The sequence below is a fragment of the Paenibacillus sp. J5C2022 genome (genome assembly GCF_025567625.1).
Lineage (GTDB): Bacteria > Bacillota > Bacilli > Paenibacillales > Paenibacillaceae > Pristimantibacillus.
Genome location: NZ_JAOQJC010000024.1, coordinates 1 through 57,671, shown reverse-complemented (window position 1 = coordinate 57,671; position 57,671 = coordinate 1). Strand labels below are relative to the sequence as shown.

53 protein-coding genes and 1 riboswitch (1 of these 54 running past the window's edge) are annotated in these 57,671 nt (G+C 54.0%); of the genes, 50 read left to right on the top strand and 3 right to left on the bottom strand.

Annotated elements, in window-relative coordinates; all coding sequences use genetic code 11:
* The 12 genes from M6D81_RS19090 to M6D81_RS19035 all read left to right on the top strand — a co-directional run.
* Window positions 1–1,367 carry the 3' portion of a beta-galactosidase trimerization domain-containing protein gene (locus tag M6D81_RS19090; RefSeq protein WP_262678543.1) on the top strand. Its footprint begins 724 nt before the window's first position, so only the last 1,367 of its 2,091 coding nucleotides appear in the window; its start codon lies beyond the left edge, outside the window; it ends in the stop codon at window positions 1,365–1,367.
* A 78-nt stretch (window positions 1,368–1,445) separates the two neighbouring features.
* A complete protein-coding gene (locus M6D81_RS19085; RefSeq protein WP_262678542.1) occupies window positions 1,446–1,778 on the top strand; it encodes a hypothetical protein in 333 nt (110 codons plus the stop codon).
* Between the two features lie 172 nt (window positions 1,779–1,950).
* A complete protein-coding gene (gene spoIIE / locus M6D81_RS19080) occupies window positions 1,951–4,341 on the top strand; it encodes a stage II sporulation protein E (RefSeq protein WP_410795761.1) in 2,391 nt (796 codons plus the stop codon).
* A gap of 348 nt (window positions 4,342–4,689) precedes the next feature.
* The gene (locus M6D81_RS19075) at window positions 4,690–4,926 is read left to right on the top strand and encodes a response regulator transcription factor (RefSeq protein ID WP_262678541.1); all 237 of its coding nucleotides are present in this window, start codon (window positions 4,690–4,692) and stop codon (window positions 4,924–4,926) included.
* A gap of 82 nt (window positions 4,927–5,008) precedes the next feature.
* On the top strand, window positions 5,009–5,734 hold the full coding sequence (locus tag M6D81_RS19070; RefSeq protein ID WP_262678539.1) for a DUF1361 domain-containing protein: 726 nt from the start codon (window positions 5,009–5,011) through the stop codon (window positions 5,732–5,734).
* Entirely contained in the window at window positions 5,727–6,029 is a 303-nt protein-coding gene (locus M6D81_RS19065; RefSeq protein ID WP_262678538.1) for a hypothetical protein, read from the top strand. Before M6D81_RS19070 ends, M6D81_RS19065 begins: the two co-directional genes overlap by 8 nt.
* Window positions 6,030–6,151: 122 nt before the next feature.
* Window positions 6,152–6,379, top strand: a complete 228-nt coding sequence (locus tag M6D81_RS19060; protein ID WP_262678536.1) for a hypothetical protein — start codon at window positions 6,152–6,154, stop codon at window positions 6,377–6,379.
* A gap of 43 nt (window positions 6,380–6,422) precedes the next feature.
* On the top strand, window positions 6,423–6,854 hold the full coding sequence (locus M6D81_RS19055; RefSeq protein WP_262678535.1) for a YflT domain-containing protein: 432 nt from the start codon (window positions 6,423–6,425) through the stop codon (window positions 6,852–6,854).
* Window positions 6,855–6,932: 78 nt separating this feature from the next.
* Window positions 6,933–8,075 (top strand): fused response regulator/phosphatase, encoded by a 1,143-nt coding sequence (locus M6D81_RS19050; RefSeq protein WP_262678534.1) that lies wholly within the window; start codon window positions 6,933–6,935, stop codon window positions 8,073–8,075.
* A gap of 84 nt (window positions 8,076–8,159) precedes the next feature.
* Window positions 8,160–8,630: a hypothetical protein gene (locus M6D81_RS19045; protein WP_262678533.1), complete on the top strand. Its 471-nt coding sequence runs from the start codon at window positions 8,160–8,162 to the stop codon at window positions 8,628–8,630.
* Window positions 8,631–8,696: 66 nt separating this feature from the next.
* Window positions 8,697–9,029 (top strand): STAS domain-containing protein, encoded by a 333-nt coding sequence (locus M6D81_RS19040; RefSeq protein ID WP_262678531.1) that lies wholly within the window; start codon window positions 8,697–8,699, stop codon window positions 9,027–9,029.
* Window positions 9,026–9,445, top strand: coding sequence for an ATP-binding protein (locus M6D81_RS19035; protein WP_262678530.1), 420 nt, complete (start codon window positions 9,026–9,028; stop codon window positions 9,443–9,445). Before M6D81_RS19040 ends, M6D81_RS19035 begins: the two co-directional genes overlap by 4 nt.
* A 48-nt stretch (window positions 9,446–9,493) precedes the next feature.
* Here the strand turns inward: M6D81_RS19035 and M6D81_RS19030 are convergent, their stop codons facing one another.
* Both M6D81_RS19030 and M6D81_RS19025 read right to left on the bottom strand, forming a co-directional pair.
* Window positions 9,494–10,318, bottom strand: coding sequence for a CheR family methyltransferase (locus M6D81_RS19030; RefSeq protein ID WP_262678529.1), 825 nt, complete (start codon window positions 10,316–10,318; stop codon window positions 9,494–9,496).
* 13 nt (window positions 10,319–10,331) lie between these two features.
* Window positions 10,332–13,055, bottom strand: a complete 2,724-nt coding sequence (locus tag M6D81_RS19025) for an ATP-binding protein (protein WP_262678527.1) — start codon at window positions 13,053–13,055, stop codon at window positions 10,332–10,334.
* Between the two features lie 168 nt (window positions 13,056–13,223).
* Between M6D81_RS19025 and M6D81_RS19020 the strand changes: the two genes are divergently transcribed.
* Genes M6D81_RS19020 through M6D81_RS19010 form a run of 3 tightly spaced genes read left to right on the top strand, consistent with a single transcriptional unit; the run spans window position 13,224 to window position 14,899 of the window.
* Window positions 13,224–13,634 carry a DUF948 domain-containing protein gene (locus tag M6D81_RS19020; protein ID WP_262678525.1) on the top strand — a complete coding sequence of 137 codons (411 nt, stop codon included), beginning with the start codon at window positions 13,224–13,226 and terminating at the stop codon, window positions 13,632–13,634.
* A gap of 54 nt (window positions 13,635–13,688) precedes the next feature.
* Window positions 13,689–14,126, top strand: coding sequence for an ATP-binding protein (locus tag M6D81_RS19015; RefSeq protein WP_262678523.1), 438 nt, complete (start codon window positions 13,689–13,691; stop codon window positions 14,124–14,126).
* Entirely contained in the window at window positions 14,123–14,899 is a 777-nt protein-coding gene (locus tag M6D81_RS19010; protein ID WP_262678521.1) for a sigma-70 family RNA polymerase sigma factor, read from the top strand. The genes M6D81_RS19015 and M6D81_RS19010 overlap by 4 nt, the downstream gene beginning before the upstream one ends.
* Window positions 14,900–14,982: 83 nt before the next feature.
* Here the strand turns inward: M6D81_RS19010 and M6D81_RS19005 are convergent, their stop codons facing one another.
* On the bottom strand, window positions 14,983–15,378 hold the full coding sequence (locus M6D81_RS19005; protein WP_262678520.1) for a YtxH domain-containing protein: 396 nt from the start codon (window positions 15,376–15,378) through the stop codon (window positions 14,983–14,985).
* 169 nt (window positions 15,379–15,547) lie between these two features.
* On the opposite strand from M6D81_RS19005, the gene M6D81_RS19000 reads away from it, so the two are divergent.
* From M6D81_RS19000 to M6D81_RS18830, 35 genes are all read left to right on the top strand, one after another.
* On the top strand, window positions 15,548–18,253 hold the full coding sequence (locus M6D81_RS19000; protein ID WP_262678519.1) for a right-handed parallel beta-helix repeat-containing protein: 2,706 nt from the start codon (window positions 15,548–15,550) through the stop codon (window positions 18,251–18,253).
* A gap of 302 nt (window positions 18,254–18,555) precedes the next feature.
* Entirely contained in the window at window positions 18,556–20,748 is a 2,193-nt protein-coding gene (locus tag M6D81_RS18995; protein ID WP_262678518.1) for an NAD-dependent epimerase/dehydratase family protein, read from the top strand.
* Between the two features lies 1 nt (window position 20,749).
* Window positions 20,750–21,655, top strand: coding sequence for a hypothetical protein (locus tag M6D81_RS18990; protein WP_262678517.1), 906 nt, complete (start codon window positions 20,750–20,752; stop codon window positions 21,653–21,655).
* A complete protein-coding gene (locus M6D81_RS18985; RefSeq protein WP_262678515.1) occupies window positions 21,645–23,486 on the top strand; it encodes a DUF2194 domain-containing protein in 1,842 nt (613 codons plus the stop codon). Before M6D81_RS18990 ends, M6D81_RS18985 begins: the two co-directional genes overlap by 11 nt.
* Before the next feature lie 5 nt (window positions 23,487–23,491).
* On the top strand, window positions 23,492–24,940 hold the full coding sequence (pelF, locus tag M6D81_RS18980) for a GT4 family glycosyltransferase PelF (RefSeq protein ID WP_262678514.1): 1,449 nt from the start codon (window positions 23,492–23,494) through the stop codon (window positions 24,938–24,940).
* Complete coding sequence (gene pelG / locus M6D81_RS18975) at window positions 24,916–28,032, top strand: exopolysaccharide Pel transporter PelG (protein ID WP_262678513.1); 3,117 nt, start codon at window positions 24,916–24,918, stop codon at window positions 28,030–28,032. Before pelF ends, pelG begins: the two co-directional genes overlap by 25 nt.
* 1 nt (window position 28,033) lies before the next feature.
* A complete protein-coding gene (locus tag M6D81_RS18970; protein WP_262678512.1) occupies window positions 28,034–28,744 on the top strand; it encodes a polyphosphate polymerase domain-containing protein in 711 nt (236 codons plus the stop codon).
* A gap of 16 nt (window positions 28,745–28,760) precedes the next feature.
* Complete coding sequence (locus M6D81_RS18965) at window positions 28,761–29,441, top strand: DUF4956 domain-containing protein (protein WP_262678511.1); 681 nt, start codon at window positions 28,761–28,763, stop codon at window positions 29,439–29,441.
* Between the two features lie 176 nt (window positions 29,442–29,617).
* Complete coding sequence (locus tag M6D81_RS18960; protein ID WP_262678510.1) at window positions 29,618–30,343, top strand: vWA domain-containing protein; 726 nt, start codon at window positions 29,618–29,620, stop codon at window positions 30,341–30,343.
* Window positions 30,327–31,253, top strand: a complete 927-nt coding sequence (locus tag M6D81_RS18955) for a serine/threonine protein kinase (RefSeq protein WP_262678509.1) — start codon at window positions 30,327–30,329, stop codon at window positions 31,251–31,253. Before M6D81_RS18960 ends, M6D81_RS18955 begins: the two co-directional genes overlap by 17 nt.
* A gap of 26 nt (window positions 31,254–31,279) precedes the next feature.
* Window positions 31,280–32,704, top strand: a complete 1,425-nt coding sequence (gene tilS, locus M6D81_RS18950) for a tRNA lysidine(34) synthetase TilS (protein WP_262678508.1) — start codon at window positions 31,280–31,282, stop codon at window positions 32,702–32,704.
* Window positions 32,705–32,754: 50 nt separating this feature from the next.
* Window positions 32,755–33,294, top strand: coding sequence for a hypoxanthine phosphoribosyltransferase (hpt, locus tag M6D81_RS18945; RefSeq protein ID WP_262678506.1), 540 nt, complete (start codon window positions 32,755–32,757; stop codon window positions 33,292–33,294).
* A gap of 96 nt (window positions 33,295–33,390) precedes the next feature.
* On the top strand, window positions 33,391–35,409 hold the full coding sequence (gene ftsH / locus M6D81_RS18940) for an ATP-dependent zinc metalloprotease FtsH (RefSeq protein WP_262678505.1): 2,019 nt from the start codon (window positions 33,391–33,393) through the stop codon (window positions 35,407–35,409).
* Between the two features lie 107 nt (window positions 35,410–35,516).
* Entirely contained in the window at window positions 35,517–36,614 is a 1,098-nt protein-coding gene (locus M6D81_RS18935; RefSeq protein ID WP_262678504.1) for a BMP family lipoprotein, read from the top strand.
* Between the two features lie 76 nt (window positions 36,615–36,690).
* Window positions 36,691–38,250: an ABC transporter ATP-binding protein gene (locus tag M6D81_RS18930; protein WP_262678503.1), complete on the top strand. Its 1,560-nt coding sequence runs from the start codon at window positions 36,691–36,693 to the stop codon at window positions 38,248–38,250.
* The gene (locus M6D81_RS18925) at window positions 38,250–39,347 is read left to right on the top strand and encodes an ABC transporter permease (protein WP_262678501.1); all 1,098 of its coding nucleotides are present in this window, start codon (window positions 38,250–38,252) and stop codon (window positions 39,345–39,347) included. The genes M6D81_RS18930 and M6D81_RS18925 overlap by 1 nt, the downstream gene beginning before the upstream one ends.
* Window positions 39,344–40,306 carry an ABC transporter permease gene (locus M6D81_RS18920; RefSeq protein ID WP_262678499.1) on the top strand — a complete coding sequence of 321 codons (963 nt, stop codon included), beginning with the start codon at window positions 39,344–39,346 and terminating at the stop codon, window positions 40,304–40,306. Before M6D81_RS18925 ends, M6D81_RS18920 begins: the two co-directional genes overlap by 4 nt.
* 244 nt (window positions 40,307–40,550) lie before the next feature.
* On the top strand, window positions 40,551–41,489 hold the full coding sequence (gene nadA / locus M6D81_RS18915; RefSeq protein ID WP_262678497.1) for a quinolinate synthase NadA: 939 nt from the start codon (window positions 40,551–40,553) through the stop codon (window positions 41,487–41,489).
* Between the two features lie 42 nt (window positions 41,490–41,531).
* A complete protein-coding gene (nadB, locus tag M6D81_RS18910; protein WP_262678495.1) occupies window positions 41,532–43,145 on the top strand; it encodes an L-aspartate oxidase in 1,614 nt (537 codons plus the stop codon).
* The gene (nadC, locus tag M6D81_RS18905) at window positions 43,135–44,025 is read left to right on the top strand and encodes a carboxylating nicotinate-nucleotide diphosphorylase (RefSeq protein ID WP_262678494.1); all 891 of its coding nucleotides are present in this window, start codon (window positions 43,135–43,137) and stop codon (window positions 44,023–44,025) included. Before nadB ends, nadC begins: the two co-directional genes overlap by 11 nt.
* Window positions 44,022–44,798 carry a type III pantothenate kinase gene (locus M6D81_RS18900; RefSeq protein ID WP_262678493.1) on the top strand — a complete coding sequence of 259 codons (777 nt, stop codon included), beginning with the start codon at window positions 44,022–44,024 and terminating at the stop codon, window positions 44,796–44,798. The genes nadC and M6D81_RS18900 overlap by 4 nt, the downstream gene beginning before the upstream one ends.
* Window positions 44,795–45,700, top strand: a complete 906-nt coding sequence (gene hslO / locus M6D81_RS18895) for an Hsp33 family molecular chaperone HslO (protein ID WP_262678492.1) — start codon at window positions 44,795–44,797, stop codon at window positions 45,698–45,700. The genes M6D81_RS18900 and hslO overlap by 4 nt, the downstream gene beginning before the upstream one ends.
* Window positions 45,701–45,717: 17 nt before the next feature.
* The gene (locus M6D81_RS18890; RefSeq protein ID WP_262678491.1) at window positions 45,718–46,707 is read left to right on the top strand and encodes a peptidyl-prolyl cis-trans isomerase; all 990 of its coding nucleotides are present in this window, start codon (window positions 45,718–45,720) and stop codon (window positions 46,705–46,707) included.
* 128 nt (window positions 46,708–46,835) lie between these two features.
* On the top strand, window positions 46,836–47,774 hold the full coding sequence (gene cysK, locus M6D81_RS18885) for a cysteine synthase A (protein ID WP_262678490.1): 939 nt from the start codon (window positions 46,836–46,838) through the stop codon (window positions 47,772–47,774).
* A gap of 107 nt (window positions 47,775–47,881) precedes the next feature.
* Window positions 47,882–49,474 (top strand): anthranilate synthase component I family protein, encoded by a 1,593-nt coding sequence (locus M6D81_RS18880; RefSeq protein ID WP_262678612.1) that lies wholly within the window; start codon window positions 47,882–47,884, stop codon window positions 49,472–49,474.
* Entirely contained in the window at window positions 49,471–50,052 is a 582-nt protein-coding gene (gene pabA / locus M6D81_RS18875) for an aminodeoxychorismate/anthranilate synthase component II (RefSeq protein WP_262678489.1), read from the top strand. Before M6D81_RS18880 ends, pabA begins: the two co-directional genes overlap by 4 nt.
* Entirely contained in the window at window positions 50,049–50,939 is an 891-nt protein-coding gene (pabC, locus tag M6D81_RS18870) for an aminodeoxychorismate lyase (RefSeq protein WP_317259146.1), read from the top strand. Before pabA ends, pabC begins: the two co-directional genes overlap by 4 nt.
* Before the next feature lie 85 nt (window positions 50,940–51,024).
* Window positions 51,025–51,873 (top strand): dihydropteroate synthase, encoded by an 849-nt coding sequence (folP, locus tag M6D81_RS18865; protein WP_262678488.1) that lies wholly within the window; start codon window positions 51,025–51,027, stop codon window positions 51,871–51,873.
* A gap of 16 nt (window positions 51,874–51,889) precedes the next feature.
* A complete protein-coding gene (folB, locus tag M6D81_RS18860) occupies window positions 51,890–52,276 on the top strand; it encodes a dihydroneopterin aldolase (RefSeq protein ID WP_262678487.1) in 387 nt (128 codons plus the stop codon).
* A complete protein-coding gene (gene folK, locus M6D81_RS18855; RefSeq protein ID WP_410795760.1) occupies window positions 52,254–52,859 on the top strand; it encodes a 2-amino-4-hydroxy-6-hydroxymethyldihydropteridine diphosphokinase in 606 nt (201 codons plus the stop codon). Before folB ends, folK begins: the two co-directional genes overlap by 23 nt.
* Entirely contained in the window at window positions 52,811–53,023 is a 213-nt protein-coding gene (locus M6D81_RS18850; protein ID WP_262678485.1) for a helix-turn-helix domain-containing protein, read from the top strand. The genes folK and M6D81_RS18850 overlap by 49 nt, the downstream gene beginning before the upstream one ends.
* 8 nt (window positions 53,024–53,031) lie before the next feature.
* Window positions 53,032–54,072, top strand: a complete 1,041-nt coding sequence (dusB, locus tag M6D81_RS18845; protein WP_262678483.1) for a tRNA dihydrouridine synthase DusB — start codon at window positions 53,032–53,034, stop codon at window positions 54,070–54,072.
* 288 nt (window positions 54,073–54,360) lie between these two features.
* Window positions 54,361–54,837 carry a transcription elongation factor GreA gene (gene greA, locus M6D81_RS18840; protein WP_262678482.1) on the top strand — a complete coding sequence of 159 codons (477 nt, stop codon included), beginning with the start codon at window positions 54,361–54,363 and terminating at the stop codon, window positions 54,835–54,837.
* 83 nt (window positions 54,838–54,920) lie between these two features.
* Entirely contained in the window at window positions 54,921–56,426 is a 1,506-nt protein-coding gene (gene lysS, locus M6D81_RS18835; protein WP_262678480.1) for a lysine--tRNA ligase, read from the top strand.
* A gap of 158 nt (window positions 56,427–56,584) precedes the next feature.
* Window positions 56,585–56,664: riboswitch (cyclic di-GMP riboswitch) on the top strand.
* A 14-nt stretch (window positions 56,665–56,678) separates the two neighbouring features.
* On the top strand, window positions 56,679–57,473 hold the full coding sequence (locus tag M6D81_RS18830; protein ID WP_262678478.1) for a transglutaminase-like domain-containing protein: 795 nt from the start codon (window positions 56,679–56,681) through the stop codon (window positions 57,471–57,473).
* Window positions 57,474–57,671 lie beyond the last annotated feature (198 nt).

The window sequence follows — 57,671 nt, the reverse complement described above, 5'->3', positions numbered from 1 at the left end:
ATGCCGATTATTTCACCTCGGAATTTCATCCGCCCCATTATTTGTACGGGAGCTTGCTCGCTCGCTGGAAACGGTCGTTCGGCAAGCCGTTCGAGCTGATGATGCCTAGCGAGATGGGAAGCTGGGGGGAATGGACGGTCGCCCCAGCGGCTACGCTGCGGGCGACGGCGGCCATCGCCGTCGCCAACGGCGGTTCGATCAGCTTTGGTCACGTGGCGTATCCGTCAGGCGAGCTCAAGGGCCGGATGCCCGGTCCGGCGATGGAGGTGATCGGCGAAGCGAATCGATGGGTGCAGGCATTGGAGCCGTGGCTGGCGGATGCGGAAAGCGAGCCTTTCGTTGCGGTGCTTCATTCGATCGAAAACAAACGGATGTTGGAAGCCTCCGCTATGGCCTGGAGCCGCGATGATGCGTGGCTGCAAGGCTTGCACCGCATACTGGTTGAAGGACATATCCATTTCGACATCGTGAACGAGACGGTTTTGATGGAGTCGATCGACCGGTACGCTGTTGTCATCTTGCCCGATCAGGCATATATAAGCAAGGCAGTAGAGGATCGAATTCGCGCTTATGTCCGGGATGGGGGCCGCATCGTGGCATCGAACCGCACGTCGCTGTATAAAGGGGACGGCAAGAGGCAAGCGGACTTCGGACTGGCGGACGTGTTCGGCGTGGAGTTTGTCGACGTGTCTGTCTACAGCGTTTCCTATCTGTATCCGTGCGATGGGGCTCTGGCCGCTTCCGTTCCGGATATGCCGCTTCTGCTGAACGATCCGGAGCTTGCGGCGATTCGTGTGACGCCGAAATCGGAGGCCCTCGTCCTTGCCGGGCAGATGGATCCTGCCGTCGAAGCGAAGCCGCATCGTCATGTGTATCACCAGCACGCCCATCCGGCGAGACGCACTCCGCATCCCGGTGTCGTTGTGCATGCGTACGGCAAGGGGACTTGCCTGTATATGGCGGGTCCGATCGAGTCCGCGTATTGGCACACCGGATCGCCTTGGCTGCGGAAGCTTTATTTGCAAAGCTTGCGGGTTCTTCATCCGCGTCCGGAAATCGAAGTGAAAGCTCCTCTCTCGGTGGAGGTAAACGTGATGCGTCAATCGTCGCGGCTTATCGTGCATCTCATCAATGTGCGGGAGGAGAAGGCGGCGGGCTCGAAAGCGTTCTTTGAGGAGATTATGCCGGTGCGCGATATCGAGGTCGTGCTGAGATCTCCAGCCGTACTGAAGGCGTCGTTTTTACAGGCTCGTCTCGTTCCCGAAGGCTTGGAGTTGCCTCTCGTTCCGGAAGAGGGCGGCGGCGTCCGTTTTGTCGTGTCGGAAGTCGGGATGCACGCGGCCGTTGCGGTAGAGCTCTCATCTTAATTGATGGTTGAACTTGGGGGAGAGCGGTTCACTCTGTATATGATCCGGAACCATCCGCCGCATGGCGGTCGCTGATCGTTGAACGTTAAAGGAAGGACGCCGTCAGGCGTTTTTCTCACCATATGTCGTCGGGCTTATCTGACAGCTGCGTTATTCCTGTCGTTTCAACGAACAGTCATGACGGCAGCGCGCGGCGTTTTCTCTTATGCTCCTGCAATACCGACAGGTTATGGCGTCGATTCGATAGAGAGTTGTAAGCGTTTCCTGTGCAATTTGTTGAACGAGAACACGCCGAACCAGGTGGCGCATGAGCAGGAAAGCCTTGCGCGCCTTGCGTTTGACACAGTTATGACAGAGCGCGGAGAGGCAACTGTTTTTGTCGGAAAAAAATTTTTGATCGTGTTACGTTAACTGACAAACTTCATAAGGACAACCCCCTATAATGGGAACCACATTACTTTCGGAATGGTGGTGTCTGAACGTGAAGAAGGAACAAGTAGCTGGTATCCTTGAGCTTAAACGTCAGAAGCTGGTGCAAAGCTTGGCTGGAATCGGAAGAGATTGGGCAGGGGCGAGACGCTTGATGGGCTTTTTCTTGGGGAAGAAGTGGGCGTTCTTGATGCTGGCTATCGCTTTCCTGTTGGGACGTGCCGTTATCTTGGAGTCGCTTATGCCGTTTGCCGCCGCTTATTTCGCCGTCACTTACTTTATGCGGAGAGATTTGTTCCCCTGGGTAGCTATCGCACTTGTCGCGGGGAGCTGGTTCGCTGCCGATCCGGCACCGCTATGGATCGCTCTTGAGCTCGTCGTCTTATTCCTCCTGTTGAAGGGATTGAATGCTTATGAGAAGGCCGAGTTGTCCACCGCGCCGATCCTTGTCTTCACCGCGACGCTGCTCGTCGGCATGTTCAGTGTATTCATTGGGGACAAGCTGAGCTGGTACAACTTCGTCATGGTCGTCGTGGAGTCGTCGCTTGCCTTCGTCTTGACGCTGGTCTTCATCCATGCGATGCCGGTATTGATGATGACGAAGAAATCCGCGGTACTGAAGCATGAAGAGATTATTTGCGTAATGATCCTGCTTGCTTCCCTTATGACGGGTATGGTGGGCTGGGAGTTCTACGATATGTCGGCGGAGCATGTGATGAGCCGGTATATGCTGCTGCTGTTCGCCATGGCGGGCGGCGCGCCGCTGGGGGCGTCGGTAGGCGTCATCGCGGGACTGATTCTCAGTCTGGCCGACTTCAGCGCAATCGTGCAGATGAGCATGCTGGCCTTCGCGGGGCTGCTGGCGGGACTGCTGCGGGACGGGGGCAAGATGGCCGCGGCATTCGGTATGCTGCTTGGCACATCGATTCTGACGGTCTATATCGGGACAGGCTCTGATGTGATGAGCTCCACATGGGAATCCGTCGCCGCGGCTACATTGCTGCTGCTCACGCCACGGGGCATTATCCGCACAATTGCCCGTTACGTTCCGGGCACGCATGAGCATACGAAGTCGCAGCATGACTATGCGAAGCGCGTCCGTGAAGTTACGGCGGAGCGGGTTACCCAATTCTCGGAAGTGTTCCGCCAGCTGTCGCGCAGCTTCGGGCAGATGAACCGGAAGTCAAGCGAGACGACGCGCGAGGATGAGATCGGCCACTTCATGAATGCCGTTGCGGAACGGAGCTGTTCCTCCTGCCATCGCCAGAGCGCTTGCTGGGACGGCAAGTTCTTCAACACCTACAAGATGATGACGGAGATGATGACGACAGTGGAGGAGAAGCGGATTCCGCTCTCCAAGGACCATCCCCGTTCATGGACTTCGCATTGCGTGAAGTCTTCGCAAGTGATGGCGGTGATGAAGCATCAGTACGAGCTATATCACAATGATATGCAGTGGAGGAAGCAATTATACGAATCCCGGCAGCTTGTTGCCGATCAATTGTTAGGCGTATCGCAGGTAATGGAGGATCTGTCCAAGGAGATTAGACGGGAGGGGCAGACGCTGCATTTGCAAGAAGAACAAATACGGGAGGCGGTGGAAGGACTAGGATTATCGATTCAGGGCGTGGACATTGTTAATTTGGAGGAGGGAAGCGTAGAAATTGAAGTATACCATTCCTTTGAGAAAGGATTTGATGAATGCCGGAAAATTATCGCACCGCTGCTTAGCGATATATTGGGCGAGCATATTGCGGTGAAAGCGGAGCAAGCGCCGGAGAAGCCGGGCGAGCCGACGCTCGTCGTCTTCGGTTCAGCCAAGCAATTCGAAGTGGAGACCGGTGTGGCGGGAGCCGCCAAGGGGGGCGATCTGCTGTCGGGAGACAGCTTCAGTCTGGTGGAGCTGGGAAGCGGCAAGTTCGCCGTCGCGATCAGCGACGGCATGGGCAATGGTGAGCGTGCGCGCCAGGAGAGCAGCGCCGCGCTATCGATTCTGCAGCAGTTGCTGCAGTCGGGCATGGATGAACGGCTGGCGGTGAAATCGGTCAATTCCGTCCTGTTGCTTCGTTCATCCGAGGAAATGTACGCTACGGTAGACCTGGCTATCGTAGATTTATATACAGCGCATACGACCTTCTTGAAGATTGGGTCGACGCCAAGCTTTATCCGAAGAGGGAAGGAGGTTATCCCGATTACCGCCAACAATCTGCCGATCGGCATCATACAGGACATTGATGTCGACTTCGTCTCCATGCAGCTGCAGCCGGGAGATACGCTCATTATGATGAGCGATGGCATCTATGACGCTCCTGGCTATGCGGTGAACAAGGAACTATGGATGAAGCGGATTATCGGCGAGCTGGAGACGAACGATCCGCAGGAGATGGCGGATGCGCTGCTGGAGCGGGTCGTGCGTCATCACGACGGCGATATTGTTGACGACATGACGGTGCTCGTCACCCGCGTCGACAAGCATGTGCCGGAATGGGCGGCGTTCCGTTGGCCGGGTGTCACCCGGATGGAGCGGCCGAGAACGGTGAGCTGAAGGAGGGGAGTGACACGGTCATGGATGGAGAGCAGCGGAGGGAGAATGACAATAGTGGGAGCGGGTGAAGGTTGATGCAATAAAGAGGGAATAAGGCAAGGGGGGGAATTGAAGATGTAGGATGGGAAGTTGAATAGCCGATGGATGGGGGAGGATTGGGAATGGCAAGCTGCTTGAGATGATTGATCTGTCAAGAAAAGAAAAACCATTAGCGAACGCATCTGTTCGCTAATGGTTTTTGACTTGTCGTACTATTTCCAAAACGGACGCAGGCGGGTCATTTTTTTGCTCCAGTATCGGGTCCACAAGTTGCCCTCGTCGTCCCTGTACAGTCGAATGCCAAATGGTTTGAACGGTGTCCACCGGCCGACCGTTACCGGTCAGCTTGTGCCGTATGTGGCACGATATGAAGGAGAGGGATCGTACAGACCGGGAGCTCGGCCGCTTCTATCCGTTTCCGAGCAATTGTTCATTAGCGAGGCGACGGTGAAGACGCATCTGAATCGCGTCTATGCCAAGCTGGGCGTGAAGCGTCGCGGTCAAGCCGTTGCCCGGGCGTTGGAGATGGGCATGGCGGAAGTGTAAAGGAATTATTTATCGGTGTATGAAACATAAATTTTCATGTTCGCGTCAATAATGAGGAAGCAAGCTGCCAGAATGCTTACTTATGGAAGGTTTAAGCGTGGCACAAGCGACCAATCACAGAGGCTTGCTGAATAATTTCGAAAGGAACGGCGAGCCTATGCCTACAATTATTTCATCTCTTAGTGACAGAAGCAAAGCACGTATGCTGTTTTTCGCGTACGTGCTGTTTGTGTTGTTTACGGACAACGACTTCTTCTTCCTTGCCTTTAATTTGTTCCTTGCGTTCGCAGCGCTGGAGTTGTCCTACCTGCTTCCTTTGTTCCGGGCGCGTTTGATAAGGGAATGGCCCGCCAGTATAGCGGTCTATAGTATTTTTGTGCTGATGTCTCCCAATGTTTTCTATATGGTGACGGACCTGATCCATATGAATCTCTTCGATTTTGACTATTTGGATGAGATGGCTATGGAGGAATGGTGGCATTTCTTCTTGTTAGCAGCAGGCGTATTTATTGCACTGTTCTTCTATGTCCTTATGGTTCAAAGCGTGCAGCGATTGCTCGGTGCCGGCAGATGGAGCAGAATGCTGTTGTTACTGTTTGTCCTTCTTGGCAGCATCGGCATTTATATTGGCAGATTTCTGAGATTTCATTCCGTACATTTGTTCACAGAGCCGTGGCTGCTTCTGGAGCGTCTCTTGCAGTCCTTTTCGAAGGATGCCTTCCTGTTTGTGTCGTGGATCACCTTGCTGCAGCTGCTGGCGATAGCGGTATTCGGACGCGGCACAGGAAGGGGGACTCCGCATGAATGAGCTTGTGAGCCTGTATGTGACAGTGGCGGCCGTTGCGATTATGCTGCTTGCCTTTCAAGTATATTTTACTGTCATCGTCTATCGCAGAGAACAATCCTTAGGGTGGGCATGCGCCGCTCTCTTCCTGTTCACAGGGCTTAATGTGCTCCTGTATCAAGCGATTAAATTGGAGAAGCGGGCTGAACTGCGCCCGGAGGAGATGACGGATGAGGAACGCAAGGTGTGGAGAAGGGTATATTTGCTCTTGATTGTTCAGTATATGGTGTTGTTTGCTGCATTGAGCTGGATTTTCTAAAGCTGGAAGCAATCTGAGAATTTTCTCATGGCGGAATATGATTCAAGCCGGTTGCGTCGGGTTAATAAGGACTAGGGAGGCGCTCCTAATCCAATTGATGACAAACCGGGAGGATGACGACGATGAAAACACATTCCTATAATCGCAAAATGACGAAAGTGATATTGACGGCAACCCTTTGCACGACGTTGATCTTCACAGCGGCAGCCTGCAACAACGACGGGTCTAACGGCAATGCAGTCCCAGGAGGCGGCGTGAACAATGAGTCGGCTACCAATGACGCCATGGTTCCCGATACGGACGGCAATGCTATGGATTCTCTGGCGCCTGACGCCGGAACAGCGGAATAATGTCGCAGGGGACCGAACCTTATTCCAGTCAGGAGGGATTGCGATGATGAACATTCCAGATACCGACAAGACGAAGGTTCATACGGTTATGACACGCGATGAAGTGCAAGAGCAGGTGAGAAGCTTCGCCAGGGAGGGTTATCCGGAGGAGCGAATCTTCGTGCTGACGCATGACAGGACCCGAACGAAGCGGCTTGCGGAGCGTACCGATGCCGAGGAGATTGGCTTGAACGAGCAGGGACTCGGTACGGCAATCGCCAATTTGTTCCGATCGACCGGCGAGGAGCTTCGGGCGAAGATGCGGTCGCTGGGCATCTCGGCAGAGGAGGCCGAGCGGCTGGAAGCGGAGATGGACAGAGACAAAATTGTCGTAATTGCATGGGGCGGCAGAGAATACGGAGACGACGACTTCGACAGGGATATTGTCTACCATCCCTATATGCATTATATGAATCATCAGAAAGGCATCTATTAAGGTATTGCACAAGCCTACCCGATAAGGGTAGGCTTACATCATACATGGGAGTATTCATCAACACGGGAGGAACTTTCCTTGAGCATTCTAATCGTAGACGATAATGTGACGAATCAAATGATTATAAAGACGATATTGAGCAGAGAAGGGTATACCGATCTGCGGATGGCTTCCTCGGCCCGCGAGCTGTATGACATGCTCCATATCGATACAGGATGTTCGGCAGAGGAAGCGGTAGATCTGATCTTGCTGGATATGATGATGCCGGAAATTGATGGATTGGAAGCATGCAGGCGCATACAACGGGATGAACGCTATGGCGATGTGCCCATCATATTCGTTACGGCTGTAGGCGATTCGGCGAAGCTGGCGGAAGCGCTGGACGCCGGAGCGACCGATTATGTGATGAAGCCGATTAACCGCTTGGAGTTGATGGCCAGAATTCGGTCGGCTCTCCGATTGAAGTATGAGAAGGATTGGCACAAGGAGCAGGACAAGCGGATTCGATATGAGCTGGAGCTGGCCAAGCAAGTGCAGCGAAGCGTACTCAGCGAGCCGATATGCAATGACAAGATTGCGATTGAGGCGGATTATCGGCCGTCGTATGAGCTGGCGGGCGATTATTACGCCTGGTTCCCGATCGACAGCAAGCGTTATGGCGTCATCCTGCTGGATATGATGGGGCATGGCATCGCTTCATCCCTCGTCTGCATGTTCATCTCCTCTGTGCTGAAGGACACCATTCTTCGCATTACCGATCCCGAGGAGGTCATCTCCGAGTTGAACCGCTATATAGGTCAGCTGTACCGGGAGGAAGAGCTGATGAACTATTACTTCACGGCCATATTCGTGCTCGTGGACACGGAAGAGCAAGTTATTCAATATGTGAATGCCGGACATCCTCCTGGTCTGACCGTCATGAAGGAGCAAGAGATATGGATGCATGCTTCCGCGCCCGCTGTCGGGCTGTTCGAGTCTATCCAGGTGGAGAAAGGCGTGATTCCCTATGAGCCGGGCACAACTGTCCTGTTGTATACAGACGGCTTGACGGAAGCGATGAGTGAACCGGAAGAGCGGCGGGAGCAGCGGATGTCATCCCTGTTAAGAAGCTGCTCCGAGGAGGAGTCCGCTTCGGAATTGGTGCAGCGGTTGCTCCCGGCGAGCGAAGAGCTGAAGCGGCAGCCCGACGATATCTGTCTTGTCCGGATTGCGTTGAAATAGACGCTCATCTGTTTCAACTGCCTTGAAAAGGTTTATATAGAATAAGAAGAACCTTGACAGCCGGTAATCGGCAGGAGGGAGTTCATGATGCGGGTAATTATGATATTGACCTTATTGCTCGGCGATATGTTTGCATTGACGGCAAGTGCAGAGAAGCACAGTGCGGAGCCGATTCATACGGAGTGGAGCGAGGTGAACGGGATCTCCATCTACGATAGCCGCGAAGCGGTTGTGGAGAAGCTGGGGGAGCCAGAGCGCATCTCGCAAGATGAGCATCTGCCCGGCGTAGAGACCTATCATTATGAAGCTATGAGCATTACCTTTCAAGGCAACCAGATGCAATATGTCGACATGGAAGCTTCGGGCGTATTGACTATTAATCGGATCGAAGTCGGCATGACGGAGCGGGAGATGCGACGTCAACTGGGAGAACCGGCATATGAGGCCGAGGACGGGATCGTATTCCAGCGAGGGGATATGCTGCTGAAGCTGTTCCTGGACGGCGATACCGGAGCACCCCAATATGTGAGCTATTATCACGTGGCGATCGTATAGCTTGCGTCATGCGAGGAAAATAGGTAGGATCAACGTATATGCTACAGATCGGGAGTGATGAACACAATGAAGTTGGAGCCGTTGCATATTGAACATCAGGAGAGCCAGGGACGCTACTTGCTGAAGCTGAGCGGTGAGCTTGATCTGGCGGTCGTTCCACAGCTGCAGGCGGCGCTTGATCGCGTGCTTAAGCGTACCGATGTGGCGCTAGTGCTGGATATGAAGAACATCACTTATATCGACAGCACGGGCATTGGCATTATTGTATCCATTCTGAAGACGAGACATAGTATCCAAGCCCCTTTCTATGTAAGGAATATTCCTGAGCGAGTTCGCCGATTGTTCGATATGACAGGCCTGTCCGGCTATTTGAAGGAAGGGGAAGAGGCTGAGGCATGAAAGCAGTGCATTTGCAAATTCCGGCGGCAGCAGATTATATCGACCTTGTCCGTCTATGTTTAACGGGTGTGGCCAACAAATTGAATTACAGCTATGAAGAAATAGAAGATATGAAGGTGGCGGTATCGGAAGCATGCAACAATGCCGTGCTCCATGGCGGCAACGCTTCGGGACGGCATGTGATCGACATTTCTTTCGAGCCTGTAGAGGCAGGACTGATGACCAAAGTGATTAATTATGGCCCTCCCTTTGCTTATCAGGAGACGGGAAGCGGTGCGAGGCTGCAGGGCGAAGAACCCGAGGGACTGCGAGCCGGCGGTCTTGGCATTTATTTAATGGAAGCGCTAATGGACGAGGTGCATGTCTGTTCCGACGAAGACGCTACAGAAGTGAAGCTGATCAAATACCGGGTGTGAAGAAAGAGGCCGCTTGCTCTTATTAGGCGAGGCCTCTTTCTTTGTCGTTCAGCCGTTCGGAGGCTTGCGGTAGATGCGCCATTCGGGCTGATCATCGAGGAATCGCTTCTGCTGGGCGGCGAGAATCGTTTCCTTGCCGCCCAGCGCCAGATAGCCTCCGTCTGCCAAGCTGTCCGCCAGCACGTTGAACACCCGGTTTTGCAGCTCCGTGTCGAAGTAAATGAGAACGTTACGGCATAGAATGACTTGAAATTCATTGAACGAGACGTCAGTTGCCAGATTGTGCTGGGCGAACACCATGCGCTTCTTGATCATGTCATGGAAGTAGGCATGTGTCCGGTTCGAACGGTAATAAGAGGAGAACTCTCCCTTCCCTCCCGCTTGCAGGTAATTGCGCGTATAGGCCTGCATCTTCTTCAGCGGGAACTTGCCTTCCTTGGCTCCGTCGATCGCTTCCTCGCTCATATCCGTCGCGTAGATGATCGTCCGCTCCAGCAGTCCCTCTTCATCCAGCAGTATGGCCATGGAATAGACTTCTTCGCCTGTAGCGCATCCTGCATGCCATATGCGAATATGTTCCTGCTTCCTGAGCTGCGGGACGATGAATTGGCGGAAGGCAAGGAAGAAGCCGGGATCGCGGAACATCTCCGTCACTTTAATGGAGAAATCCTCCAGCAGCTTATTCATCCACAGTTCATCGTGCAATATTCGGTCCAGCAATGCGGAGACTGTCGGCACATTATCCAGCTGCATCCGATGCAGGATGCGTCTTCGCAGCGAGGAGCGCAAATATTGGCGGAAATCGAACCCCCGCACACGATAGATCGCTTCCAGCAGCAGATCGATCTCAAGCTCTTCGATTTCATCTCTCATCGTATCCCACCCGCTACGTGGTCAGCCATACGCGCATTAGCGAGAACAGCTGCTCCATCACGATTGGCTTGCTAATATAGTCGGAAGCGCCGGCGGCCAGGCAGTTGTCCCGGTCGCTCTTCATCGCCTTGGCCGTAAGTGCGATGATGGGCGTATGCCGGAACGCTTCGCGCTCCTTCAGCGCCCGCGTCGTCTGGAATCCGTCCAGCACTGGCATCATAATATCCATCAGCACCAGATCGAAGCGGGCTTCGGAATCACTGTCCACCATGTCGAGACATTCTTGACCATTGCGCGCTACCGTAACATGAAGCCCCTTCTTCCGCAGAGACTGGCAGATGGAGAAGATATTGCGCTCGTCGTCCTCCACCAGCAGCACCTTCTTGTTCTGGAAGACCGTGTCTTCTTCTTCCGGCACGACAGTCGAAGCAGGCTCTTCGGTGAACGGCGAAGCTTGAGCTTCCTCATCCTCCCTCTCCAGAGCTTCCGGTTCATAAGCGGCAGCGGCTTCCAGGACGGCATTCTCTCTTTCGATAGGAAGCAGGAGCGTGAAGGTGCTTCCCTGGCCCGGCTTGCTGCTTACGACGATGCTACCTCCCAGCATGGCGGCGAATTCTCTGCAGATGGACAGCCCCAGTCCCGTGCCTCCGTAGATGCGATTGGTATTGCCGTCAACCTGCTGGAAGGCTTCGAATATTTCCTCTTGCTTCTCAAGCGGGATGCCGATGCCCGTATCCTTGATGGAGACGGCCACCGCATTCTCCAGGCGAAGAGAAGGAAGATGCTTCCGGATGAAGGTGGAATCGGGTGAGTGAATCGTCAGTGTAACCGATCCTTTGTGTGTGAACTTGAATGCGTTGGACAACAGATTCTTCAATATTTGCTGCAGCCTCTGGCCATCTGTGCGGATGGTTGGCGGAAGCCCTTCCTTCAGCTCGGTGCGGAAGATTACGCCTTTATTCTCCGCTACAGGAGCGAAGCCTGGCTTCAGAATGTCCGGGATTTCCGACAGGTTCACTTCATCCATAACCAGCTCGATTTTGCCGGCTTCGATCTTGGACAGATCCAGAATATCGTTAATGAGCGTAAGCAGGTCGTTGCCGGAGGAATGAATGACTCTGGCATAGCCGGATTCTTCCTCGGAGAGGGTGCTGCGTTCGTTCTCATAGAGCATCTGCGACAGAATCAATATGCTGTTGAGCGGTGTTCGAAGCTCATGGGACATATTGGCGAGGAAGTTCGACTTGTACTGCGCGCTTTCCTCCAGCCGATTGGCGTAGTCCTCCAATTCCTGCTTCGCCTGTTCCAATTCCTTCGTCTTCTGCTCGGCGTACAGGTTCTGCTCTTCCAGATGCTCCGTCGTCATTCGCATCTCTTCCTGCTGCATCTGCAGCTCCTCCGACTGTGCCTGCAGCTCCTCCGTCAGTGCCTGAGACTCGCCTAGCAGCCGCTCGACTTCCATTCTGCCGGCGACATTGTCGATGGCCACTCCGAAGTGCTCCTCGATCGCCTCCAGCAGCTTCAGATGCTGTGCCTTGAATGCTTCCATGGAAGCGAACTCCACGACGGCAATAACTTTGCCTTCCAGCTCTATGGGGATAATCAGCACGCTCTGCGGCTCCATCTCCGTCAGGCTGGACTGGATGCGTCCTTCATAATGATCCGGCCGATTAAGCAGGAACGGACGCTTGTCCTTGGCGCATTGACCTACCAATCCCTCGCCGATAAGGAAGCTGGACTTGCCGTGTTGTTCACCTTGTGCGGCATAGGAAGCGAGCTTATCCAGTCGGTCGTTATCTCCGCTTCCCCTCCGGTAGTAGAATACGCCGTAGCCGGCGCCGATCATCGAAGCTACATGGCTGAGGAAGGCATCGGCCAGCTCGCTCAGATTATGCATGCCTTGATTCATCGTGGCGACATCGGCGACATGCTTCTGCACCCACGACTTCATCTCCATGCTCTCCAGCAATCCATTGGTAGCCTCCGCCAGCTCCTGGATTTCGTCCCTGGAACGAACCTTGATGCGTCTCGCCAGACCGACCCGGGATTCCGCTATCTCGCGAATGGCGGTTGTCACCTGACCCATCGCATTCACAATCGTATGCGACACGTAAGCGACAATAAGGAGCGACAGTAGCGCCACGGCAATTAATATGATGATAGTCGTACGGACCAAGGACGTATTGCGCTGCTCCAGCAGCTTCAGTGCCGCTTCATTGGCCGTCAGGTGATCCGTGCGAAGGCTCTCCAGTTGCTCCCTTAGTCGCTCGATGCTGCTTTTGCCGGAATCGTTGCGGAAGTAATCGATGACGGTAGCCGTCTCGTTGTCTCTTCTCAGCTGTATGGTCGGTTCTCCGTACGTATCAATCCAATGCTCGATTGTCGCCTTTATGCCCTCGAGCTCCTTCTGCTTCTCCGGATCGGCATAGAAGTGGTCCTGCAAGTCCTCCAGGTTGTTCCTCCACTCCGCTTTCCCTTGCGTATAGGGCTCCAGATAGGCTTCGTCTCCCGTTATGATGTAGCCTCTCTGACTTGTCTCCATACTGATGACATTATAGCGAATGGTTGTAATCAGACTGCTGATTTCAATGCTCTTGCTCGATAGCGTTTCCATCTCTTGCTGTTGATGCTGAATACGTTCGGATATAATCCCGATCGCTGCTCCAAGGCAGCCAATCATGAGGATATAGCCGATAGCGATTTTGTATCGAATGCTGAAGCTTCTCCGTCTGAACATGGCGATTGGGCAATCCTCCTAACGGCTGACTTTGAAGACACTCTATTCAGTATAGCATGAGGGAGAGACAGATTCGAGGAAGCGGAGAAGGCGGGAGAAGTGTTTCAAAGGTATCCGCAGCGGGTAAAACATAGCAAACAGGTGGCTAAAAGGAGTGCGTAATAGAAAATGGATACAATCGTCCTGATTAGTGCAATTATTGTGGCATTGACCGTAGTAATCGTCCTGATTGCCGCATTTCGAATGTTCCGGCTTGCCGGATTGACGATTCAGGAAGGGCAGAGAGCGATTGAGCAGATGCGGCAGGAAATGGTGCTGTTAAGCGCCGAGACAAGAGACGCAGTAGGAATCGCGGGCGGAGTCGCCCGCCATGCGGAACAGAAGCTGAAGGAGCTGGACGGGGTATTCGCCGCCGTCAAGATTGTGGGAGATACGGCGCACTCCGTCTCGCTGTCGATGCAACAGAGTGCAGCAGCCCAGGCTCCCGAGAGCCGCGAGCGGGAGGAAGTCTCGAAGCTTAGCCGCGTCAGCCGCATTGCACAGACGGCAGCAGCTGTCATACGGATATGGAAGGCTTGACGCAGAGGAGAAGGCGATGGCAGTCATCCATGGAGAAAGAAAGGATTGTGCGAAATGAATAAACATCCTATAGTAATGACATTGCCGGCAATTGCAGACAACTTGGGCGTCATTCGCTCCGTGCTGTATACCGTAGCGGCGAAGGCCGGCTTTTCCTATGAAGAGATCGAGGATATGAAAGTAGCTGTCACGGAAGCTTGCTCCAACGTTATTCAACATGCCTACAGAGATCAGGAAGGCTTCATACGGATAGCCTTCCAATGGATGGATGCGGCGCTTCATATATCGGTGAAAGATGACGGAAGCGGAGTTCGGGAAGAAGAGAGGGCGATTCGCCAGGGGCTGCACGCCATCCCGCTTGTTGAAGCCTCCGTAGGCGGATTGGGCATCTATATGATGCATGCGCTTATGGATAAGGTGGAGGTGAAGCAGCACAACGGGACGGAGGTCGTGCTGATCAAGCGCTTGGGCAGAATCGAGGAGATCGTATGAGTGAATGGACATCGGAATTGGCTTCTCATCAGATCGAATCGCTGATGGAGCAATATCGCTTGAACGCATGCAACGAGAGTGCTACCTTGCTGCTCAAGCATTACGAATTTATCGTTCGAATGGCTGCAGGCAAGATGTCGCGAAGCAGATCCGACCTGTACGACGATCTCTATCAGGTGGCACAGATGTCTATGCTGCGGCTGTTCCGGCAATATGACGGGACGAAAGGCATTCCGTTCGAGGGATATGCGATGAAGAGTCTGATCGGACACTTGAAGAACTACTTGCGGGACAAGGCATGGTATATTCAGATTCCGCGGCGGATAAAAGAGAAGGGGTTGATGGTTCAGCGTGCCGTCGATGAACTGACGGTAGAGCTGGGCCGCTCTCCCATGGTCGAAGATATTGCATCGAGATTGGAATTATCAATAGAAGAAACAATTGAAATATTGGCGGCCCGCGAGTCGTATCAATATTTGTCCCTGGACAAGCCTCTAAGCTCGGAAGAGGAAAGCGCGGCCACTATCGGCGATGTAATTCCCGGCGATAACGGTGAATTTCATGCTCTGGACGGCAGACTCGATCTTCAAGCGGCTATGCACCGCTTGAAGGAGCAGGAACAGCTTGTGCTGCAATTGGTCTACAAGGAAGGACAGACGCAGCGAGAAGTGGCGGAGCGTCTTGCTATATCGCAGATGAGCGTGTCCCGTATTCAACGCAGGGCATTGGAGAAGCTAAGGCGCATGCTTCAGGATGATGAAGAGGATGGCTGATCGTTCAGACGACAATAAGGCCCATGACCGGCAATGTTCAGATAGTGCCGGCCATGGGCCTGTTCATGGTGCTATGCAGCATATCATTGTTCGGGATCAGGTTGCTTGCCTTCTGCTCTCAATTCGGAATGGGTGGGCATGCGGTCCATTTCCTTGCCCAGCTTCACCATGTCCGGCTGGGATGGCGCCATCGTATTCATACCCTCCGAACGCTCCTCCAGGTCTGTAGCGGAATGGCAGGCAGTGGCAGGGGCTTCTTCGGATTTGCCGGTCATACTGCCGGCAAGCTCCTTCGCCTGCGCACTGAGCTGGCCGGCCAGCTGGGAGGTATGCTCCTTGACCGACTGGGCTTTGGCGCAAAGGTCGGAACGGAGCTCCCGTCCGGACTTCGGAGCCAGCAGCAGAGCGGTTATCGCACCTATCGCACCGCCGACGATTGCACCGGCGACAGCGCCGTTAAGGGATGTTTCTTTCGGCATGATTATCTCCTCCGCATTATCGTATTTGTTCAGCAGCTTGCTATAAGATGTATTAAACCAATCCCTGGAATTTGAATCAGGCAGATTGTCCCTGTTATTTAGCTATGCTAGTTGATATACTTGCATTATTCTCAACAATAAGTTCCGCGACGAAAGAGACGGTGGAGAGATGGCTGCACATCCTGCACATCGCAAGTATACTTCTGTACCTGCCTATGCCAAGGCAGGCTTCATAATCATGATGTCGTTGATGATTCTGCTCTCCTATACGCCTCTGTCGGCATATTCTACGAGCCAGTATCCCCGCGCTACCTATTATGTAGCAGTAGACGGCGACGATCATGCGGCAGGTACGATCGAAGCTCCGTGGCGGACGATTCAGCATGCGGTGGATTCGCTTGCGCCCGGTGACACGGTGATGGTACGGGGCGGGATATATGAAGAGCTGGTGAACATAGTGACGTCCGGCATGAAGGGCGCTTATATGATTATCCAGGCTTATCCGGGCGAGCGGCCTGTCATTGACGGGACGGGCTTGTCCATATCGAGTGGGAGCAATGCGCTCATCAGCTTGAAGGGGAGCAGCTATGTCGTCATCGACGGCTTCGAGCTGCGCGGACTGGCGACGTCCAGCAGTTCGGAGACGCCAGCGGGAATTCGCGTGCGAAGAGGCGGCTCTCACATCCATATCTTGAACAATGATGTGCATCATATCGAGAACCGATCCGATGACGGCAACGCGCATGGCATTCATATATTCGGCAATGATGCCGTTCCTCTTACGGATATTCGCGTAAGCGGCAATCGGGTTCATCACCTGAAGCTCGGCTCGAGCGAATCGCTCACCATAAGCGGCAATGTCGACGGTTTCTCGATCGACAATAATACGGTACACGACAACAACAACATCGGCATTGATATAGCCGGCTTCTATGGGGCTTGCTCCAGCCCTTGCCGGGATCAGGCGAGGAATGGCGCCGTATGGAGCAACACTGTCTATAATATCGACTCCTCCACCAATCCGGCTTACAGGAGCGGTTCGAGAAGCGCCGGAGGCATCTATGCCGACGGCGCTGCGAATATTGTAATTGAACGGAATGAAGTGTTCGGCAGCAACTTCGGCATTGAGATTGCCAGCGAGAATGAAGGAAGAACGACCAGTGGCATCACGGTGCGCAATAATTATGTACATCACAATGACGGCGCAGGCATCCTGCTTGGCGGATCGGACGAGGATAACGGCGGAGCAAGCCATAATGTGGTGGCCAATAACACGCTGCTGTTCAACGATACGTACAAGCAGGGCTACGGAGCGATCACCTTTCAGGAAAACAATGTGGACAACGTAGTGGTGAATAATCTGATCTATGCGGAACCTGGTCAAAAACTGGTGCACAAGTACGGCTTCACCGGATCTGGCAATGTAGTGGATTATAATCTGTATTACAGATCCGACGGGGTAGATGCGGCTGGCTGGCAATGGGAGAGGCAGTCATACTCCACCTGGGAGGAATTCAGGGAAGTGACGGGCTTCGACGAGCATTCCATCTTCGCCGACCCGAAGCTGGCAGCTCCGAATCAAGGCGATATAGCGCTGTCTTCGCATTCTCCGGCAATTGACAGCGGAACGAATGCCTACATTGGCTCCGGTACGCTGGATTTGTTCGGAGCGGCGCGGCTTCAAGGCGAAGCGGCTGACATCGGAGCATTGGAATACGGCGGGACCATTCCTCCACCGGTACCAGAGCCTACACCGCAGCCGTCATCTCCGCCGGAGCCGACGCTTAGCCCGACAACGCAGCCAAGCCCGGAGCCAAGCGTCGATCCAGGCGGAGGCGTCGAACCGGTACCAAGTGCCGAGCCGACGCCGACCGTCCCTCCGGCTGAGGAGGGCTTCACGGTAGACGGCCATGCCGGCGAGTGGGAGAGTATTCCCACTGCAGCCGAGAGCAATTCCAATGTTCGTACATTACAGGCCGTCCTGTCGAATGGAAAGCTTTACATCATGGTGACAGGCAGCTTGCTGGGAGATAAAGGACAGTTGTATATGAACACAGACAATAATGCGGATACCGGCTTCCAGACGCCGTTCTGGTCCGGCAGCGGGGCCGATTACTTGCTGGAGAACGGCATCTTGTATCGCTACAGCGGATCGGGCGGGACCGACTGGGATTGGTCGAGAATACTGTCTTACAAGGAACTTGGCCAGCATGTCGCTACATCGACAACGGTAGAAGCGGCGCTTTCCTTGGAGCATATGGAAGCCGTAGAGAGCGATATCGGCATCGGCTATGTGTGGAAGGATTCCATGGATGACCGCTTGCCGCTGGGCCGGAGCCTGTTGACTGTAAGCGGCGAAGGAGGGGGAGCTATCCCGACCATACCGCCGGTGCAGGAACCGTCCATTGACATCGATGGCTCAGGCGACGATTGGATGCATGTGCCTCCTCTCGATGAAGGGGCTGGCAATCCGCAACTGCTCAAGGCCTACCATGATGAAGAGTACCTCTACTTATTAATAGAAGGAAGTGGACTGCAGACGAAGAAGACACAAGTGTTCCTGGATACCGACGCTATGGCGGATACGGGTTACCTCGCTTCCGGCTGGTCCTCCGGTGGAGCTGAGTACATGCTGGAGTATGGAAGACTGTACCGGTATGACGGAGAAGGACAGGACTGGTCATGGGTGCAAGTGAGCAACTTGAAGCGGAAGTCTGCGTATCATGAGCAAGATGTTCGGATTGAGGCGGCTATCTCGCTGCAAGAGCTCGGTTCGCAGGCGGGAAGCAACCTTGCTCTGGGTGTAGTATTGGACGATGACGAGTCGACCCAACTGCCGGCGAGTGGTGAGATGCTTCACTATCCTTTGAACTGAGTGAACGACAATGCTGCGGTGGTATGAATAATAGATAGGTCTTTGGAACTATACCCCCTTTGGTGAACGGCGATGGAATGCGCAACTGAACATCGCCGTAGCCATGGGGGTTTTTGTCTATTACGCCAAAGATATGATATAATAAATGTGTCGATTAATGTCGAATAAAACGTTAAAATAAAGAAGAATTTTCTTGTTTGCCGAAGTCTGACGAGGCTTTTTTTGGCGTTGCACATCTGGAGCGGTGTTCATTTTTTGTTCAGCTGCGGGATGTATAGTTTTAAGAGGGAAGAGGTGATAGTATGAAAGTCCTAGTGACGGGGGGGTACGGCTTCATCGGTTCGCATATTGCTGAACGATTCCATAAGGAGGGACATGATGTTGTCATCATCGATAACTTGTCTACGGGCAAGAGAGAATATATTAACTTCAAGCATAAGAGCCATTCGTTATCGATAGAGGACCCCAAGTGCGAAGAAATCTATCGCAGCAACAAGTTCGATATTGTCGTACATATGGCAGCGCAGGTGAGTGTAACGGATTCCATCATTCACCCTGCCCGGGATGCGGAAGCGAATGTGTCCGGCCTGATCAACATGCTTAATCTGTCCAGAAGCTTCAACGTAACCAAGTTCATCTACGCGTCTTCAGCTGCCGTATATGGCGTTCAGCAGCAATTGCCGATCAGGGAGGATGCGGAGTGCTCTCCGCTGTCGCCGTACGGCATGAGCAAGCTGTCGGGTGAGCGTTATGCTCGGAAGTGGCAGGAATGGTATGGGCTGGAGACGCTAGGCTTCCGCTTCTCGAACGTGTACGGGCCAAGACAGTCGGTTATTGGCGAAGGCGGAGTCGTCACTACGTTTCTCAATCGGGCTATTGCCGGACAGGATATCGTTATACATGGAGACGGCAGCCAGACCAGGGATTTCATCTATGTTGAAGATGTGGCGGATGTCATCTATCGCGCTTCTCTCTCGGGATTGACAGGAGTGTATAATGTATCCACGGGAACGGAGTGCAGTGTGAAGGAACTTGTCGATTACGTTCAAGAGCTGCAGCCGGTGAAGAAGATCACGTACGGCGAATCTCGAAGCGGTGACATTGAGCGCTCAGTTCTAAGCAATGATCGCGTGCAGCGAGAGCTTGACTGGTCTCCTCTATACTCCATTGCGGAAGGGCTGCAGCGTACATTCGCTTACTTCCAGAGTCAGCAGGCTGCGGCAGAAGCGGCCACTGCCAAGGCGGAACGAGCGTCCTCCGGTCTGATGGCGTACAAGCCGTTCTTGAAGCAGATACAGCCGTACGGGGAGAACCTGCTGGCGTTCGGGCTAACCGCATGGCTGACGCTGAACGGCGATGTTGGCGGAGGTTCGGTTATAGATGTAAAGCTCTTCTATATTACAATTATGGGCATATTATATGGCAACAAGCAGGCCATTATGGCGGTGATGCTCTCTATCGGTCTCTATATTTTCGAGCGTCTGCAAGAGGGCAACGACTTCATATCGCTTCTATATATAACGGATTTCTTCTTCCAGATTGCTATCTACCTCTTTATCGGGCTGGTGGTCGGTTATTCGATAGAGCGGAAGAACAACCGGATCGAGGAGCAGCAGGTCAAGATTGCCGAACTGGAGGATAAGCACGAGTTCCTGAACGGCGTATACCACGATGTGCGGGAAGTGAAGGAAGAGCTGCAACTGCGGATATTGAATGCCGGCGACAGCTACGGCAAGCTCTACTCCATTACGAAGGAACTGGAAAGTCTGGAGCCGGAGAAGGTATTCACGGCAACGGTCAATGTCGTGAAGTCCATCATGTCGGTGCCGTATGTCTCGATCTATACGGTGAATCGGGACGCATCTTACTTAAGACTGGTCGCAAGCTCGGGTATGAACGGTGCAGCAGCCGCCAATTCGATAAAGGTCACCGATCATGCCTATATTTCGGCGGTTATCCATGATGGGGAGATGTTCGTCAACAAGCATCTTGTAGGCAACGCGCCGTTGATGTGCGCTCCAATCTACGATAAGGGAATGGTATCTGCGGTTGTTATGATAGACGGCCTGCCCTTCGAGAAGTTCTCATTGTATCATCAGAACTTGTTCAAGACGACAGTGGATCTGGTCTCTTCGGCGTTGTCCAAGGCGTTCGCCTTCACCCAGGCGACGGAAGACCAGCGATACATAGCCGGCACACCGCTGCTGCGGGATGAAGTGTTCCAGGAGATCGTCGCTTCCAAGCGGCTGGCGCTGAAGGAGCATCATACACCGTACCTGATTCTGAGAAGCGACGGCGGAGATGATGCTGCGCATATCGGGGAGACAAGCCGGGCTATCGCCGCCATGCTTCGCGAGACCGACTACATCGGCCGGCATGCGGAGGGGCCTGTGCTTGTGCTGCTGTCCGGCACGAGCAGGGAGGATGCGGGACCTGTGATGGACCGCTTTGCCCGCAGGGGCATCTCTCTTACTCTGGCGGAAGAGGATCAGTAACATGAACATAATTATTTACGCCTGTTATGTCCTGCTGTCTGCTATTATATTGGGCGTGCGCCATCGCAAGTCGCCGCGCGACTGGCTGCTCAGGCTTATCATCGTGGCGTCGTTCCCCGGCATCGGCTGGCTGTATCCGCTATTCTGGCCGAAGCGGGTGATAAGGAACAAAGGAGACGAATTCACCGATTATGTCGCGAAGCAGCAAGAGGAGCAGCATCTTCAGCGCACGGGTGTCTATTCCGAAGTGAACCGTGAGAAGGAATTAGGCATTATTCCGATCGAAGATGCCTTGCTGATCAGCGAGCATGCTACGCGTCGTCGGGTTATGATTGATGTGCTCAAGCAGGATGCGACCCATTATCTGGACATTCTGCAGAAGGCGGTAAGCAATGATGATACGGAGACGTCGCACTATGCGGTCAGCGCCATCATGGAAGTGAAGCGCAAGCTACTTCTGGCTTTGCAGGATCTGTCCGTTCAATTCGAGAACGACCGGGAGGACAGGCATGTCGCCAAGACGTATGCCGAAGTGCTGCAAGGGTTCATGAAGAGCGGCTTCCTGGATGAGCGGACGTTGTTCAAGTACCAATATACGTATCTGTCCGTGCTGGAGCAATTAATCAAGCTGGGGGAAAGCGCAGAGTGGGCTTACGAAGAGAAGGTCGAGACGGAGCTGGCGCTGAAGCTGATCCCGATGGCGGAGACGACAAGCTTGCGGTTTGTAGAGGCTTTCCCGTATCGCGAAGAAGCTTACTTGTGCATGATGAAGGTCTATTACACGATGAGATCCATGGTTAAGCTACAGCAGACGCTTCTTCAGCTCAAGCAGTCGCCGATCAGGCTGTCCAATCGCGCCTTGATGCTCGTGAGGTTTTGGTCGGAGGGAGCAAGACATGCAGAATGAACAGAAATTCAAACGAAATATCATTCTTATTCTCTTATTTATTCTGACGCTAGGCGTAGTCATCCAGGTGGCTCGCTCACAATTCGTCTTGCGATTCAATCAGAACGAGCGGTTCCTGGAGAAGTACGAAGCGCTTATGAGCTTGAAGGAGCAGATCGGAGAGAATACGGACTACGCGATGACCGACGAGCTCTATTGCGTCACTTACTCGGAGCAGATAGAGCAGAGCATAGGGATCAAGGACAACGCCGTCCGCATGCTTCAGTATATGAAGCGCGATTCGCTTGAAGTCAATGTTTCGCAGGATGCAATTGATTATGGCGCCTGCACTACGGTCATGCTGACGACGAGCAAGCTGTCGGATATCGGCGATGTGACAGAATTGCTGGAGTTCGTATACAATGGCGGATCAGTGTTCCTGATGACCATGCCGACAGTGGACGACAGCTTCCACCAGGTGTATCGCAGACTCGGCATTACCGACTTTCTGTACGCCGATGAGGCAACCGGCATTGAGTTGACGTCCAATGTGCTTATCGGGGAGAAGGGCTTGCGCACCGGTGAGGACTACTTGTACAACACTTCGCTATACTTGGAGCTTGATAACGAGGCGACCTTGCTGGCCAGGAGTCTGGAAGGCATACCGCTGATGTGGCATCGCGATTACGGACAAGGCCGATTCCTGGTCTATAACGGGAACATGCTGCATCTGAAGCATAGCAGAGGCTTGATCGCCAGCGGAATCAGCATGCTGCAGAAGGAGTTCATCTACCCCGTCTTCAATTCCAAGCTATTCTATATTGACGACTTCCCGGCACCATACAGCAGGGAATTGGAGCCTGTCATCTATCGCCAATACGGCGTTGACAATCCCACCTTCTTCCGGAACGTCTGGTGGCCGGATATGCTGAAGGCGGCCAAGCAGTATGATGTGAAGTATACGGCTGTACTGATTCAATCATATTGGGAGGATGTCCTTCCCCCATATGAGAATCCCGGGGACGAAGAGAAGCATAACTTGATCTCTTACGGCCGCGAGGTGATCAAGAGCGGAGGCGAGATTGGGATACATGGCTACAATCACCAGTCGCTAACCGTGAACGAGGAGGTTTCCCGCGAATTCGGCTACGATCCCTGGCGATCGCAGGAGGAGATGGAAGCAGCCGTCGAAGTGGTGCTGAATTACTTGGAGGAGGCATTCCCGAACTATAAGGCGCTGTCCTACGTGCCGCCATCCAACGTGCTGGGACTGGAGGGACGCAAGGCGCTCAAGGCTGCATGGCCGGAGTTGGCGGTCATCGCTTCTCTGTACGATACCGATTTTAGCGGGAACGCTTTTGTCCAGGAATACGAGCTTGGCGACGATGGCATTCTGGACATGCCGCGGATTACATCCGGTTATTTCGAGACCTCCTACAACCGATGGCTGGAAGCCAACACCATCACATCGCTCGGGATCATGTCCCACTTCCTCCATCCGGACGATCTGCTGGAAGAAACCCGCGGTTTGAACAAGACGTGGACGCAGCTGTACGAGGACTTCATCGGCATGCTTCGCCGGCTGGATCGCACGTACCCTTGGCTCAGGGAGATGACATCGGCGGAAGCGGGACTGGATATGGCCAGAACGCTGCAAGCGCAGGTAAGCGCAGTATTTGAAGACGACCAGCTGCGCGGCGAGGTTGCGGGCTACGAGGCTCCGCTTTACTTTATTATGAGAACGGAACGACAGATTAAGCGCCAAAGCCACAGCACCGTTCAGAAGATAGATGACGATATTTACTTGGTGAAGGTTACGGGACCGGAGTTCGCCATTGGATTAGGTGGGTGAGAGGCATGAGAATATGCATGATTGCGGAAGGTTCCTATCCCTATATAACAGGTGGCGTGTCCAGCTGGATTCATAATATGGCGAAGCAGATGCCCGAGCATGAATTCATTATTTTCGCCATAGGAGCCCACACGAAGCAGAAGGGGAAGTTCAAGTACGAGCTGCCCCCCAACATCATAGAGGTGAAAGAAACGTTCCTGGACGCTTATCTGAATGAAGAAGGAAAGTGGGGCAAGCGATTCAAGCTGACGCCGGAGCAGCAGAAGGGCATATTGTCTCTGCTTGGCGGTGGCGGCGATAGCGGAGGTGTGAACTGGCCGGACTTGTTCAATCTGCTGCGAAGCAAGAAATTCCGCAATGTCGCCGACTTCCTGACCAGCAAAGACTTCTTCGACTTGCTGGAGGAGCTGTGCCATACCCGCTATCCGCTCGTTCCCTTTACAGAAATGTTCTGGACGGTACGCTCCATGATTCTTCCCCTGTTCCTCGTCATCCGGCAAGACCTGCCTCAGGCCGATATTTATCATAGCGTATCCACGGGATATGCAGGCATCGTGGCTGCTCTGGCCAGACATGTCACCGGCAAGCCGATGCTGCTGACAGAGCACGGCATCTACTCCCGCGAACGGGAGGAGGAGATTATAAAGGCCGATTGGGTGAAGGGTTACTTCAAGGATATGTGGATCCAGTACTTCTATCATTTGTCGGCCGGGGCTTATGCATCCGCGGATGCAGTTACAACCTTGTTCCATCGCAATAAAGAGATTCAGATCGAGCTTGGCTGCGAAGCAGACAAGGTCGAGATTATCCCCAATGGCGTCTATACCGAGGATTACTTGAATCTTCCCGCGGCACCCGATGACGGGACGATCCGCATTGGAGCCATAGTGCGCGTCGTACCGATCAAGGATATCAAAACGATGCTGCAGAGCTTCGCGCTCATTAAAGCGGAGGTGCCGGAGGCCGTCTTCTATGTGATGGGCCCGTACGAAGAGGACGAGGAGTACTATGCAGAGTGTCTGCAGCTTGTATCCGCATTGGAATTGCGGGATGTGGAATTTACCGGCTCGGTAAATATCAAGAATTACCTGGGCAAGATGGATCTGCTCATGCTGACGAGCATCAGCGAAGGCCAGCCGCTTGCCATATTGGAAGGGATGGCCGCATCGAAGCCGTTCGTGGCCACGAACGTCGGCAGCTGCAAGGAGCTGCTGGAAGGGCTTGACGACGGCATTGGCAAGGCAGGTGCAGTTGCGCCGGTCATGCATTATGAAGCGATCGCAAGAGAGACGATCGGGCTGTGCAGGGATGAGAAGCTTCGCCGGGAGATGGGGCGCCATGCATTCCAGCGGGTTGAACGCCATTACCGGCAGGCGGATGTCATCACGCGATATCGCAAGCTTTATGCAGCGTTGGGAGGAGGAGAGCCATGGCGGGCATTGGGTTCGAATTAAGGAAGCTGTTCCGCAAAGAAGGTCTGATAAACAATGTGAAGGCATATGCGTACTCCTCCCTGACGACTGTCGGGCCTATGATCCTGTGCATGGGCTTGATTATGGGGCTGCAGTTCATCATGTCCCATGATAATGAAAGCTATATCGAATGGGAGCTGTACGTAGCCACTGTAGCCTATTGCTTCGTATTCTCGATCGTCTTCACCTGCGGCATCTCCATGGTGCTCACCCGTTATGTGGCGGATATGATGTACCAGAAGAAATACGACCGGCTAATGTCCTCTTTCTATGGCGCATTATTCATTATGCTGCCGCTTGGAGGGCTGGTGGCCTGGCTGTTCCTGAGAGGAGTTGCCGCCGATCCGCTGTACAAGCTGGCCGCCTACTTATTCTTCATGGAGATGATCGTCATCTGGCTGCAGGGCATCTATCTGTCTGCTCTGAAGGATTATATCCGTATTGTGAGAGGCTTCACGATTGGCGTGGCGGCAGCCATGCTGAGCGGCTGGCTGCTGTTCAAGTATACCGATTTGCAAGAGACGACAGCGGCCATTCTGGGACTGGATATCGGCTTTTTTATCATTGGAGCGCTGTCGCTTTACCATTTCGAGGAGAAATTCCCCAAGGCTCGAAGCGCGTATTTTTTTGATTTCCTCCATTACTTTAGAAAGTATGCTTCGCTCTTTTTTGCCGGCACGTTCGTATATTCCGGTATATATTTGCACAATTTCGTATATTGGTGGGGACCCAGCGGTGTCGAAGTGGCGGACAGGTTCAGAGTGCTGCCTTTCTACGATGTCGCCACCTTTTATGCGTTTATAACCGTTATGCCTACGCTCGTTACCTTTGTCGTATCGGTGGAGACTTCCTTTTACGAGAAGCTTCGCTCTTATTACTTGAATATTTTGCAAGGAGGCACGATACAGGATATCGCTTCCGCAAAGCAAAAAATGCAAGATACTTTATTGAGGGAAATTTTATTTATGATGGAAGTACAATTGCTGTTTACCGTGTTGTCTTTGGCTCTTGGCCTCAAGTTTCTGCCGATGATCGGCTTTACGATGTCGCAGCTCGATCTGTTCATCATCCTTGTATTGTCTTACTTCATGTTTATTATGATGTTTGTGCTGACGCATGTGCTGATGTACTTCGATGATCGCAAAGGCGTCGTCGCGATAAGCGGACTGTTCGTCCTGCTTAATGTCGTCTGTTCGATAGGGATGATGAAGCTGCAATATGACGGTCTGGGCATGTTCCTTGCCGCATTCATTACGATTGTTGTCGTCATTGCGAGACTGCTGCATGTGCTTCGCAATATCGATTACTATACATTCTGCTCGCAGCCGATCCATCAGCGTAAGGTAAGGCGGCTGTCGTTCTTCAGCAAGCCCAAGGCGACGGTGGCGGTCGTGCTTGTCATGACGCTGCTGTTGTCCGCATGTACGACGGGGATGGGGGAGAATAGCGGGACTGACTCCGGCGCGACGGAGCCGGATAGCGGCTTGACCCTGCCGGATGTGCCGGTGTCTACTCGATTGATGGAGGACAAGCGTCTGTATGAGCGGGATGAGGACGGATCGCTTAAGACGCTGTACGTGACGATCTTGCCCGACAAGCCTGGCGAGGAGCCACTGGACTGGTATGGGCTCAACCGGATTCCGGAGGATTCCGACAGGAAGCTGGACGTCATCGTGCAAGAAGGAACGAGTGATAGCGGCGCCCCCGTGTCGGGGATGTTCGGCTACGGCACGGACAAGAGCAATGCTACGATTACACTGCGGGGCAATACAGCCTGGACGAAGCCGCAGAAGTCCTATCGGATCAAGCTGCATGACGAGGCGGGCTTATGGCTTGGACAGCGGACGCTGAACTTGAACAAGCATATAGACGATCTGACCAGGATACGCAACAAGCTGAGCTTCGATCTGTTCGAATCTATACCAAATATAACCAGTCTGCGCACGCAATTTATTCATATGTACGTCAAGGATCTGTCGAATGGGGCGGCCAATGCGAATTATGAGGACTACGGACTGTATACGCATGTGGAGCAGCCGAACAAGCGCTTCTTGAAATCGCATATGTTAGATCCTAACGGTTACTTATATAAAGCGAAGTTCTTCGAATTCCATCGTTATGAGGAATCCATCAAGCCTCATGACGACCCGACATACAGCAGAGAGGCATTCGAGACCAAGCTGGAAATCAAAGGTCGCGAGGAGCATGGTAAGCTAATCCAGATGCTGAATGATGTCAACGACAAGAGCATCCCGATCGAGGAAGTGATGGAGAAGCACTTTGATCTCGACAACTTCCTGACGTGGACGGCCGCTACGATGCTGATGGACAATATGGATACCGATGCCCATAACTTCTATCTCTATTCTCCGCTTAATTCCGACAAGTGGTACTTCCTCCCTTGGGATTATGACGGGGGCTGGGAGCTGCAGCGGATTCGCCATTATATTCGTCCCTACCAGAACGGAATAAGCAACTACTGGGGAACGGAGATGCATAACCGCTACTTCCGCAATCCGGCGCATGTCCAGCAGCTGGAGGACAAGCTGGAGGAGCTGTATGCGAATTATATCAATGAGGAGACCGTCACCGAGCTGATCGACAAATATATGAATATCGTGGAGCCATTCGTGCACAGAGATCCCGATATCCGCTATTTGCCCGACAAGCTTGAGGAAGTCAAGGAAGAGCTCCGTATGCTGAAATATACGCCGATGACCTCATTACAACGGTTCAAGGAGGATCTGGAGAAGCCGAAGCCATTCTACCAGCATGAAGTCGTTCAGCGGCAAGGCGGGAAGATGACATTCGGTTGGAACATCTCCTTCGATCTTCAGGGAGATGCGTTGGTATATGATGTAATGATTGCCAAGGACCCGCTGCTCACCGACATTGTGCTCGCCGAGAAGAATGTGAAGGAGAACCACTTGACGATAGATGCTCTGCCGCGCGGCATTTATTATTGGAGGGTGATTGCTCGAGACAGCAACGGGAATGAGCAACAGTCCTTCGATTTCTACGAGGACAGCGAAGCCCATATCTATCCGGGCATGCTGAGATTAGAGGTGGAATAGCATGTTGTACCGCGGACGCAAGCTTCGGACGGAGCACAAATACTATCTGCATATTCATGATTATGCGACTGTCAGCCACCGCGTATCGTCCTTGCTGCGGATGGACCCTCACTCCATAAGCGAGGAGGGGTACAATATTCGCAGTCTCTACTTCGACGGCCCTCATGCCCACTCGCTGCATGACAAGAACAACGGCATATTCAAGCGGGACAAGTACCGCATCCGCATCTACAACGGAAGCGATGCCGTTATCTCGGTAGAGCGCAAGAGCAAATTCGGAGAATATGTGTGCAAGGAATCCGCCCGCATCTCGCTTGCGGAATATGAGGATATATTGGCAGGTGAATATGACTGCCTGGCTGATAAAGAAACGATGCTGTTGCGAGAGTTCCACGCAGCGCTAGCCTATCGGGCGTTCCGCCCGGTCGTTATTGTCGATTATTGGCGAGAGGCTTATATATACGAGCATGGCAATGTGCGCATAACCTTTGACAAGAAGCTGTCGGCCGGCGTGAATACGATCGATTTGTTCGATCCCAATCTCGTGCTGGAAGAGGTCATCCCCGTACCTCAGACCATAATGGAAGTGAAGTTCGATGCTTATTTTCCCGACCATGTGCGCAAGCTGGTCAATCCGACAAGCCATATTCGATCTTCTATATCCAAATACGTGCTGTGCCGTGAAGTCGGAATCAAGCATTTTAAAGAATAGAGGTTGGTAGACAGTTATGGGAGAATCATTAAACTTTCAAGACATTATCAAGAAGAGTGCGTTGCATCTGGATGCCTTCCGCAGCGTGTCGTATATCGATATGGCGCTCGGCCTGCTGTGCGCGTTCTTGATCGGACTGTTCATCTATTGGATCTATCGGAGAACGTTCCGGGGCGTCGTATACAGCTATAATTACAATGTGTCGTTCGTATTGATGACGATGATTACGGCGCTCATCATTATGACCATCAGCACGAACATCGTTCTCTCGCTCGGTATGGTCGGCGCACTCAGCATCGTGCGGTTCAGAACGGCGGTGAAGGACCCGCTGGATATTGTATATATGTTCTGGGCGATCTCGGCCGGCATAGCAAGCGGGGCGAAGATGTATCCGCTGGCGCTGGGGGGCTCGCTCGTCATCGGGCTTGTGCTGACTTGGCTGTCGAAGCGCAAGCTGAGGGAGCAAGCGTATCTGCTTATTGTCCGGCATACGGACGAAGCGGTGTACGAGCTGCGCGTCGAGCTGCGCAAGCTGGATGGCAAGCTGAAGTCGAAGACGGTTCGCAAGGGCTTCACGGAGCTGACAATCGAGATCATGCTGCGCGACGACAACACGGCCTTCGTGAACAAGCTTAGCGCGATGGAAGGCGTTCAGGATGTATCCCTTATCAACTATACAGGAGATTATGCGCAGTAATTCCGTTATTCCCAGCCCCAGCGCGCCGTGAACAGGCGCTGGGGCATTTTGCTTTACCGTGCTATAATAGGACTGCCTCGTTTATCTCTCAGGAAATGGGTAAAGCTGATAGAAAGGCTTTATATTAATTGCGCATGCGTGAAGCAGATTCATGCGCGGCGGAGGGATAACGTAGAATGAGGCAAATACTATTAATTACAGACGGCTGCTCCAATGTAGGGATGAGTCCTGTTATTGCGGCAGCCCATGCCAAGTCCGAAGGCATCACCGTCAACGTAGTAGGGGTGCTGGATCAGGGGGATATAGGAGAGCTGGGCGCTGCGGAAATCGCCGAAATCGCCAAAGCTGGCGGTGGATTAAGCCGAATAGCCCATACGAGGCAGCTGTCGCACACGGTTCAGATGATGACGCGCAAGACAGTTGTGCAGAGCATACAACTTGCTGTTCAGAAGGAATTGAAGCAAGTGCTGGGCAATGAATCTATCGAAGCGCTGCCGCCTGAGAAGCGCGGCGAGGTCGTAAGAGTGATGGACGAGTTGTCCGAGACCTCATCATTGCAGGTGGCGCTTCTTATCGACGCGAGCGCCAGCATGAAGCCCAAGCTTGCGGCTGTGGAGGAAGCAATCCGCGACTTGATGCTGAGCCTGCAGGCCAGGCAAGGGCGGAGCGAGATTGCCGTATTCCACTTCCCCGCGTCCCGGCACGGGGAAGACTGCGTGCTGGATCTCGGCTGGACAGATCACCTGAATGGGGTACACAGCATATTGCCCAAGCTGCATATGAGCGGAACAACGCCAACGGGTCCGGCCTTGATGCATGTCATTGCTTATTGGCAGCAAGGCGGAAGCGGCCGGCCGATTAGGCACGAAACGGATGGGATGATGGGTGACTACGTCGTTTAAAGTAGACCTGAGGCGCGACAGCGTCGTGATTGGCAAGTGGAAGGGCACGAAGTATCGCGTTGAGCGGCTGCTGGGAGAAGGAGCCAATGGCAAGGTGTATCTGGTTCAGCGGGATACGGAGTGGCTGGCGCTCAAGGTCGGGGCCGACTCTATTGATCTGCAATCGGAAATCAATGTGCTCCATTCGCTTGCCCGCGCCAAGAGGCGGGGAGCGGAGGCATTCCTGCACGATGTGGACGATTGGCAGGCGCCGGACGGATCAGAATATCCCTTCTATACTATGAAATATATTAGAGGAACCACGTTATCGGCTTATCTGCAGCGATTCGGCCAGGAGTGGTTCCCGCTTACGGCCTATAACTTGCTGAAGAAGCTGGCGGAGCTTCATGCGTCCGGCTGGATATTCGGCGACTTGAAGGTAGAGAATGTGATGGTGTCGGATTACGGCTATGTGGAGCTGGTAGATTTCGGAGGCGCTACAGCGGCAGGCAAGAGCGTACGCCAGTTCACGGAAATCTATGATCGCGGCTACTGGAATGAAGGCCCGCGGTCGGCTGACTATCAATATGATCTGTTCTCGTTCGCCGTGTTGTGCATCCAGCTGCATGAGCCGAAGCGGCTTCATGCGCTGAGCAAGAGCTTGCTGCCGCAGAACCGGTCTGCGGATGATCTGATGGGCATCGTGGACCATTGCCCGGCGCTCAGACCACTGTCGGCATGGCTGAGGCGAGCGCTTACGGGGCGGTTCCGGCACGCCGGAGAGGCGGCGGAAGCATGGCGCCAGCTTATGCACCGCAAGCGAATTCTGCACCGCTCCACCGTCACGCCCGGCTGGCTGAAGGGGCTCGCCGCGGTATCCAGTGTGCTGTTGGCCGTATCGCTGTACTGGCTGCTGCGGAATGTGATGTAGGCAAGAAGCGAAAGGCGGGGAACCACATGGGCATACATACTGAGATGGTCAAGGAATCGCTGCGGAACGGCTTATGGCGGGAAGGGGACAGCATCGTTGTGGCGGTATCCGGCGGACCGGATTCTATGGCTCTGCTGCATATGCTTCACCGGGCTTCGTCGGCATGCGGGCTGCAGATCGTGGCGGCACATGTCAATCACGGCTTCCGGGAAGAATCTGCAGCGGAGCTGAAGGTTGTGCGCGCATATGCGGCACAGCTGGGGGTGCCCTGCGAGACGGCGGAGCTGGAGCTGCGTGAATATATAGCAGACAACCGCCTGAATCTGCAGGCTGCAGCCCGCGAGAAGCGTTACCAGTTCCTGCATGAGACGGCAAGCCGTCATGATGCGGCCTGCATTGCGCTGGCGCATCATGCGGACGATCAGGCGGAGACGGTCATGATGCGCATCATTCGCGGTGCGGGGCTGACGGGATTGGCGGCCATGAGCATGAAGCGCAAGGAAAAAAACGTGGAACTTATCCGTCCTCTTCTGCGTATGTACAAGTCGGACCTGATTGCCTATTGCGAGGACAACGCTGTGCCGTACTGTACGGACAGCAGCAATGCGGAGAGGTATTACTTCCGCAATACAGTCCGGTTGGATATATTGCCGTTCCTGACAGCGTACAATCCTCAGCTGTCCCAATCGCTTGTCCGGCTGGCGGATGTAGCGGGCGAAGAGGACGACTGGATGGAGAGCCAGGCGAAGAAGTGGTTCCAATCCCATGTGCAATGTCGGGAGGCGGAATGCCGCTTGAACAGCAAGGCGTTCGAACGGCTCCATGTCGCTTTACAAAGGAGAATGATTAAACTAATATTAAGATATCTTTCGCCTGATACCGATCACATCTCGTTCGACAGCGTCGAGAAGATGCGGCATGCGGCGCTTGGCGAAGCAGGTTCGACCTGGCGGATGGATGCCGGTGCGGGTATCCGTTGTATGCTCGAATATGGCACGATGAGATGGATTCGAGAGGACGGATATTGTGGCGAGCAGCGCACTTCGGAAGAAGGGTTCAGCTTCGTTATTGACAGAGCCGATATCGAAGGCGTCGTTCGGACGCCGGGCTGGCGTCTGTCATTCACGCTGAAGCCAATGTCTTCAGACGGGTCATGTATGCCGAAGTCCCGTCATGAGGCCTGCTTCGATGCAGATTGTCTGGCTTGGCCGCTGCAGGTGCGCAATCGCAAGCAGGGGGATCGAATTCAGGTTTTAGGGTTAAATGGATCGAAAAAAGTGCAAGATATGTTCGTTGACGAGAAAATTCCGCCATCGGAGCGTGAACGGTATCCTTTATTGACAGATGCGGAGGACGCATTGCTATGGGTTCCGGGCATTCGAAGGTCCGGACTAGCGCTGGCGCAAAGCGGTATGAAGCTGGCGTTATTCGTAGCAGCGGACAAGGAATAGCGGCAAGACGACATTCATAACATAGTTAAAGGTGTAGGGGGACTTTGGTTTTGCAGAACGATATTAAAGAAGTATTATACAGCGAAGCGCAAATTCAAGCGAAAGTGAAGGAGCTTGGCGACCAGCTCAGCGTCGACTTCGAGGGACGCAATCCGCTTGTCATCTGTGTGTTGAAGGGTGCCTTCATCTTCATGTCCGATCTGGTCAAGGCAATAGCGGTGCCGCTGGAAATCGACTTCATGGCGGTGTCCAGCTACGGTCAATCGACCAAGTCTTCCGGCGTGGTCAAGATCATGAAGGATCTGGATGTGTCCGTAGAGGGGCGCGACGTGCTGATTGTCGAGGATATTATCGACAGCGGCTTGACGCTCAGCTACCTGATCGATGTGCTGGAGCATCGCAACGCGAAGTCCGTAACCGTCGTTACGCTGTTCGACAAGCCGGCGCGGCGCACGGTAGATCTTCAACCGGATTACAAGGGCTTCACGCTGCCCGATGAATTCGTCGTGGGCTACGGGCTGGACTTCGCGGAGAAATACCGCAACCTGCCGTATATCGGCATACTGAAGCCTCATGTGTATGAGAAATAGACGTTCGGCACGTACATATCCTTCTCGAGCGACTTCTATTGAGATGGAAAGTCATGCTATGGTAAAATGTTTAAAGCGTCTGAGAGGAGGTAGGGGATGAATCGCATCATCCGAAATACTGGGTTTTATTTAATCATCTTTCTGGTTACGGTTGGCATATTCCAATACATTAGCGGATCAGGCGATAATGCCAAATCGTTAAGATACGATGAGCTGGTCAGTGTCATCGAATCCGGTAACGTGAAGGAACTTGTACTGAAGTATGAAGACGAATCCTATGCAGTAAAAGGTAAGTATAAACAAGCTCCTCCAGAGGAGAACGAACGATTCAGCTCGCGGGCCGGCGTAGACTCATTGGCCCAGTTCGAGGAGTGGCGCGAGCAATACGGCTTCGCGCTGGAATACGACAAGATGGACAGGCCGAGCTTCTGGGTGACGTTCCTGACGTCGATCATTCCGTTCATTCTGATCTTCGTGCTGTTCTTCTTCCTGATGAATCAGGCGCAGGGCGGCGGCGGCAAGGTGATGAACTTCGGCAAGAGCCGGGCTCGTCTGTATAACGAAGAGAAGAAGAAAATAACGTTCGAGGACGTAGCAGGAGCCGATGAAGAGAAGCAGGAGCTGGTGGAGGTCGTAGACTTCCTGAAGGACCCGCGCAAGTTCAACACTGTCGGCGCCCGCATTCCGAAGGGGGTACTGCTAGTAGGTCCTCCGGGTACGGGTAAGACGCTTCTGGCAAGAGCGGTTGCCGGTGAGGCTGGAGTGCCGTTCTTCAGCATCTCGGGTTCCGACTTCGTGGAGATGTTCGTCGGCGTCGGCGCTTCCCGCGTAAGGGACTTGTTCGAGAATGCGAAGAAGAACGCTCCGTGTATTATCTTCATTGACGAGATTGACGCTGTAGGACGTCAGCGCGGCGCCGGACTTGGCGGAGGCCATGACGAGCGCGAGCAGACGCTCAACCAGTTGCTTGTAGAGATGGACGGATTCGGCGCGAATGAAGGCATTATTATTATCGCTGCGACGAACCGTGCAGATATTCTAGACCCCGCATTGCTTCGTCCGGGACGCTTCGACCGTCAGATAACGGTAGACCGTCCGGATGTGAAGGGGCGCGAAGCGGTGCTGAAGGTGCACGCCCGCAACAAGCCGCTGACCGGCGATGTGAAGCTGGATGTCATCGCGAAGCGCACGACTGGCTTCAGCGGCGCGGATCTGGAGAACTTGTTGAACGAAGCTGCGCTTCTGGCAGCCCGCCGCAACAAGAAGGAGATCGCCATGAACGATATCGACGATGCTATTGACCGCGTCATTGTCGGTACGGAGAAGAAGAGCCGCGTCATCAGCGATCGCGAGAAGCGCATCGTAGCCTATCACGAAGCGGGTCATACGATTGCAGGCTTCTTCCTGGAGCATGCCGATCAAGTGCATAAGGTGACGATCATTCCGCGCGGACGCGCGGGCGGATATGTCATCATGCTGCCGAAGGAAGACCGCATGCTGGTCACGAAGCAGGAACTGCTCGACAAGGTGACGGGCTTGCTGGCGGGCCGCGTAGCCGAGGAGCTGTATATCGGCGAGATCGGTACCGGCGCATACAGCGACTTCAAGTCGGCGACGGGCATCGTGCGCAGCATGATTATGGAATACGGCATGAGCGACAAGCTTGGCCCGATGCAATTCGGCAACTCGCAAGGCCAGGTATTCTTGGGACGCGATCTCGGCCATGAACAGAACTACTCCGATGCGATCGCTTATGAGATTGATCAGGAGATGCAGAGCATCATCAACGATTGCTACACTCGCGCGAAGAACCTGCTGACAGAGAAGAGCGAAGCGATGCATCTGATCGCGAACACATTGCTGACAGAGGAAACGCTGGAGCTGGAGCAGATCAAGTCGTTGATTGAGACCGGCAAGCTGAACAGTACTGGCGATAAGTCGTCTGGAGACGGCTCGTCGTCTGCAAGCGAACCGAAGACTGAGCCGATTATCGATGAGATCGGCGACGTGAAGGTGCGCATTCAGCCTCGCGATGAAGAGGAAGCTACAGAAGCTTCGGATACCGACAAGACGGATTCCGACTCCAATTCATCCGACGGCACGGATAAGAAGTAAGGAAATAACGTTATCAGCATCCCGCTGCTCCAATATGGAGAGGCGGGATTTTTTTGTGTGCGGTGGGGGATAGTAACGGAAGAGTGAAGAAAAGGAGAGAACACCGCATGAAAACAAAGAAATCAATGTTGAAGCGTATACGCGGAAGCTGGCGCAAGACGTTGCCGCTAATGGCCTTGGTCGTTGTAATATCGCTATCCGGCTGTGGTGTGCAGCAGAAGGAAGAGAGCGGCAACGGCAATGCGGGTCAGTCGAGCGGCAATGAGGGCGCAGTGGAATCTGACAATAGCGGCAAGGATTTTCGTATCGGCATGGTGACGGATGTAGGGGGCGTCAATGACAAATCGTTCAACCAGAGCGCTTGGGAGGCTCTTCAGCGGCTGAACAAGTCGACGAGTGCGTCGACCCGTTTTCTGGAGAGTAAGGGGGAGGCCGACCTGGAGCCGAACTTGAACGATTTCGTCCGGGAAGGATATGACCTCACTTGGGGAATCGGCTATCTCTTCTCCGATGCGCTTGCGAAGGTGGCCAAGGATAATCCCGATGCGAAGCTGGCGGTGGTCGATACGGTTGTAGACGCTCCCAACGTGACATCGGTGACGTTCGCGGAGCACGAAGGCTCCTTTCTGACGGGAGTCGTGGCAGGACTGATGACGAAGAGCGATGGAGTGGGATTCGTCGGCGGCATGGAGATTCCCGTCATTAAGCGCTTCGAAGCCGGCTTCGTGGCCGGAGTGAAGGCGGTTAAGCCCGACCTGAAAGTGGACGTCGTGTATTCCGGCGCATTCGATAAGCCGGATCTCGGCAAGAGCATCGCCGCGACGATGTATAACAAAGGAGTCGATATCATCTTCCATGCTTCAGGCGGCACGGGCAACGGCGTGTTCAATGAAGCGATTGACCGGCGCAAAAGCGGCAAGGAAGTATGGGTAATCGGCGTGGACAAAGATCAGTCGCTGGAATTCGGCGATGAAGTGACGCTGACCTCCATGATGAAGGGAGTGGAAGTGGCGGTCTATAAGGTATCCAAGGATCTGATCGACGGCAAGTGGACAGGCGGCCAGGTGCTGGAGCTGGGCTTGAAGGACGATGCAGTGGGGCTTCCCGATACATCAACTAAAAATGTGCCGCAGGATGTTCTGACGAAGGTGGAGGAATTCAAGCAGAAAATTATTAGCGGCGAAATTAAAGTGCCTACCCAGTAAGCGAGGCGAAAAGGAAGCATTATCATTGTCCCGGGAATGGGCAAGTGCAGCAAGGTAAGAAAGGGGATGCGCTGGTATGGCGGATTTCAGCGAAGAAGTAGTTCGGCTGCAGAGCATTACGAAGCGGTTCGGGGGATTCGTCGCGAACGAATCCATCGATCTGCAGCTTCATCGCGGCGAGATTCATGCTCTGCTCGGCGAGAACGGGGCAGGCAAGTCCACCTTGATGAACATCTTGTTCGGCTTATATCAGCCCGATGAAGGAGACATATGGATTCGCGGACGGAAAACGGTCGTTCATGGCGCCGCCGACGCTATTGCGCTTGGCATAGGTATGGTGCATCAGCACTTCAAGCTTGTGCAGCCGTTCACGGTGGCCGAGAATATCGTGCTGGGCAACGAGCCGCGCCGCGGCATATCGATTCATTACAAGCGGGCCAATGACAACGTGAAGGAGCTCTCGGAGCGATACGGCATGAAAGTCGATCCTGAAGCGGTCATCTCCGATATAACTGTGGGTATGCAGCAGCGCGTTGAAATTCTGAAGACCCTGTATCGGGGCGCCGATATCATTATTCTGGATGAGCCGACAGCCGTGCTGACCGTGCAGGAAATCGACGAGCTTATGCAAATCGTGAAAAATCTGGCTGCGGAAGGCAAATCTATCATCATCATTACCCACAAGCTGCGGGAAGTCATGGCGATTGCCCATACGGTGACGGTGATTCGGAGAGGCAAGATGGTCAAGACGGTGAGAACCGCCGATACCGACGAGCGCCAGCTGGCGGAATTGATGGTAGGCCGCGAAGTGCATATGGAGACAAGGGATAAGGGCGATCGGACGTTCGGAGAAGTTGTATTGGAAGTTCAAGGGCTTCGCATGAAGGGAGAGCAAGGAAGGGATGTGCTGAACGGCATCGGGCTGCAGGTTCGTGCAGGAGAGGTGCTCGGTATAGCCGGAGTGGACGGCAACGGACAGAGCGAGCTGGTATTCGCTATTGCGGGAATGCGGAAGGTCAGCGACGGCAACGTGAAGCTTGGCGGCAAGGACGTGGCGAACGCGACGCCCCGGACGATCTCCCATGCCGGGCTGGGACATATTCCGGAAGACCGGCACAAGCATGGTCTGGTGCTGGACTTCACACTGAGCGAGAATATGATTCTTAATACGTATTATTTGCCACAGTACGGTCAATCGGGATTCATTGACGAGAAGGCGATGAATAAGCTGGCGGAAGCGTTGGTCCGGGAGTTCGATGTTCGTACATCAGGAATAGACGTGCCTGCCAGATCGCTGTCGGGAGGCAATCAGCAGAAGGCGATTATCGCCAGAGAGCTGCATAAAGACCCGGGGCTGATCATTGCGGTACAGCCGACGCGCGGACTGGATATCGGTGCGATTCAATATGTGCACAGCCGTCTGCTGCAGGCGAAGGATGAAGGCAAGGCGATTCTTCTTATTTCGTTCGAGCTGGACGAGCTTTACGCTTTGTCCGATACGATAGTTGTCATGTACGAGGGAAGGCTCGTGGGCGAAGTGGATGCGACGCATCGGGATGACGAGAAGCTGGGCTTGTTGATGTCCGGCCATACCGATCTGTCGAACGGGAAGCTGGAGAAGGGAGGAGCGCACTAATGTCGGATGGGATCAGGAAGATATTTACCCCTTCCTCGCTGCTGGTTCCGCTTGTGTCAATCTTGCTGGGCCTGCTTGTAGGAGCACTTGCCATGCTGGCGGGCGGTTATAATCCGATCGTCGCTTATTCCTCGCTATTTGACCGCATATTCGGCAGCCCGTATCACATGGGCGAAGCGATTCGCGCCATAACGCCCCTTCTGTTCACCGGCATCGCCGTGGCATTCGCCTTTCGGACCGGATTGTTCAATATCGGCGTAGAAGGCCAATTCATTATGGGCATGACGGGAGCGACCATTATCGGCGTAACTATGAAGCTTCCCTGGTATGTGCACGGGCCGCTTGCCGTTGTTGTAGGCGCTCTGTTTGGAGGGTTATGGGCAGGTCTTGTCGGCTATTTGAAAGCGCGGCGCGGCGTGAACGAGGTGATCTCCTCCATAATGCTGAACTGGATCGCCTTGTACTTGGCCAACTATATTGTATCCCGCTATCTGATGGAGCCAGGGCAGCAGAAGTCAAAGCCCATTCACGAATCGGCGCTGATGTCGATAGACTGGCTCGTAGAGCTGATGGATCGTGCGCGCATGCATTGGGGAACTGTAGTCGGACTGTTATGCATTGCGATCTTCTACGTGCTGTTGTGGCGGACGAAGCAAGGCTACGAGCTGCGAGCGGTAGGGCTGAATCCCGATGCTGCACTGTATGCGGGCATGAACGTCAATCGCACCATCTTGAAATCGATGTTCTACAGCGGGGTGTTCGCGGGTCTTGGAGGCGTGTTCGAAGTGCTGGGCGTATTCGGCAACCAGACGATTATGGCGTCATACTGGGGATACGGCTTTGACGGGATTGCCGTGGCGCTGCTGGGAGGGAATTCTCCGATCGGCGTACTGCTTGCGGCGATGCTGTTCGGGGGATTGACGTATGGCTCGGCAGGCATGAGCTTCGGAGCGGGAGTGCCATCGGAGATTGTGCGAATCGTGATTGGTTCCGTCATTTTCTTCGTAGCGGCCCACGGCATTGTCCTGCTGTTAGTGAAGCCGTTTATGTCCGGCAGGGCCAGGGCTGAAAAGAGAAGAGGAGGCAACGCGGCATGAATTTCGTAGACATTGCGGGGCAACTGTTGAACATTACGCTCGTTTTTTCGACTGCGCTTATTTTTGCCGCGCTTGGAGGCATGTACTCCGAGCGATCCGGCGTGATCAATATCGGGCTGGAGGGTCTGATGGTGTCGGGCGCCTTCGCCGCCGCTGTCATGACCGACTATGCTACGAACGCGGGATTCGGCGCTCTGTCGCCTTGGGCTGGCCTAGCGGCTGCCGCGGTGTACGGCGTGCTGTTCTCGTTGCTGCATGCTGTTGCCGCCGTGACGTTCCGTGCGAATCAGACGGTTGTCGGCGTCGTGATCAACATACTGGCTCTTGGCTCCGCCATTTACTTCACTCGCAGCTTGTATAACGAGTCTGCGCAGACAAGGCAGCTGCAGTATGTGTTCGGCAAAATGCCGATCCCCGGACTGTCGGACATTCCGGTTATCGGGGAAGGGTTGTTCAGGGCCTATCCTACAACCTATCTGGCGATTGTGTTAGTAGCCGTCAGCTACGTCGTATTGTACAAGACGCCGTTCGGATTGCGCTTGAGAGCGGTCGGCGAGCATCCCAGCTCGGCGGATACCGTCGGCATCCATGTGGCCAAATACCGTTATATCGGAGTCATGCTAAGCGGTGCGCTGGCCGGGCTTGGCGGAGCGACGATTACGCTGACGACGACCAGCAATTTTGCTCATAATACGATATCGGGGCAAGGCTTTATCGCGCTGGCGGCGCTTATATTCGGCAGATGGAACCCGATAGGCCTTGCAGGAGCTGCGCTCTTCTTCGGCCTTGCGGGTGCGGTTCGCAACTTCGTGCAGCTGTTCGAATTCTCAAGACAGCTGCCGTCAGAACTGTTCTATATGCTGCCTTACGTGCTTACGCTAGTCGTGCTCGCGGCTGCCGCCGGCAGAACGCAAGCTCCTGCCGCGCTGGGACAGCCTTATGATCCTGCAAGGCGGTGACGGGAGCTGCGATCGGGAAATAATGCTATGAAATGCCCTTTCATCCATTGACAGACCTTCCTGCCAAGTGTAAATTTAATCTTAATTAAACGAATCAAGTCTTGACTAAGCAGCGAAAGGCGCACGCCCACGCAACTTTGTGCATCAATTCACAAAGTTCGGTCGAGCGCCATACAATGGAATGGGGCGATAGGTGACTATTCTCACACATCGTCCTCATCCCTCATAAGAGGAGAGGATTAACGTGGAAGCACTGGCACTGGAGCGCAAGGCGGAGCAGAACCGCGTACTGCGTGAACGGCTAATGCAATTGAAGAAGGAACGCAATGCCATTATTCTAGCTCATTATTATCAGCGAGATGAAATTCAGGAGGTTGCGGATTTCCGGGGGGATTCCTTCCTGCTGGCCCAGAAGGCTGCGCAGACCGATGCGGATGTCATCGTATTCTGCGGCGTTCACTTCATGGGCGAGAGCGCCAAAATATTGGCGCCGAACAAGACTGTCATTATTCCCGACGAGCGCGCGGGTTGTCCCATGGCCGACATGGTCAATGTCGAGGGTCTTCGCAAGCTGAAGGCGCAGCATCCCGGCGCCACTGTCGTCACTTATATTAATTCATCGGCGGAGATCAAAGCCGAGACGGATATTTGCTGCACGTCGGCCAATGCCGTGAAGGTCGTCAATTCCGTAGAGGGGCAAGATGTCATCTGGGTTCCGGATAAGAATCTGGGTCATTATGTGCAGCAGAATACGGACAAAAATATGATCATCTGGGAAGGCTACTGCAATACGCACGACATGCTTACCGTAAAGGATGTCGAGGAGATGAAGGCCAAGTATCCGGAGGCACAATTCGTCGTTCATCCGGAATGCCGGCCCGAAGTGGTGGCGCTTGGCGATTTCGTAGGCAGCACTACGGCTATCTTGAAATATTGCCGCGATTCGGAGTGCCAGGAATTCATCGTAGGCACGGAGGATGGAACGGGGTATCAGCTTCGTCTGGACAGTCCGGACAAGAAGTTCCATTTCGCTTCGAAATATTTGGTTTGTCCCAATATGAAGGTGAACAATTTGAAGAAGCTCGTCAAATGTCTGGAGACGATGCAGCCTCAAATCTATGTACCGCCTCAAGTAGCGGAGAAAGCACGTCTGTCATTGGAGCGCATGCTGCAGGTGAAGTAGCATGCGCTGCTCCCATGCTCAAGCGAAAGTGGAGGAACCGTCGTGATACCAAGATACCTAGTAGACATAGAGCTGGACAAGCTCAAAGTAATCGATAGAGACGTTATTGTGATCGGGGCCGGCATTGCCGGTCTTTTTACCGCTATAAGGGCAAGCGAGCGCCACTCGGTGCTGATGATTACGAAGAAGTCGCTGCTGGACAGCAATACGCGCTATGCGCAAGGCGGCATAGCGGCAGTTACATCCGATGAGGACTCGCCGGCCTATCACCGGCAGGATACGCTGATAGCGGGAGCGGGCTTATGCTCCGGAGAAGCCGTCGATGTGCTGGTGCATGAGGGGCCGAAGGGCGTACGCAGCCTGATCGGAATGGGGACGCAGTTCGATCAGGAGAACGGCGAGTTCGCCTTGACGAAGGAAGGAGCGCATAGCCAGCGGCGCATATTGCATGCCAATGGCGACGCGACCGGTTACGAGATTGTGAGGGCATTGTCAGAGAAGGCGGTAGCAAGCGACAGCATCGAAGTGTGGGACGAGCACTTCGCTATTGATCTGGTGACGCAGGATGGCGAGTGCTGCGGCGCGATTGTGCAGAAGCCGGACGGCGAGCGGGTATTCGTGCGAGGCAAGGCTACGATACTATGCTCGGGAGGAACGGGTCAGCTCTATCGCTATACGACCAATCCCGAAGTGGCTACCGGCGACGGCATCGCGATGGCTTATCGGGCCGGGGCGTATATCCGGGATATGGAGTTCCTGCAATTCCATCCTACCTCACTGTGTTATCCGGGAGCGCCCAGATTCCTCATATCGGAGGCGGTGCGCGGCGAAGGCGCCATTCTGCGCAATATAAAGGGAGAACGGTTCATGGAGCGGTATCACGAGCTGCAGGAACTGGCTCCGCGCGATATCGTCGCCCGTGCGATCGTCAGCGAGATGGAGGAGACGAAGTCGACGTTCGTCTATCTGGATATTACGCACGAGCCAGCCGACAGGGTCAGACACCGGTTCCCGACGATCTACGAATACTGTCTGAAGTACGGACTTGATCTGACGACGGATTGGATACCTGTTGCTCCCGCCATGCACTATATGATGGGAGGCGTCAGGACGGATCTGAACGGGGAGACGAATATTGGACGGCTGTTCGCTTGCGGGGAAGTGTCTTCAACGGGTGTGCACGGAGCGAATCGGCTTGCAAGCAATTCCTTGTCGGAGGCGATCGTGTTCGGGCGCCGGATCGTGAAGCGGATTGAGGAGCTGCATGCGCTCAATGTGACGCCGCGTATCTCTTGCGGACAGGAGAGGGACAGCGTCTCCATGCAAGCGGTTGTGGAACGGCGATTGAAGCTTCAGAAGATTATGGTGCGTTACGTTGGACTGAAGCGCGATGAGAAGGGCTTGAGGAAAGGGCTGGAGGAATTGAAGCGCCAGCTGCCTATCTTCCATTCCATCCTGATTGAGCCGGAGGAGCTGGAATTCGCCAATATGCTGACTTGCGCTCTGCTGACGGCGGAAGCGGCCTTGAAGCGGGAGGAGAGCCGCGGCGCGCATTACCGGGAGGACTATCCCGTGAAGGATGACTTGGAATGGCGGAAGCATACAATACTGCATCGTACAGAAGGGATAACGGAGGAGCGTATTCATGATGCTTGATTGGAAGGCAGACGGATATAGCCAGCAGCAGTTGCGGAAGCAGATCAAGAGCTGGCTGGAGGAAGATATCGGAAGCGGAGATGTGACGGCGGAGACGACGATTCCCGCCTCCGCCCGCTCTACAGCGATTATTCATATGAAGGACAATGGCCTGGCAGCCGGCATTCCGGTTGCCCGTCTTGTATTTCAGGCGGTAGATCCCACTCTCGTATTCAATGCGCATGTAGCGGATGGGGACAAGGTTAGCTATGGGACGGTGCTTGCCGAGGTGGAGGGCAGTACGCGAAGCTTGCTGATGGGCGAGAGGCTGGCGCTGAATCTGCTGCAGCGCTTGTCAGGCATCGCTACGAAGACAAGTGCTTATGTGGATGCGCTGCAGGGAGTGCCTGCCCGTCTTGTCGACACGCGCAAGACGACACCGGGCCTCCGCATGTTGGAGAAGTATGCCGTGCGGGTAGGAGGCGGATATAATCATCGCTTCGGTCTCTATGACGCCGTGATGATCAAGGATAATCACATTAAAGGGGCCGGAGGCATCAGCGCGGCTGTAGAGGCTGCCCGTGAAGGCATTCCTCATACGATGAAGATCGAGGTGGAGACCGAATCGTTAAGTCAGGTAGAGGAGGCGCTGGCCAGCGGAGCGGATATCATTATGCTGGACAATATGACGCCGGAGCTGATGAAGCGGGCGGTCACTTACATTAAGGAGAGAGCGCCGCATATCATGACCGAAGCTTCGGGCGGCGTCACGCTGGAGACGATTCACGCCATCGCTTCGACCGGAGTGGATGTGATATCGGTGGGCGGATTGACCTACTCCGTTCCGGCGCTTGATATCAGTCTGGATCTGAACGAGAAGAAGGGCGGGAGACCACAATGATTCTGGTCATCGATGTAGGCAATACTAATATTGTCATCGGGGTCTACAGGGATCGTGAATTGCAGCATCATTGGCGGCTTAGCACGAACCGTTCCAGTACGGCAGACGAATACGGCATGACGCTCCATAATTTGTTCCATTACGCTGGTGTGTCGATCGAATCCATTGACGGCGTCGTTATTTCCTCCGTTGTTCCGCCCCTGATGCGAACGCTTGAGCAGCTGTGTCTGAAGTATATCCGGAAGGCCCCTCTCGTCATAGGACCGGGAGTGAAGACGGGATTGAACATCCGTTATGAAAATCCGAGAGAGGTCGGCGCCGACCGGATTGTCAACTCGGTTGCCGGCATTGAGAAGTACGGGGCGCCGTTGATCATTGTAGACTTCGGCACGGCGACTACCTTCGATTATATTGATCCCAGCGGCAGCTATTTGGGAGGGGCGATTATGCCGGGCATCGGCATTTCGACAGAGGCCTTGTATCAGCGTGCTGCGAAGCTGCCGCGCATCGAGCTGGTGAAGCCGAAGAGCGTAATCGGCCGCAATCCGGTGACGTCGATGCAAGCGGGCATCGTATTCGGCTATGCGGGGCAGGTGGATGGTATCGTCAATCGGATTCGATCGGAATTCGGGGTAACTCCTAGTGTTATCGCGACTGGCGGACTGGCCGATCTGATTGCGGCGGAATCCGACACGATTCAAGAGGTGGACCCTCTGTTGACGCTGGAGGGGTTGCGAATCATTTATGAACGAAATCAGGAGGGACAATCATGAATAACGGTTTGAAGGACGTACTCGTCCGCGGCACAGCATGGGGCGGCAAGCTTCGCCTGTTCGCGGTACGCACGACAAACCTTGTCGAGGAGATGCGTCGCAGGCAAGACAGCTTCCCGACCGCAACGGCTGCATTAGGACGCACGGCAGCGGTCGGAGCGATGATGGGAGCGATGCTGAAGGGCAATGAGAAGCTGACGATCCAGGTGAAGGGAGACGGGCCGATCGGAGCGGTAGTCGTCGACGCGAATGCGGACGGGGACCTTCGCGGCTATATCGATCATCCGCAAGCCCATCACGCCAGCAATTCGCTGGGCAAGCTGGATGTAGCTGGAGCGGTAGGGACGAGCGGACACATTCACGTCATTAAGGATCTTGGCCTGAAGGAACCATATCGCGGCAGCAGTCCGATTATATCCGGCGAGCTGGGCGAGGATTTCACCTATTACTTCACGGTATCCGAGCAGACGCCTTCCGCTGTAGGAGTCGGAGTGCTGGTCGATACGGACAATTCGGTTCTCCATGCCGGAGGATTCATTGTGCAGGTAATGCCGGGCCTGGCCGATGATGATCTGACGAGACTGGAGCAGGCGGTCGCCGCCATGCCGCCGGTAACGTCGCTGCTGGACCAGGGCGAGACACCGGAGAGTATACTGGAGTGGCTTGTCGGAGAAGGCGAACTGACCGTTCACGATACGATGGAGCTTCGCTTCCGCTGCCAATGCTCCCATGAGCGTGTGGCTCAGATGCTGGTCAACCTTGGCGAACAGGAGCTGAAGAGCATCATAGAAGAAGATGGACATGCGGAGATCGTATGCCACTTCTGCAATGAGAAGTATTCGTTCGACAAGCCGCAACTGGAAGAGCTGCTGGAGCAAGCGCAATCGAAGACATCCCCGTAAGCGGAGGGGAGAGTGCCATGAGAAGATATAATTGGTTGAAGACGGTCGTTATCGTTCAGGCGGTATGCATGATTGCTCTGACTGGGGCTGTCATTGTAAAGGTATGGCCGCTGCCTGCTCTGAGAGGCAATATGCAGACAGAGCCGCCATCGTTGCCGGAAGATGGCCCTGGCGGCAACGATTCCCCAGACCAGTCCCAGGATAATGCCGGTGAGGCAGTTGCCAAGGTAGGCGATACGCTTATTACGCGGCAACAGCTGGATGAAGAGCTGTACAGACAGCATGGCGATGAAGTGCTTCGCTCCATGCTGCTGCGTCATGCGATTGATCTGGAGGCGGAAGCGGCAGGCCTGCGCGTATTGGATGACGAGTTGGACAGGGAACTGGCCATCGCGGCGGAAGGCTATGATACGCTAGAGCAGTTCTTGATGGTGATGAAGGAACAGCTCGGCATGTCGAAGCAGGAAGTGAGGCGCGATGTGAAGTATCGCCTGCTCATGGAGAAGCTGATTATTCGGGATATTGTCGTCACGGACGAGGAAGTGGAGCAGTATATTGACATGCATCCGGAGCAATTCGAGCCGCGGCGGCAGCTTCATCTGCAGTGGATCGTTACGGCTACGGAGGCGCAAGCGCTGGAGCTGATGGAGCGCTTGGCGGATGGCGAATCATTCGCCGAGCTGGCAGCGGCGTATTCGCTGGATGAGTTCACATCCGGCAGCGGCGGCGATCTTGGCATTATCGAAGCAGACGATCCATTCTACGACGAAGCGATGCTCCAAGCGGCGAGAGAGATGGAAGTGGCGGAGATAGCAGGACCGATTGCAATGAGCGATAGCGAAGGCTACTGTATCGTTCAGCTGTCCGGAAGGAACGTGACGGAGAAGATGAACAGACGCAGGATGCATGATGCCGTCCGCAAGCAGCTGGCGCTGGAGCGGGCCAAGCCGATGCAGAAGCTGGAGGAGGAACTGCTTCAGAAGCATGGCGCAGTCGTCATGAGATGATGGGACAAGGGCACGGAGCAAGTTCCGTCAGGTACGCCAAGAAGGCTATTGACAACCAGACTCTGACATTGATAAGATGGAATTAATAAAAACCAACTATTTTAGTCGGAATAGGGAGGCTTTCGTTCATGGCCAGAATTGTGCAGAGTGTTACGGAACTTATCGGAGATACGCCTTTAGTTCGTCTCAATCGTTTGGTGCCAGAAGACAGCGCTGAAATATATGTGAAATTAGAATATCAAAACCCCGGCGCCAGCGTAAAGGACAGAATTGCGATTAGTATGGTGGAGGTTGCCGAGCAAGAAGGACGGATAAAGCCGGGCGATACCCTTGTCGAGCCTACAAGCGGCAATACGGGCATCGGTCTCGCTCTTGTGGCGGCGGCCAAAGGATACCGGGCGATTCTGGTGATGCCGGAGACGATGAGTGTGGAGCGCCGCAATCTGCTTCGCGCTTATGGAGCGGAGTTGGTGCTGACGCCAGGATCGGAAGGGATGAACGGAGCGGTTCGCAAGGCGGAAGAGCTTGTTAAGGAGAATCCTTCCTACTTCATGCCTCAGCAGTTCAAAAATCAGGCCAATGTGAAAATCCACCGCGAGACGACAGGTCCGGAAATCGTAGAGGCCATTAACACGCTGGACGGCAAGCTGGATGCGTTCATTGCAGGCATCGGCACAGGCGGAACGATCTCGGGCGCCGGAGAGGTGCTGAAGCAGAACTTCGACGGCATCAAAGTGTACGCTGTAGAGCCGGCTGCTTCCCCGTTATTGTCCGGCGGCAATCCGGGACCGCACAAAATTCAAGGGATCGGCGCAAACTTTGTGCCAGATATCTTGAACCGTGAAATCTATGACGGTGTGATTACGGTAGAGAATGAAGATGCCTTCGAATATGCGCGCCGCGCGGCGAAGGAGGAGGGCATTCTATGCGGCATTTCCTCCGGCGCGGCGATCTATGCGGCACTGAAGGTGGCGAAGGAGCTGGGCAAAGGCAAGCGCGTCGTCGCCATTGTGCCAAGTAACGGCGAGCGTTATCTCAGCACTCCTCTATTCAACTTTGAAAACTGATTTCGACGCACAGGGCCTTCCATTCTACGGAGTGGAGGGCGCTTTTCTTTTGTCCCGCGATTCTGTATACTTAGCGAAACAAACAACATGATCGGGGGTTGAAGGTGATGGTCACCGCTTGGGAGCAATGGGCTCGGTGGCACGCCGAAGGCATATATACGACGTTGCCGTTGCTGAAGGAGCTGCCATTGGAAGGAGCGGGCTCCATAGCGTCATGGGAGGAGGCGTGGCAGGATGCTTCCCCCTACTCGTTCGTGCTGGAGAGCGGCAAGAGTGGACGGTATACGTATTTAGGCCTTCATCCGGACGGCGTCATTAGAGGGAAGGGGCTGGAGGCCGAATCGGTCTCATTCGCCGGTCTTCAGGAGCGGAGCGGCGAGAAGCGGAAGTGGACGGGCAAGCCTCTGGAAGTGGTGAGAGAGTGGCTGGGCTTCTCCAGGGGACCTCGGTTGGCCGAAGGACCGCGCTGGCTGGGAGGATGCGCGGGGTTCTGGGGCTACGATATCGCACGGACGATTGAGCGGCTGCCGGAGCTGGCCGAAGATGATACGGACTTGCCGGACTATCTGTTCTTGCGCATGAACGAGCTATGGATAGTGGATCATGAGAAGGGAATCGTATATTGCGTCGTTCATAGCCCAGTAAGTCCGGACATGTCCGAAGCTGCCGTTCGAGTGGCCTATGAGCGGGCGATGTCTCGATCGGAGGGCATGTCCGACTATTGGCTTACCTGGTTCGAGGAGGAACGCGCAGTCGCCAGAGCCAGGGAGATGAGAAGGGACAGGTGCGCGCTTATGGAGCAGGATACGCTCCATATCGATATTGAGAGCATGCCTGGCATACGTTCTCCGTTCCGCAAGGAGGCGTTCATGGATGCGGTCAGGTCCATACAGCGCTATATCGGACAAGGCGACGTCTTTCAGGTGAATCTGTCGCAGCGGCAGAGCCGCCGAACAGCCATACCGCCGGAAGAGCTGTATGAATGGCTCAGGCTGTTCAATCCATCGCCGTATATGGGATTTTTGCGTTGTCCGGACTTCCAGCTTGTATCCGCATCTCCCGAGCTTCTGGTGAAGCTGACCGATGGCCGTCTGGCAGCGAGGCCGATCGCGGGAACGCGCAGGCGGGGACGTACGGAAGAAGAGGAAGCCCGGTTCATCGAGGAGCTGCGGAGCAATGAGAAGGAACGGGCGGAGCATATTATGCTCGTGGACTTGGAGCGCAACGATCTGGGGCGCATCTCCGCTTACGGATCGGTGGAGGTGAAGGAGCTGATGGTCATCGAGCGCTACTCTCATGTGATGCATCTGGTCTCGCAGGTGGAAGGAACGCTTGCCGAGGGCGGGGACGCCTTCGATGTCATTGCCGCGACCTTCCCGGGCGGTACGATTACGGGAGCGCCAAAAATCCGCACAATGGAGATCATAGAGGAGCTGGAGCCGGTCAGGCGCGGCCCTTATACGGGATCGATGGGCTGGATTGACTATAATGGCGATATGGAATTTAATATAATTATTAGAACGATGGCTGTCCGGGACGGGCTTGTCCACATTCAAGCCGGCGCAGGGATCGTCATCGATTCCGATCCGGAGCGGGAATACAGGGAGTCGCTAAGCAAGGCAAAAGCGTTATGGAAGGCGATGCAATACAGCGAACGGTTCGCCGAAGAGATGAAAACAAGGGGGATGGAACGAAGATGATACTCGTCATCGATAATTATGATTCATTTACGTACAATTTAGTGCAGTATCTGGGCGAGCTGGGTGAAGACATTGTGGTGAAGCGGAACGACGAGATCGACCTCGCGGGCATTGCAGCGCTTGCTCCGGATCATCTGCTAATCTCACCGGGGCCTTGCACGCCTAACGAAGCGGGCATTAGTCTGGCGCTTATTGAACGGTTCAAGGGGGAAATTCCAATCTTCGGCGTATGTCTCGGTCACCAGTCCATCGGACAAGCGTTCGGCGGCGAGGTCGTAAGGGCGGACAAGCTGATGCACGGCAAAACTTCTCCGATTCATCACGACGGCAAAGGCGTGTTCGAAGGGATGGAATCTCCGTTCACGGCAACGCGCTATCATTCGCTTATTGTCCGCCGGGACACCTTGCCGGATTGTCTGGAGATCAGTGCCGAGACGGCGGAAGGAGAGATTATGGGTTTGCGGCATAAGCGCTATGCGATTGAAGGCGTGCAATTCCACCCGGAATCCATCATTACGGAGCATGGCCTGACGATGCTGCGCAACTTCCTGCGTCATCGGACAGGCGTCATCCAATGAGCGGTATGAAGGTGGGCTTGAACGGAACGGTGCTTGAAGCGGACGAAGCTGTGATCTCGGTATATGATCACGGCTTTTTGTACGGATTAGGATTGTTCGAAACATTCCGCACATACGGGGGTCGGCCGTATCTGTTGAGCGCTCATATGGAGAGACTGCACAACGGCTGCAGAGAGCTGGGCATCCACTTCTCCATGCCGGAGGACGCGGTGGAGAGCTGGGTGCGCGAGCTGCTGCAGGAGAACGGACTGGAAGACGGCTATGTCCGTCTCACTGTCAGTGCCGGCGAAGCCGAGCTTGGCTTGCCCGCCGCGGATTATACGGAGCCGACCGTATTGCTGCTCGTGAAGCCGCTGCCTCCAGTGTCGGAGGAAGCGGTGCTTCGGGGCAGGGCGCTCCGGCTGCTGAATACGAGACGGAATACGCCGGAAGGGAATGTGCGCTTCAAGTCTCTCCATTACATGAACAACATTCTGGCCCGCAGAGAGCTGATGTCGTGCGGCGATGCTGTCGCCCCAGGAACGGAAGGGCTGATGCTTAGCGGCGATAACTGGCTGGCGGAGGGCATCGTAAGCAATCTGTTCTTCTACCGCGACGGCACCGTGTACACGCCGGATATCGCTACCGGCATTCTTCCGGGGGTTACCCGGAAGCGGGTGATGGAATTGGCGGAGTTGGAAGGACTGCCCGTACAAGAAGGCTTCTATACGTGGGAGCAGCTGTGGGGAGCGGAGGAAATATGGATAACCAATTCCATACAGGAAGTTGTGCCTGTAACGACGCTTATTGCTGCGGACGGAGAACATATCGCCGTAAGCGGCGGCATAGCGGGAGAAGTGACCAGACGGATTCTCGCCGCCTATCGGAATGACATCATGTGTACATAGTTTAGTTGAAAATGGGTAAGCTTGATGCCATAACGGCCAGCCTGGCCATGTTGGCAGGTCATGCGAAGAAAGGGAGCGTCATGCGATGTTGGATGATCGTACAAGATATAGGGAAAGGCGTTATGAATTCGGTTACGGAGCCACGATGCAATTGGGTTGTCGGACACTTGTTATGGGTATTCTGAATGCCACTCCGGATTCCTTCTCCGACGGCGGGCGCTACCAGAGAACGGATGCCGCAGTGGCCCACGCGGTAGCGATGGTGGAGCAAGGCGCTGATATACTGGACATCGGCGGCGAGTCGACACGTCCGGGAGCGGAGCGGGTCGATCAGGAGGAGGAAGTGCGTCGTGTCGTCCCGGTCATCGCCGCGGTCAGACGCGAGCTGCCGCATGTGCCGCTGTCGATCGATACATACAAGGCGGAGACGGCCAAGGCTGCGCTGGAAGCCGGAGCTCACGTCATCAATGACATATGGGGATTGAAGGGCGACCCCCATATGGCTTCCGTAGCCGCGGAATACGGCTGCCCCGTTGTCATCAGCCATAATCGTCATTCCCGCCAGTATGACGATCTCGTGCGGGATGTCATCTCCGACCTGCGGGATAGCATAGGGCTGGCCAGAGCTGCGGGCGTTAAGGACGAGAACATATGGCTCGATCCCGGCATCGGATTCGCCAAGTCGTACGACGATAACCTGGAGCTCATGGGCCGCCTCTCGGATATAGCGGACATGGGTTATCCGCTCCTGCTGGGCACATCACGCAAGAAGTTCATCCAGCTCACACTGGATGCTCTCCCGCAGGATGTCGTAGAAGGGACGGCGGCGACTGTAGCAGTGGGCATTATGCAGGGCTGCCAGATTGTCCGCGTACACGATGTCTCGGCCATCAAGCGTACCGTGCGCATGGTAGATGCTATTCAATACCGATGAAGGAGAACATAGCGGAATGGATAAGATGAAGGTAAAGGGGATGCGCTTCTACGGCTATCATGGCGTATATCCCGAAGAGAACAAGCTGGGGCAGCAATATGCCGTCGATCTGGAGCTTCATCTGGACTTGGAGCAGGCGGCAGCGACCGACGATCTGCAGTATACTGTGAATTATGCCGAGCTCCATGCGCTCGTGAAAGAAATTGTGGAAGGACCGCCTGTTCAATTAATCGAGACTTTGGCAGGGAACATTGCATCGCGAGTGCTTGAAGCTTATACTATGATAAATGAAGCGATGGTAGCTGTAACGAAGCCGCATCCGCCATTCGATATACACTTTGAAGGCGTATCGGTGGAGCTGCGAAGAAAGCGGGACGAACATGGCAAGATCGTACGGGCATAACATGACGGAACCGTATTCCAACACAGGGACGACGGCCGGGCAAGAGGGCTTGCGCAATACATCCGAGGCGTACATCGCTCTCGGTTCCAATATGGGCGATCGGGAATCGTTGCTCAAGGAGGCAATCAGGCGGCTGCACGCTCAGCCGGGCATCACTGTCAATCGCGTATCCGGTATGTACGAGACCGATCCGGTCGGGTATACGGAGCAGCCGCCCTTCCTCAATATGGTCGTTGCTGTTGCTGCTGACCTGACTCCCGTGGAGCTGTTGCGGACCGGCCTCCGGATCGAGCAGGAGCTGGGAAGAATTCGCCATGAGCGCTGGGGGCCGAGAACCATTGACCTTGATCTGCTTCTATATGATAATGTCAGAATGGATCAAGAGGAGCTGACGCTGCCGCATCCGCGCATGATGGAACGGTCATTCGTGCTTGTTCCCCTGCATGATGTGTTGCATGCTGCACATCCGCTGCATGAGCAGGTTGCGACATCGTCTGTTGCGGCGCTTCAGGCAGGAAAGGAAGGCATCACCTTATGGAAAACAATCAATTGGCTCAGCGAGTCAGAGCCTTTCGAAAGCTGAAGGGATACACGCAGCTGGAGTTGGCCAAGGAACTCGGCGTATCGGTAGCGGTACTGGGTTCATTGGAGCGCGGAACGCGAAAGAACGACCCCAAGCTGCTTCAGCATATTGCCGTGACGCTAGGGATCAGCTATGAAGAATTAATGTCAGTTAAGGAGGAGTAAGGAGCGACATGCTGAAAATCGGAGACATCGAGATGAAGAATAAAGTGGTGCTTGCGCCGATGGCCGGCGTGTGTAATCCCGCTTTTCGCTTAATTGCCAAGGAATTCGGAACAGGACTGGTCTGTGCTGAGATGGTGAGCGACAAGGCGATCCTGCATGGCAACAAGCGCACGCTGGAGATGCTCTACGTCGATGAGCGGGAGAAGCCGCTCAGTCTTCAAATATTCGGAGGGGACAGGGAGTCGCTGGTGGAAGCTGCCAAGGTTGTTGATAAAGGGACGAACGCGGACATTATCGATATTAATATGGGCTGTCCCGTTCCCAAGGTAACCAAATGCGATGCGGGCGCCCGCTGGCTGCTTGATCCCAACAAGATATATGAGATGGTCTCTGCCGTAGTAGATGCCGTTGACAAGCCTGTCACGGTGAAAATGCGCATCGGCTGGGATGACGAGCATATCTACGCCGTGGAGAACGCGCAAGCTGTGGAGCGGGCAGGCGGCAAAGCGGTTAGCGTGCATGGCAGAACGCGCGAGCAGCTGTATACGGGCAAAGCCAACTGGGATATTATCAGGGACGTGAAGAGTGCCGTCTCCATTCCGGTCATCGGCAACGGGGATGTCTTCTCGCCAGAGGATGCGCGCAGACTGCTGGAACATACAGGATGCGACGGCGTCATGATCGGAAGAGGCGCGCTTGGAAATCCGTGGATGCTGTACCGCACGATTCAATATTTGACGACGGGCGAGCTGCTTGGCGACCCCACTCCGCGTGAGAAGATGGAAGTAGCCATATTGCATCTGGACCGCCTTGTTGCATTGCGCAACGAATCAGTGGCTGTCCGCGAGATGAGAAAGCATCTGGCCTGGTATCTGAAGGGACTTCCAGGCGCGGCCCGCGTGAAAGATGTCATTATGGAAGAGACGAGCCGAGACCGTCTGGTGGAGATTTTGAAGGATTATATCGAATCCTTGGACCCCGATGGGGAATCCGCCGTATCGAATGGCAGAATACAGATGGCTGACACATCGAAGAAGGCCGTTCATTAGCCATTAGCATGCGGGGAAGAGGGTGAAGCGTTCTTGCGACAGGAAGCGACGCTCCACCTTTTCCTTGTCATGCAGCGGCATTGTCACCATGCGGAAACGGTTTCACTGGATGGGTTGGCTTTGATTGACATATGGGGTAATTTTGCAATATAATCGTGCAATATAAATCCACATGAGGAACTTAACTTGCGCAGAGACTGGTATGTTGGAAATCATGCGTAATATATTTAGGTAAAGTGAATTCATACAACGTATGAAAATTAGTCACATGACAGGAGAATCGGAAAGATGAGCGATAAGGAAATCATTCTGACTCAAGACGGACTGAAGAAGCTTGAAGACGAACTGGAGAACCTGAAGTCTGTTAAGCGCCGCGAAGTGGCGGAACGGATCAAAATCGCGATCGGCTACGGGGACATTAGCGAAAACTCGGAGTATGAGGACGCCAAAAACGAGCAAGCTTTCATTGAAGGGCGCATCATTACTTTGGAGAAGATGCTCCGCAATGCCCGAATCATTAATAACGACGAGATTGATGTGGATACGGTCAGCATCGGCTCTATCGTCACTGTGGAAGACATGGAGTTCGGCGATACGATGGAATACGCGATTGTAGGCACAGCGGAATCCGATCCGCTTCAGAACAAGATCTCGAATGAGAGTCCTGTCGGCAAGGCGATCTTGGGCAAGCAGAAAGGCGCGGTTGTCGAAGTGAACGTGCCCGCGGGCGTTATTCAATATAAAATAGTCGATATCAAAAAATAAGGTGCGCTAGTCATCGTTTGGAAAGCTTCCGTGCCGGAAGCTTTTTGAACGTTCACCGCCAGATTCAGAGGAGATGAATTCAATTGGAACATGAGCACAACAATGACAACGGTCAGGAGCTGAGTGAGCTTCTGCAGATTCGCAGAGACAAATTGGACGAGCTGCGCGGACTCGGCATCGACCCGTTCGGCCGCAAGTATGAGCGCACGCATCACGCGCAAGCCATTCTGCAGGATTATGAAGAAGTGAGCAAGCCGGAGCTTGAAGAGCGTGCCATTAAAGTGAGCATTGCCGGCCGTATTATGCAGAAGCGCGGAATGGGGAAAGCGATCTTCGCCCATATCCAGGATTTGAGCGGAAGAATTCAAATCTATGTGCGCAAGGATTCGGTGGAAGAGAAACAATTCGCCGCGTTCAGTCTGCTTGATATTGGCGACATTATCGGTGTTGAAGGAGTCGTATTCAAAACGAATACCGGCGAAGTATCCGTCAAGGCGGAACGTATCGAAGTGCTGACCAAGTCGCTGCTGCCTCTGCCGGACAAGCATCATGGCTTGAAGGACGTAGAGCTTCGTTATCGCCAGCGTTATGTCGATCTAATCGTCAATCCTGACGTTCAACAGACGTTCATTACGCGTTCCCGCATTATTCAGTCGATGCGCCGCTATCTGGACTCATTAGGCTATCTTGAGGTGGAGACGCCGACTCTTCATACCATTGCCGGAGGGGCAGCCGCTCGTCCGTTCGTCACTCATCATAATGCGCTGGATATGGAGCTGTATATGCGGATTGCCATCGAGCTCCATCTTAAGCGTCTGATCGTCGGCGGGCTGGAGAAGGTGTATGAGATCGGACGTGTCTATCGCAATGAAGGCATCTCAACGCGCCACAATCCCGAGTTCACCATGATCGAGTTGTATGCCGCATACGCGGATTACAAGGATATTATGGCTCTGACCGAGAATATGATCGCTCATATCGCGCAAGATGTGCTTGGTACGATGAGCATTCAGTATGGTGATCATGAAGTGGATCTTACACCGCAATGGCGTCGTGTGAGCATGGTTGAGTTGGTGAAAGAAACTACCGGTGTAGACTTCAGCGTGGAAATGAGCGATGAAGAAGCGCATGCATTGGCGAAGGAACACAAGGTTCCTGTAGAGCCGCATATGACGTTCGGTCATATCGTGAATGCATTCTTCGAGACTTTCTGCGAGCATACGCTTATTCAGCCGACATTCGTGACGGGTCATCCGGTGGCTATCTCCCCGCTGGCTAAGAAGAGTGAGGAAGATCCGCGCTTTACGGATCGCTTCGAGCTGTTCATTGTAGCCAGGGAGCATGCCAATGCGTTCACGGAGCTCAACGATCCCATCGATCAGCGCGAACGCTTCGAAGCTCAGCTGGAGGAGAAGGAGCAAGGCAACGACGAAGCGCATGATATGGATGATGACTTCATTCGCGCGCTGGAGCACGGGATGCCTCCAACCGGCGGATTAGGGATCGGCATTGACCGTCTGGTGATGCTGCTGACCAATGCGCCTTCCATCCGCGATGTGCTGCTGTTTCCCCATATGAGGGATTCATAAGTTAAAACCATGCAGTAACCGTAACCTTCATGTCCGCTTTCTGAAGCGGATGTGGAGGTTTTTTTTGAAATAATGGATTGCGAGATTTGCATAATATGGTAATATAAATATACAACCCTGTCGAAATATACACGCTGGGTGAACGAGAGAACAAACTCATACGACAATGGCAAACCTATCGAAAGGTAGGGACGCAAAGCTATAGGGCCTTCCAACGGATGGCAGCCTGGCTACCGAAAGGAGTTTTTTGTTATGCGCAAGTACTTATTGATCATGATTTGTGTGGCTATGCTCGTTCTTCCTGCTGGAATGGCGACAGCTGCGGGCGGGAACAACGGGAAGTGGCTGGATACAAGCGAGCTCGATAAAGGTGTTGTGACGGTCAAGTATGCAGTAAAGCCGGATGTGAAAACAAAAGTTATGATTATGAAAGGCGAACAGCGCTATACATACAATTTGTATAGCGGGGACTACGATGAATCGTTTCCTCTCCAGATGGGCAATGGCAAGTATAGAGTTCTGGTGCTGGAGCATCTGTCCGAGAAGTCTTATAAGGTCGTAAAGAGCGAATATGTTCAGCTGGCGTTGAAGGATGCCAAGAAGCTTTACTTGAACTCGGTGCAAAATGTGAAGTGGACAAGCACTGACGAGGCCATTAAGAAAGCGGCTGAGTTGACCAAAGGGCTGAAAAAGGATGAGGAGAAGGTTAAGGCGATCTATCAATTTATTATCACTACCATTAAATATGATGAAAAGCTGGCTAAAACGGTGACTACTGATTACTTGCCGGATATCGATCAGACATTGAGCGAGAAGAAAGATATATGTTACGGTTATGCAGCTTTGTTCGGTGCTATGATGCGAAGCCTGGATGTTCCAACCAAGCTGGTCATGGGCGAAGCGGATGACGTTAAGACATATCATGCTTGGAATGAAGTGTTCTTGAACGGCGAGTGGGTCGTAATCGACACGACTATCGATGCCGGCGCAAAGAATGCTGAGATGCTGAAAGACAGCAGCAAGTACAGTGCTCAAAAGGTCTACTAATCACTCTCAAAAACAATTTAAAAAAAGACTTGCATTGGTATAGTTGTCTGTGATATATTATTAAAGTCGCCGCTGAGACATGGGCGGCACGCGAGAAAAGAGATTGTTCCTTGAAAACTGAACAACGAGCGAAACTGCCCCGTTCAAAGGTTTGCGAAGCAAATCCTGCATCGTAAGCATTTGACGGAAAAGCAATAC

Excerpts from the sequence above, each read along its gene's own strand:
- spoIIE (WP_410795761.1), top strand. The coding sequence starts at position 1,951 with ATGGGCTTTTTCTTGGGGAAGAAGTGGGCGTTCTTGATGCTGGCTATC.
- M6D81_RS19070 (WP_262678539.1), top strand. The coding sequence starts at position 5,009 with ATGGAAGGTTTAAGCGTGGCACAAGCGACCAATCACAGAGGCTTGCTG.
- M6D81_RS19065 (WP_262678538.1), top strand. The coding sequence starts at position 5,727 with ATGAATGAGCTTGTGAGCCTGTATGTGACAGTGGCGGCCGTTGCGATT.
- M6D81_RS19060 (WP_262678536.1), top strand. The coding sequence starts at position 6,152 with ATGAAAACACATTCCTATAATCGCAAAATGACGAAAGTGATATTGACG.
- M6D81_RS19055 (WP_262678535.1), top strand. The coding sequence starts at position 6,423 with ATGATGAACATTCCAGATACCGACAAGACGAAGGTTCATACGGTTATG.
- M6D81_RS19045 (WP_262678533.1), top strand. The coding sequence starts at position 8,160 with ATGATGCGGGTAATTATGATATTGACCTTATTGCTCGGCGATATGTTT.
- M6D81_RS19040 (WP_262678531.1), top strand. The coding sequence starts at position 8,697 with ATGAAGTTGGAGCCGTTGCATATTGAACATCAGGAGAGCCAGGGACGC.
- M6D81_RS19035 (WP_262678530.1), top strand. The coding sequence starts at position 9,026 with ATGAAAGCAGTGCATTTGCAAATTCCGGCGGCAGCAGATTATATCGAC.
- M6D81_RS19030 (WP_262678529.1), bottom strand. The coding sequence starts at position 10,318 with ATGAGAGATGAAATCGAAGAGCTTGAGATCGATCTGCTGCTGGAAGCG.
- M6D81_RS19025 (WP_262678527.1), bottom strand. The coding sequence starts at position 13,055 with ATGTTCAGACGGAGAAGCTTCAGCATTCGATACAAAATCGCTATCGGC.
- M6D81_RS19020 (WP_262678525.1), top strand. The coding sequence starts at position 13,224 with ATGGATACAATCGTCCTGATTAGTGCAATTATTGTGGCATTGACCGTA.
- M6D81_RS19015 (WP_262678523.1), top strand. The coding sequence starts at position 13,689 with ATGAATAAACATCCTATAGTAATGACATTGCCGGCAATTGCAGACAAC.
- M6D81_RS19010 (WP_262678521.1), top strand. The coding sequence starts at position 14,123 with ATGAGTGAATGGACATCGGAATTGGCTTCTCATCAGATCGAATCGCTG.
- M6D81_RS19005 (WP_262678520.1), bottom strand. The coding sequence starts at position 15,378 with ATGCCGAAAGAAACATCCCTTAACGGCGCTGTCGCCGGTGCAATCGTC.
- M6D81_RS19000 (WP_262678519.1), top strand. The coding sequence starts at position 15,548 with ATGGCTGCACATCCTGCACATCGCAAGTATACTTCTGTACCTGCCTAT.
- M6D81_RS18995 (WP_262678518.1), top strand. The coding sequence starts at position 18,556 with ATGAAAGTCCTAGTGACGGGGGGGTACGGCTTCATCGGTTCGCATATT.
- M6D81_RS18990 (WP_262678517.1), top strand. The coding sequence starts at position 20,750 with ATGAACATAATTATTTACGCCTGTTATGTCCTGCTGTCTGCTATTATA.
- M6D81_RS18985 (WP_262678515.1), top strand. The coding sequence starts at position 21,645 with ATGCAGAATGAACAGAAATTCAAACGAAATATCATTCTTATTCTCTTA.
- pelF (WP_262678514.1), top strand. The coding sequence starts at position 23,492 with ATGAGAATATGCATGATTGCGGAAGGTTCCTATCCCTATATAACAGGT.
- pelG (WP_262678513.1), top strand. The coding sequence starts at position 24,916 with ATGGCGGGCATTGGGTTCGAATTAAGGAAGCTGTTCCGCAAAGAAGGT.
- M6D81_RS18970 (WP_262678512.1), top strand. The coding sequence starts at position 28,034 with ATGTTGTACCGCGGACGCAAGCTTCGGACGGAGCACAAATACTATCTG.
- M6D81_RS18965 (WP_262678511.1), top strand. The coding sequence starts at position 28,761 with ATGGGAGAATCATTAAACTTTCAAGACATTATCAAGAAGAGTGCGTTG.
- M6D81_RS18960 (WP_262678510.1), top strand. The coding sequence starts at position 29,618 with ATGAGGCAAATACTATTAATTACAGACGGCTGCTCCAATGTAGGGATG.
- tilS (WP_262678508.1), top strand. The coding sequence starts at position 31,280 with ATGGGCATACATACTGAGATGGTCAAGGAATCGCTGCGGAACGGCTTA.
- ftsH (WP_262678505.1), top strand. The coding sequence starts at position 33,391 with ATGAATCGCATCATCCGAAATACTGGGTTTTATTTAATCATCTTTCTG.
- M6D81_RS18935 (WP_262678504.1), top strand. The coding sequence starts at position 35,517 with ATGAAAACAAAGAAATCAATGTTGAAGCGTATACGCGGAAGCTGGCGC.
- M6D81_RS18930 (WP_262678503.1), top strand. The coding sequence starts at position 36,691 with ATGGCGGATTTCAGCGAAGAAGTAGTTCGGCTGCAGAGCATTACGAAG.
- M6D81_RS18925 (WP_262678501.1), top strand. The coding sequence starts at position 38,250 with ATGTCGGATGGGATCAGGAAGATATTTACCCCTTCCTCGCTGCTGGTT.
- M6D81_RS18920 (WP_262678499.1), top strand. The coding sequence starts at position 39,344 with ATGAATTTCGTAGACATTGCGGGGCAACTGTTGAACATTACGCTCGTT.
- nadC (WP_262678494.1), top strand. The coding sequence starts at position 43,135 with ATGATGCTTGATTGGAAGGCAGACGGATATAGCCAGCAGCAGTTGCGG.
- M6D81_RS18900 (WP_262678493.1), top strand. The coding sequence starts at position 44,022 with ATGATTCTGGTCATCGATGTAGGCAATACTAATATTGTCATCGGGGTC.
- hslO (WP_262678492.1), top strand. The coding sequence starts at position 44,795 with ATGAATAACGGTTTGAAGGACGTACTCGTCCGCGGCACAGCATGGGGC.
- M6D81_RS18890 (WP_262678491.1), top strand. The coding sequence starts at position 45,718 with ATGAGAAGATATAATTGGTTGAAGACGGTCGTTATCGTTCAGGCGGTA.
- cysK (WP_262678490.1), top strand. The coding sequence starts at position 46,836 with ATGGCCAGAATTGTGCAGAGTGTTACGGAACTTATCGGAGATACGCCT.
- M6D81_RS18880 (WP_262678612.1), top strand. The coding sequence starts at position 47,882 with ATGGTCACCGCTTGGGAGCAATGGGCTCGGTGGCACGCCGAAGGCATA.
- pabA (WP_262678489.1), top strand. The coding sequence starts at position 49,471 with ATGATACTCGTCATCGATAATTATGATTCATTTACGTACAATTTAGTG.
- pabC (WP_317259146.1), top strand. The coding sequence starts at position 50,049 with ATGAGCGGTATGAAGGTGGGCTTGAACGGAACGGTGCTTGAAGCGGAC.
- folP (WP_262678488.1), top strand. The coding sequence starts at position 51,025 with ATGTTGGATGATCGTACAAGATATAGGGAAAGGCGTTATGAATTCGGT.
- folB (WP_262678487.1), top strand. The coding sequence starts at position 51,890 with ATGGATAAGATGAAGGTAAAGGGGATGCGCTTCTACGGCTATCATGGC.
- folK (WP_410795760.1), top strand. The coding sequence starts at position 52,254 with ATGGCAAGATCGTACGGGCATAACATGACGGAACCGTATTCCAACACA.
- M6D81_RS18850 (WP_262678485.1), top strand. The coding sequence starts at position 52,811 with ATGGAAAACAATCAATTGGCTCAGCGAGTCAGAGCCTTTCGAAAGCTG.
- dusB (WP_262678483.1), top strand. The coding sequence starts at position 53,032 with ATGCTGAAAATCGGAGACATCGAGATGAAGAATAAAGTGGTGCTTGCG.
- greA (WP_262678482.1), top strand. The coding sequence starts at position 54,361 with ATGAGCGATAAGGAAATCATTCTGACTCAAGACGGACTGAAGAAGCTT.
- M6D81_RS18830 (WP_262678478.1), top strand. The coding sequence starts at position 56,679 with ATGCGCAAGTACTTATTGATCATGATTTGTGTGGCTATGCTCGTTCTT.